Origin of the sequence: Meiothermus granaticius NBRC 107808 (assembly GCF_003574355.1) — a bacterium.
Lineage (GTDB): Bacteria > Deinococcota > Deinococci > Deinococcales > Thermaceae > Meiothermus > Meiothermus granaticius.
The window spans coordinates 1-49,417 of sequence record NZ_QWLB01000027.1 but is presented as its reverse complement, the minus strand read 5'-3'; the positions used below and the strand labels follow the sequence as shown (position 1 = coordinate 49,417).

57 protein-coding genes are annotated in these 49,417 nt (G+C 63.0%); 24 read left to right on the top strand and 33 right to left on the bottom strand.

Annotated features, from left to right (window positions below; translation table 11 throughout):
• Positions 1 to 50: 50 nt before the first annotated feature.
• A complete protein-coding gene (locus tag Mgrana_RS10600) occupies positions 51 to 821 on the bottom strand; it encodes an AfsR/SARP family transcriptional regulator (RefSeq protein WP_119357580.1) in 771 nt (256 codons plus the stop codon).
• A gap of 185 nt (positions 822 to 1,006) precedes the next feature.
• Between Mgrana_RS10600 and Mgrana_RS10595 the strand changes: the two genes are divergently transcribed.
• From Mgrana_RS10595 to Mgrana_RS10580, 5 genes are read left to right on the top strand one after another with little or no spacing between them, the layout of a single operon-like run.
• Entirely contained in the window at positions 1,007 to 1,933 is a 927-nt protein-coding gene (locus tag Mgrana_RS10595; protein WP_119357579.1) for a nitrilase-related carbon-nitrogen hydrolase, read from the top strand.
• Entirely contained in the window at positions 1,933 to 2,784 is an 852-nt protein-coding gene (nadE, locus tag Mgrana_RS10590; RefSeq protein WP_119357578.1) for an NAD(+) synthase, read from the top strand. Before Mgrana_RS10595 ends, nadE begins: the two co-directional genes overlap by 1 nt.
• A 19-nt stretch (positions 2,785 to 2,803) precedes the next feature.
• Positions 2,804 to 2,956 (top strand): hypothetical protein, encoded by a 153-nt coding sequence (locus Mgrana_RS16830; protein WP_170146449.1) that lies wholly within the window; start codon positions 2,804 to 2,806, stop codon positions 2,954 to 2,956.
• A gap of 4 nt (positions 2,957 to 2,960) precedes the next feature.
• Entirely contained in the window at positions 2,961 to 3,860 is a 900-nt protein-coding gene (locus Mgrana_RS10585; RefSeq protein ID WP_119357577.1) for a metallophosphoesterase family protein, read from the top strand.
• 34 nt (positions 3,861 to 3,894) lie between these two features.
• Positions 3,895 to 4,344 (top strand): CoA-binding protein, encoded by a 450-nt coding sequence (locus Mgrana_RS10580; RefSeq protein WP_119357585.1) that lies wholly within the window; start codon positions 3,895 to 3,897, stop codon positions 4,342 to 4,344.
• Here the strand turns inward: Mgrana_RS10580 and Mgrana_RS10575 are convergent.
• On the bottom strand, positions 4,320 to 4,904 hold the full coding sequence (locus Mgrana_RS10575; protein WP_119357584.1) for a DUF2270 domain-containing protein: 585 nt from the start codon (positions 4,902 to 4,904) through the stop codon (positions 4,320 to 4,322). The two genes, Mgrana_RS10580 and Mgrana_RS10575, sit on opposite strands and share 25 nt — an antisense overlap.
• Here Mgrana_RS10575 and Mgrana_RS10570 point away from each other — a divergent pair.
• Complete coding sequence (locus Mgrana_RS10570) at positions 4,899 to 5,861, top strand: A/G-specific adenine glycosylase (protein ID WP_240631329.1); 963 nt, start codon at positions 4,899 to 4,901, stop codon at positions 5,859 to 5,861. The two genes, Mgrana_RS10575 and Mgrana_RS10570, sit on opposite strands and share 6 nt — an antisense overlap.
• On the opposite strand, the gene Mgrana_RS10565 is transcribed toward Mgrana_RS10570, so the two are convergent.
• The 6 genes from Mgrana_RS10565 to Mgrana_RS10540 all read right to left on the bottom strand — a co-directional run bounded on the left by Mgrana_RS10565 (position 5,847) and on the right by Mgrana_RS10540 (position 12,086).
• Entirely contained in the window at positions 5,847 to 6,524 is a 678-nt protein-coding gene (locus Mgrana_RS10565) for an FAD-dependent oxidoreductase (protein WP_119357575.1), read from the bottom strand. The two genes, Mgrana_RS10570 and Mgrana_RS10565, sit on opposite strands and share 15 nt — an antisense overlap.
• Before the next feature lie 12 nt (positions 6,525 to 6,536).
• On the bottom strand, positions 6,537 to 8,426 hold the full coding sequence (speA, locus tag Mgrana_RS10560) for a biosynthetic arginine decarboxylase (RefSeq protein WP_119357574.1): 1,890 nt from the start codon (positions 8,424 to 8,426) through the stop codon (positions 6,537 to 6,539).
• A gap of 94 nt (positions 8,427 to 8,520) precedes the next feature.
• Entirely contained in the window at positions 8,521 to 10,182 is a 1,662-nt protein-coding gene (locus Mgrana_RS10555) for a helix-hairpin-helix domain-containing protein (protein ID WP_119357573.1), read from the bottom strand.
• A gap of 2 nt (positions 10,183 to 10,184) precedes the next feature.
• The gene (locus Mgrana_RS10550; protein WP_170146448.1) at positions 10,185 to 10,925 is read right to left on the bottom strand and encodes a PP2C family serine/threonine-protein phosphatase; all 741 of its coding nucleotides are present in this window, start codon (positions 10,923 to 10,925) and stop codon (positions 10,185 to 10,187) included.
• Positions 10,922 to 11,590, bottom strand: coding sequence for a vWA domain-containing protein (locus Mgrana_RS10545; RefSeq protein WP_119357571.1), 669 nt, complete (start codon positions 11,588 to 11,590; stop codon positions 10,922 to 10,924). Before Mgrana_RS10545 ends, Mgrana_RS10550 begins: the two co-directional genes overlap by 4 nt.
• 31 nt (positions 11,591 to 11,621) lie before the next feature.
• Positions 11,622 to 12,086 (bottom strand): CYTH domain-containing protein, encoded by a 465-nt coding sequence (locus Mgrana_RS10540; RefSeq protein WP_119357570.1) that lies wholly within the window; start codon positions 12,084 to 12,086, stop codon positions 11,622 to 11,624.
• 104 nt (positions 12,087 to 12,190) lie between these two features.
• Between Mgrana_RS10540 and Mgrana_RS10535 the strand changes: the two genes are divergently transcribed.
• The 3 genes from Mgrana_RS10535 to Mgrana_RS10525 all read left to right on the top strand — a co-directional run bounded on the left by Mgrana_RS10535 (position 12,191) and on the right by Mgrana_RS10525 (position 14,713).
• The gene (locus Mgrana_RS10535) at positions 12,191 to 12,877 is read left to right on the top strand and encodes an NUDIX hydrolase (protein WP_240631328.1); all 687 of its coding nucleotides are present in this window, start codon (positions 12,191 to 12,193) and stop codon (positions 12,875 to 12,877) included.
• 92 nt (positions 12,878 to 12,969) lie between these two features.
• Entirely contained in the window at positions 12,970 to 13,575 is a 606-nt protein-coding gene (locus Mgrana_RS10530) for a nicotinamide mononucleotide transporter family protein (protein WP_119357569.1), read from the top strand.
• Positions 13,565 to 14,713 (top strand): AAA family ATPase, encoded by a 1,149-nt coding sequence (locus tag Mgrana_RS10525; RefSeq protein ID WP_119357568.1) that lies wholly within the window; start codon positions 13,565 to 13,567, stop codon positions 14,711 to 14,713. The genes Mgrana_RS10530 and Mgrana_RS10525 overlap by 11 nt, the downstream gene beginning before the upstream one ends.
• Positions 14,714 to 14,728: 15 nt before the next feature.
• Here Mgrana_RS10525 and Mgrana_RS10520 read toward each other — a convergent pair whose 3' ends face one another.
• The 4 genes from Mgrana_RS10520 to Mgrana_RS10510 form a co-directional block, all read right to left on the bottom strand.
• Entirely contained in the window at positions 14,729 to 15,037 is a 309-nt protein-coding gene (locus tag Mgrana_RS10520; protein ID WP_119357567.1) for a DUF1905 domain-containing protein, read from the bottom strand.
• A 4-nt stretch (positions 15,038 to 15,041) separates the two neighbouring features.
• Positions 15,042 to 15,248, bottom strand: coding sequence for a hypothetical protein (locus Mgrana_RS17105; RefSeq protein ID WP_240631327.1), 207 nt, complete (start codon positions 15,246 to 15,248; stop codon positions 15,042 to 15,044).
• Between the two features lie 129 nt (positions 15,249 to 15,377).
• A complete protein-coding gene (locus tag Mgrana_RS17100; protein ID WP_240631326.1) occupies positions 15,378 to 15,569 on the bottom strand; it encodes a DinB family protein in 192 nt (63 codons plus the stop codon).
• A 194-nt stretch (positions 15,570 to 15,763) separates the two neighbouring features.
• Positions 15,764 to 16,909: a phosphopentomutase gene (locus tag Mgrana_RS10510; protein ID WP_119357566.1), complete on the bottom strand. Its 1,146-nt coding sequence runs from the start codon at positions 16,907 to 16,909 to the stop codon at positions 15,764 to 15,766.
• Between the two features lie 36 nt (positions 16,910 to 16,945).
• On the opposite strand from Mgrana_RS10510, the gene Mgrana_RS10505 reads away from it, so the two are divergent.
• Positions 16,946 to 17,455 (top strand): hypothetical protein, encoded by a 510-nt coding sequence (locus tag Mgrana_RS10505; protein WP_119357565.1) that lies wholly within the window; start codon positions 16,946 to 16,948, stop codon positions 17,453 to 17,455.
• A gap of 8 nt (positions 17,456 to 17,463) precedes the next feature.
• On the opposite strand, the gene Mgrana_RS10500 is transcribed toward Mgrana_RS10505, so the two are convergent.
• Entirely contained in the window at positions 17,464 to 18,966 is a 1,503-nt protein-coding gene (locus tag Mgrana_RS10500; protein WP_119357564.1) for a S1 family peptidase, read from the bottom strand.
• A gap of 131 nt (positions 18,967 to 19,097) precedes the next feature.
• Positions 19,098 to 20,075, bottom strand: coding sequence for a cell division protein ZapE (gene zapE, locus Mgrana_RS10495; RefSeq protein ID WP_371862070.1), 978 nt, complete (start codon positions 20,073 to 20,075; stop codon positions 19,098 to 19,100).
• 102 nt (positions 20,076 to 20,177) lie between these two features.
• On the opposite strand from zapE, the gene Mgrana_RS10490 reads away from it, so the two are divergent.
• Both Mgrana_RS10490 and Mgrana_RS10485 read left to right on the top strand, forming a co-directional pair.
• Positions 20,178 to 21,017 carry an isoprenyl transferase gene (locus Mgrana_RS10490; protein WP_119357582.1) on the top strand — a complete coding sequence of 280 codons (840 nt, stop codon included), beginning with the start codon at positions 20,178 to 20,180 and terminating at the stop codon, positions 21,015 to 21,017.
• 75 nt (positions 21,018 to 21,092) lie between these two features.
• Complete coding sequence (locus Mgrana_RS10485; protein ID WP_119357562.1) at positions 21,093 to 21,500, top strand: hypothetical protein; 408 nt, start codon at positions 21,093 to 21,095, stop codon at positions 21,498 to 21,500.
• 3 nt (positions 21,501 to 21,503) lie between these two features.
• On the opposite strand, the gene Mgrana_RS10480 is transcribed toward Mgrana_RS10485, so the two are convergent.
• The gene (locus tag Mgrana_RS10480; protein ID WP_119357561.1) at positions 21,504 to 21,914 is read right to left on the bottom strand and encodes a DUF3197 domain-containing protein; all 411 of its coding nucleotides are present in this window, start codon (positions 21,912 to 21,914) and stop codon (positions 21,504 to 21,506) included.
• A gap of 54 nt (positions 21,915 to 21,968) precedes the next feature.
• Positions 21,969 to 23,411: an NAD-dependent succinate-semialdehyde dehydrogenase gene (locus tag Mgrana_RS10475; protein WP_119357560.1), complete on the bottom strand. Its 1,443-nt coding sequence runs from the start codon at positions 23,409 to 23,411 to the stop codon at positions 21,969 to 21,971.
• A 112-nt stretch (positions 23,412 to 23,523) separates the two neighbouring features.
• On the opposite strand from Mgrana_RS10475, the gene Mgrana_RS10470 reads away from it, so the two are divergent.
• The 6 genes from Mgrana_RS10470 to Mgrana_RS10445 all read left to right on the top strand — a co-directional run bounded on the left by Mgrana_RS10470 (position 23,524) and on the right by Mgrana_RS10445 (position 29,453).
• A complete protein-coding gene (locus Mgrana_RS10470) occupies positions 23,524 to 24,684 on the top strand; it encodes an ABC transporter substrate-binding protein (protein ID WP_119357559.1) in 1,161 nt (386 codons plus the stop codon).
• A gap of 74 nt (positions 24,685 to 24,758) precedes the next feature.
• A complete protein-coding gene (locus Mgrana_RS10465; RefSeq protein ID WP_119357558.1) occupies positions 24,759 to 25,778 on the top strand; it encodes an ABC transporter ATP-binding protein in 1,020 nt (339 codons plus the stop codon).
• The gene (locus Mgrana_RS10460; RefSeq protein WP_119357557.1) at positions 25,775 to 26,713 is read left to right on the top strand and encodes an ABC transporter permease; all 939 of its coding nucleotides are present in this window, start codon (positions 25,775 to 25,777) and stop codon (positions 26,711 to 26,713) included. The genes Mgrana_RS10465 and Mgrana_RS10460 overlap by 4 nt, the downstream gene beginning before the upstream one ends.
• Before the next feature lie 11 nt (positions 26,714 to 26,724).
• Positions 26,725 to 27,534 carry an ABC transporter permease gene (locus tag Mgrana_RS10455; protein WP_119357556.1) on the top strand — a complete coding sequence of 270 codons (810 nt, stop codon included), beginning with the start codon at positions 26,725 to 26,727 and terminating at the stop codon, positions 27,532 to 27,534.
• 22 nt (positions 27,535 to 27,556) lie between these two features.
• Positions 27,557 to 28,999, top strand: coding sequence for a gamma-aminobutyraldehyde dehydrogenase (locus Mgrana_RS10450; RefSeq protein WP_119357555.1), 1,443 nt, complete (start codon positions 27,557 to 27,559; stop codon positions 28,997 to 28,999).
• Positions 29,000 to 29,057: 58 nt separating this feature from the next.
• The gene (locus Mgrana_RS10445) at positions 29,058 to 29,453 is read left to right on the top strand and encodes an META domain-containing protein (protein WP_119357554.1); all 396 of its coding nucleotides are present in this window, start codon (positions 29,058 to 29,060) and stop codon (positions 29,451 to 29,453) included.
• A gap of 116 nt (positions 29,454 to 29,569) precedes the next feature.
• Here Mgrana_RS10445 and Mgrana_RS10440 read toward each other — a convergent pair whose 3' ends face one another.
• From Mgrana_RS10440 to Mgrana_RS10430, 3 genes are read right to left on the bottom strand one after another with little or no spacing between them, the layout of a single operon-like run.
• Positions 29,570 to 31,135 (bottom strand): amidohydrolase, encoded by a 1,566-nt coding sequence (locus tag Mgrana_RS10440; protein ID WP_119357553.1) that lies wholly within the window; start codon positions 31,133 to 31,135, stop codon positions 29,570 to 29,572.
• Between the two features lie 35 nt (positions 31,136 to 31,170).
• Positions 31,171 to 31,587, bottom strand: a complete 417-nt coding sequence (locus Mgrana_RS10435) for an MgtC/SapB family protein (protein ID WP_119357552.1) — start codon at positions 31,585 to 31,587, stop codon at positions 31,171 to 31,173.
• 45 nt (positions 31,588 to 31,632) lie between these two features.
• Entirely contained in the window at positions 31,633 to 32,730 is a 1,098-nt protein-coding gene (locus Mgrana_RS10430; protein ID WP_119357551.1) for a C45 family autoproteolytic acyltransferase/hydrolase, read from the bottom strand.
• Between the two features lie 106 nt (positions 32,731 to 32,836).
• Between Mgrana_RS10430 and Mgrana_RS10425 the strand changes: the two genes are divergently transcribed.
• The 3 genes from Mgrana_RS10425 (at position 32,837) to Mgrana_RS10415 (ending at position 34,329) form a co-directional block, all read left to right on the top strand.
• Positions 32,837 to 33,382, top strand: a complete 546-nt coding sequence (locus Mgrana_RS10425; RefSeq protein WP_119357550.1) for a chromate transporter — start codon at positions 32,837 to 32,839, stop codon at positions 33,380 to 33,382.
• Positions 33,372 to 33,893 carry a chromate transporter gene (locus Mgrana_RS10420; RefSeq protein ID WP_119357549.1) on the top strand — a complete coding sequence of 174 codons (522 nt, stop codon included), beginning with the start codon at positions 33,372 to 33,374 and terminating at the stop codon, positions 33,891 to 33,893. Before Mgrana_RS10425 ends, Mgrana_RS10420 begins: the two co-directional genes overlap by 11 nt.
• An 88-nt stretch (positions 33,894 to 33,981) precedes the next feature.
• Positions 33,982 to 34,329 (top strand): DUF488 domain-containing protein, encoded by a 348-nt coding sequence (locus Mgrana_RS10415; protein ID WP_119357548.1) that lies wholly within the window; start codon positions 33,982 to 33,984, stop codon positions 34,327 to 34,329.
• 38 nt (positions 34,330 to 34,367) lie between these two features.
• On the opposite strand, the gene Mgrana_RS10410 is transcribed toward Mgrana_RS10415, so the two are convergent.
• Positions 34,368 to 35,333, bottom strand: a complete 966-nt coding sequence (locus Mgrana_RS10410; RefSeq protein WP_119357547.1) for a GNAT family N-acetyltransferase — start codon at positions 35,331 to 35,333, stop codon at positions 34,368 to 34,370.
• Positions 35,334 to 35,371: 38 nt separating this feature from the next.
• Here Mgrana_RS10410 and Mgrana_RS10405 point away from each other — a divergent pair, with 38 nt between their 5' ends.
• Positions 35,372 to 35,569, top strand: coding sequence for a hypothetical protein (locus Mgrana_RS10405; RefSeq protein ID WP_119357546.1), 198 nt, complete (start codon positions 35,372 to 35,374; stop codon positions 35,567 to 35,569).
• On the opposite strand, the gene Mgrana_RS10400 is transcribed toward Mgrana_RS10405, so the two are convergent.
• The 3 genes from Mgrana_RS10400 to Mgrana_RS10390 are packed head-to-tail and all read right to left on the bottom strand — an operon-like array spanning position 35,566 to position 38,002.
• Positions 35,566 to 36,579 (bottom strand): GNAT family N-acetyltransferase, encoded by a 1,014-nt coding sequence (locus tag Mgrana_RS10400; protein WP_119357545.1) that lies wholly within the window; start codon positions 36,577 to 36,579, stop codon positions 35,566 to 35,568. The two genes, Mgrana_RS10405 and Mgrana_RS10400, sit on opposite strands and share 4 nt — an antisense overlap.
• On the bottom strand, positions 36,576 to 37,073 hold the full coding sequence (locus Mgrana_RS10395; protein ID WP_170146447.1) for a GNAT family N-acetyltransferase: 498 nt from the start codon (positions 37,071 to 37,073) through the stop codon (positions 36,576 to 36,578). The genes Mgrana_RS10400 and Mgrana_RS10395 overlap by 4 nt, the downstream gene beginning before the upstream one ends.
• Positions 37,070 to 38,002, bottom strand: a complete 933-nt coding sequence (locus tag Mgrana_RS10390; RefSeq protein ID WP_119357544.1) for a GNAT family N-acetyltransferase — start codon at positions 38,000 to 38,002, stop codon at positions 37,070 to 37,072. Before Mgrana_RS10390 ends, Mgrana_RS10395 begins: the two co-directional genes overlap by 4 nt.
• A gap of 344 nt (positions 38,003 to 38,346) precedes the next feature.
• On the opposite strand from Mgrana_RS10390, the gene Mgrana_RS10385 reads away from it, so the two are divergent.
• Positions 38,347 to 39,066, top strand: coding sequence for an SDR family NAD(P)-dependent oxidoreductase (locus Mgrana_RS10385; RefSeq protein WP_119357543.1), 720 nt, complete (start codon positions 38,347 to 38,349; stop codon positions 39,064 to 39,066).
• 74 nt (positions 39,067 to 39,140) lie between these two features.
• The gene (nrdR, locus tag Mgrana_RS10380; protein ID WP_119357542.1) at positions 39,141 to 39,662 is read left to right on the top strand and encodes a transcriptional regulator NrdR; all 522 of its coding nucleotides are present in this window, start codon (positions 39,141 to 39,143) and stop codon (positions 39,660 to 39,662) included.
• Between the two features lie 9 nt (positions 39,663 to 39,671).
• On the opposite strand, the gene Mgrana_RS10375 is transcribed toward nrdR, so the two are convergent.
• From Mgrana_RS10375 to Mgrana_RS10330, 10 genes are all read right to left on the bottom strand, one after another.
• Positions 39,672 to 40,130 (bottom strand): thioesterase family protein, encoded by a 459-nt coding sequence (locus tag Mgrana_RS10375; protein ID WP_119357541.1) that lies wholly within the window; start codon positions 40,128 to 40,130, stop codon positions 39,672 to 39,674.
• 30 nt (positions 40,131 to 40,160) lie between these two features.
• A complete protein-coding gene (locus Mgrana_RS10370) occupies positions 40,161 to 41,471 on the bottom strand; it encodes a phenylacetate--CoA ligase family protein (protein WP_170146450.1) in 1,311 nt (436 codons plus the stop codon).
• A gap of 36 nt (positions 41,472 to 41,507) precedes the next feature.
• Complete coding sequence (locus Mgrana_RS10365; protein WP_119357539.1) at positions 41,508 to 42,266, bottom strand: SDR family oxidoreductase; 759 nt, start codon at positions 42,264 to 42,266, stop codon at positions 41,508 to 41,510.
• 14 nt (positions 42,267 to 42,280) lie between these two features.
• A complete protein-coding gene (locus tag Mgrana_RS10360) occupies positions 42,281 to 43,486 on the bottom strand; it encodes an acetyl-CoA C-acyltransferase (protein WP_119357538.1) in 1,206 nt (401 codons plus the stop codon).
• Positions 43,487 to 43,537: 51 nt separating this feature from the next.
• Positions 43,538 to 43,927, bottom strand: a complete 390-nt coding sequence (gene paaI / locus Mgrana_RS10355) for a hydroxyphenylacetyl-CoA thioesterase PaaI (protein WP_119357537.1) — start codon at positions 43,925 to 43,927, stop codon at positions 43,538 to 43,540.
• On the bottom strand, positions 43,924 to 44,652 hold the full coding sequence (locus tag Mgrana_RS10350) for an ABC transporter ATP-binding protein (protein WP_371862072.1): 729 nt from the start codon (positions 44,650 to 44,652) through the stop codon (positions 43,924 to 43,926). The genes paaI and Mgrana_RS10350 overlap by 4 nt, the downstream gene beginning before the upstream one ends.
• A gap of 17 nt (positions 44,653 to 44,669) precedes the next feature.
• Complete coding sequence (locus Mgrana_RS10345; RefSeq protein ID WP_119357535.1) at positions 44,670 to 46,457, bottom strand: branched-chain amino acid ABC transporter ATP-binding protein/permease; 1,788 nt, start codon at positions 46,455 to 46,457, stop codon at positions 44,670 to 44,672.
• Positions 46,454 to 47,485, bottom strand: coding sequence for a branched-chain amino acid ABC transporter permease (locus tag Mgrana_RS10340; protein WP_119357534.1), 1,032 nt, complete (start codon positions 47,483 to 47,485; stop codon positions 46,454 to 46,456). Before Mgrana_RS10340 ends, Mgrana_RS10345 begins: the two co-directional genes overlap by 4 nt.
• 37 nt (positions 47,486 to 47,522) lie before the next feature.
• The gene (locus Mgrana_RS10335) at positions 47,523 to 48,716 is read right to left on the bottom strand and encodes an ABC transporter substrate-binding protein (RefSeq protein ID WP_119357533.1); all 1,194 of its coding nucleotides are present in this window, start codon (positions 48,714 to 48,716) and stop codon (positions 47,523 to 47,525) included.
• Positions 48,717 to 48,729: 13 nt separating this feature from the next.
• Positions 48,730 to 49,417, bottom strand: a 688-nt coding sequence (locus Mgrana_RS10330; RefSeq protein WP_240631324.1) for a 3-hydroxyacyl-CoA dehydrogenase family protein, incomplete at its 5' end; no start/stop codon positions are given.

The following is a 49,417-nucleotide window of genomic DNA, read 5'->3' as shown; positions in this document are numbered from 1 at the left end:
AACCGGCTCAAAACCCATTGGTGATCCGGGCCCCCATCAAGGGGCCCGGATCACCAATGGGTTTTGAGCCGGTTAATTTGAGCCGTGGCCAGGGGGCGGCGGGGGTCGCTATGGGGGAGCAGCTCGAGCGCCCCTTCCCACAGGCTTAGGTCACTGCCCAGCCGTTCGGCCAGGCCCCAAACCAGCTCGCGTTGGCCGGAGTGGAGCACGGCTTCCCGCAGGCTTTCCTCGAGCCAGACTCGGGTCTCCACCACCTCAGGGGCCTCCGAGCGCGGCAACAGGGGGCCTTTGTACAGCTCGAGGGCTTGCGCTGGGTGGCCCTGCCGCAGCAGGTAAATCACCTCCAGGAAATCGGCAACTACCGGGGTTGCTAACCGATAGGGCCGGCTCTCGAGCGGGATCCAGCGCCGCAGCCGGTAGAGCTCGGTCTTGGCACACCCCGGATCGCCGCCTTCGCCCCACACCGCCAGGGCCAGCCCCTCACTGGTCAGCCCCTCGGGGTGCAGGGCCAGCACACACAGCAACTCCACAAAGCGCGGGCGCAGCTCGTAGGAGAGCCTGCCCCACTGGACACTCGAGCTTCCCAGCAGGCGCAGCTGGAGGAAAGGGGGCAGTTTGGGCCCGGTTTTGGTACCCCCCTTCCCCGGCTGCGATAGGTAATGCTCGAGTTCCTCGAGCTGGGAGCGCACCTGGTCGAGCAGCCGCTGGAGCGGTTCTTGCGGAGGGCTGGGCCGACCTAGCTGGCGGATTGCGGTTTGGACCCCGGCCAGGGCGGTATGGAGGATAAGGGCGGGTTGGGTCGGTTTGGGATGGGGTTCCATGGGCCTCCTAAAGGCCTTAGGGAGATGAGCGAATAGGCGCTGAAATTCATACCGGCCAATGAACCGTCCATAGTTGTACCCCCTTCACCGTTACGGTAGCGTTACCTCCTGGGCCGGCCCCCTTAATCTTTAGGGGGAACCCCGCTGCGCCAATCCAGGCTTGGAGGCGTAGACTGAAGCCTGAGATGATTCGCCACGCTGTGTTACAGCTCAAGCCGCAAAAGGGACACCTACAGGCCAACCTCGAGCACCTGGCCGCCACCCTGCGCGGGTTGCGCCAGACCGAGGGCCGCCTGCCCGAGGTGGTGGTGCTTCCCGAAGCGTTTCTCTCGGCCTATTTCCTTCAGGGAGGGGTGCGCGAGGTGGCGCTGACCCAAGCCGAGCTGGTAGAGCACACTGCCGCCCTGTTCAGCCACTTGGAGTGGCCGGGGAAGCTCGATATGGTGGTGGGGTTTTACGAGCGTGAAGGGGGAACCTACTACAATGCTGCGGCCTATCTCGAGCTGGGCGGGCGGGGCCTCCTGAACGTTCACCGCAAGGTGTTTTTGCCCACCTATGGCGTATTTGATGAAGAGCGTTATCTTTCGCGGGGCAGCCGGGTGCAGGCTTTTGATACCCGCTTTGGGCGGGTGGCCACGCTGATCTGCGAGGATTTCTGGCACAGCGCCACCGGCATGATCGCGGCCCTGGATGGGGCGGAAATTCTCTATGTGCCCTCGGCCAGTCCGGCTCGAGGCTTTGCCGGCAGCGAGCCCGCCAACGTGATTCGCTGGAAGAGCCTGGCTCAGGCCACCGCGGCGGAGCATGGGGTGTATGTGGTGCTTTCGTCGCTGGTGGGCTTGGAGGCGGGGAAGGGGCTGGCCGGGGGCAGCGTGATTGCTGGACCGGAGGGAAACCTTTTGGGGCAGGCCCCGGTGTTTGAGGAGGCGGTGCTGTTGGGGGATATTGACCTCGACCGCATTCCTCCCATCCGCTACGACAACCCGCTCCTGGCCGACCTCGAGAGCGGGCTGCCCTTGCTGTGGCCAGACCTCGAGCGGGTGCTGGAACGGGGTCAGGGTTCGCGCCCTCGGGCTGCGGGGCAACGTGTGCTGCTACGGGAGAGGGCCTGATGCGGGTGATTGAAGCGGTTCCGGGACACGAGGTGCTCGAGCTGAACTACCCGCTGGTGGCGGAGTTTTTGCAGCGCTTCCTCCGCGAGGAACTCGGCTGGCGCGGGTTCCATAAGGCCGTGGTGGCCAGCTCCGGGGGGGTGGACTCGGCGCTGACCGTGGCCTTGGCGGCGCGAGCCCTGGGGCCAGAGAACGTCTACACCATCTTCATGCCGCACGCCATCTCGAGGCCCGAGTCACGCGAGCATGCCGAGCTGGTGGCCCAGACCTTCGGGGTTCACTACGAGGTGGTGGACATCACCGCCATGGTGGAGGGATACGCTCAGCAGGTGCCGGGTTTGAGTGCGCGGCGCAAGGGCAACGTGATGGCCCGGGCCCGTACCATCGTGGGCTTTGATAAATCGGAGGAATACGGCGCCTTGCACCTGGGAACCGGCAACAAAACCGAACGGCTGTTTGGTTACTACACCTGGCATGACGTGGCCGATACCGGCCCGATCAACCCCCTGGGGGACCTCTACAAAACCCAGGTTTGGGGCTTGGCCGAGCACCTGGGGGTGCCCGAGGTGGTTCGGGGCAAACCCCCCACCGCAGACCTCGAGGTGGGCCAGACCGATGAGTCAGACTTGGGCATTGCCTATCGCCGAGCGGACGTGATCCTGGAGCATTACCTCAAGGGGTATCCCGATGCCTACATTGTGCGCATGGGGTACAGCGAGGCCGAGGTGGAACGGGTCAAGCGCCTGGTCAACCGCACCCACTGGAAGCGCCATCTGCCGGCGGTGGCGGTGGTGAGCACCACGGCGATTCATGAGTTCTACCTGCGCCCGCTGGACTTTCGATTGGGATAGACCGGGCTACAATTGCAGGGTGATCGGTCTAGGGATACTCGTGGCGATTGCCCTGTTGGGTTTCATCTTCAGCCGACCGCGCAGCCCAGCTTGGTGGCTGTTTTTGGCGGTGTTGCTGATGGGGGCGGGGTTATTCGCCTATGTGGTGATTCTGGCCATCCGCCTGGGGTAAAGCTGTGCGCATCGCCATTCTTTCCGACATCCACGCCAACCTTCCGGCTTTAGAAGCGGTCCTGAGCGATATGCGTCGGGTGGAACCGGATCTGGTGGTGTTCAACGGGGATTTTATCAATCGGGGGCCCTCCAACCGCGCGGTTCTCGAGCGGTTGTGGGGCTTTGCCGCCGAGCATGGCAAGGTTTGGTTTACCCTGGGCAACCACGACGATCTGGTGCTCAAATGGGCCCGCCACGACCCTTCGCTGTCCGAGCTGTACCAGGATCCGCTGTTTGCCCCCGCTGGCTGGGCGGCGACCCAGCTCGAGCCGGCCCATCTGGACTGGCTGGATACCCTGCCGTTCCAGGTGGCGGTGGAAGAGAGGGGAGGGGTGGTGGGCCTCGAGCGGGCCGAGGGCCTGGGCCAACCGGCCTACTTGCGCATCACCCACGGCTCACCCCGGCATTACCGTGAGGGCTACGACGATCACCAGAGCTTGGAGGTGCTGGGCGAGATCGCCCAGGACTACCCCGCGCAGGTCTTGGTAGGCTCCCACACCCACCGCCCGTTTTTGTATCCGCTCGAGGGGTCTCTGTTTCTCAACAGCGGAGCGGTGGGGGCGCCCTTCAACGGCGACACCCGGGCCCAGTACCTGGTCCTTGAAATCGCAGGGACCCAGATCCAGACCGAGTTTCGCCAGGTTCCCTACGACCTGACCTCGGCCCTGCGCCAGTTCCAGACCTCTGGACTCCTGGAGGAATGCGGTTTGGGGGCGCAGATCTTCCAGCTCGAGACCCGCCTGGCCCGCAGCCTCCTGACCCCCTTTTGGATCTGGGCCAACCGCCAGGGCCTGCCCCGCGACGAGGAGTCGTGGCGCCTGTTTCAGCAGGCTTTCCCCGAGCGATTTGTGGGGACTGGGTAGGTCGGCTGGGCGGCTTTGGGCCAGAATGGGAACCATGGAGAACTGGGAAACCTTGTTGCGAAGCGCGCATACCATTGCGGTGCTGGGGGCTAGCTCGAGGCCGGATAGGCCGGCCTTTTTCGTTCCAGACTACCTCTACCGCACGGGGTACCGGATCCTGCCGGTGAATCCAGCTCAGGTGGGGCAGAGGTTGTGGGGGGAGCCGGTGGTGGGCTCGCTCGGCGAACTCCACCAGGACATTGATGTGCTGGATGTGTTTCGTCGCAGCGAGGTGCTGTTTGAGCATCTGGACGATATTCTCCAGGCCAAGCCCAAGCTGGTTTGGTTGCAGTCGGGAATTCGCAACGATGCCTTTGCCGCCAGGCTCGAGGCAGCCGGGATCGCCGTGGTGCAGGACCGCTGCCTGATGGTGGAGCATCGCCGCAGGTTGGGTCAATCCTCGCAGGCCCGCGGGTTGGGTCAATCTTCCTCGGGGACGGAATGAAAAACCGCCAGCCCCAACAAAACTAAAAAAATCAGGGCCAGCAGGCTGAGCACCGCCCAGCCGGGCAGGACGCCGATCCTCGCCGAGTCTAGCAGGGACTTCCCCAACAGGTAATGCTTGAGCCCCCAGGTGAGATACACCATCAGCAGGATGCCCAGATAGGCGTTGCGCAACCGTACCGCCAGCGCTTGGAGCAGGCTGATGGGAAGCCGGGGATGAAGGAGGCTTTGGTGTAAGGGGGTAATCCAATCCATAGATTCTTTGCCCAACACCTCGGCATAAAAGCCCGCTTCCAGCAGCCGCACCCGCTGCCGAATCAGCTCGTAGAAGCGGTATCTTCGGGCTTCTATGACCAAGAAAAGCAGGATCAGAAACATCGCCATCAGCAACACGTAATGAGGGACGGCGGCGTTGCCTAGGCTGAAGGTGATGAGGCCCGCAGAGGTCACCACGGTCCAGTTGGTGGTGGTGTCCAGCCGGGTGCGGTAGGCCACCATCCTCGAGAGCTCACCTCGGTATAAATGGGTGAGCGCGGTTTTATCGTCGGGAGTCAATTGCATACGAGTCTTCAACAGGCCCTGCTGGGATGGTATTACCAGCATAAGCGGAATCTGCCCTGGCGAGGGGAGACCGAGGCCTACCGCATTCTGCTATCGGAGGTTTTGTTGCAGCAGACCCGGGTAGAGCAGGCCATTCCTTACTACCACCGCTTTCTTGCCGTTTTTCCCAGCCTTGCGGCCCTGGCCCAGGCCGAGCTCGAGGCGGTGCTGCGGGTTTGGCAAGGGGCGGGCTATTACGCCCGGGCCCGCCATCTGCACAGGCTGGCCCAAACGGTTTCGGAGCTGCCGTCTACCTATTCCGCGCTGCTCGAGCTGCCGGGGTTGGGCCCCTATACCGCAGCGGCGGTGGCCTCGATTGCGTTTGGCGAGCCGGTGGCCGCGGTGGATGGCAACGTGCGGCGGATGCTCTCCCGCTGGATGGCCTGGGAGGCCCCAAGCCCCAAGCAACTACAGGCCAAAGCCGATGAGCTGCTGGCTCCTGAGGCTCCTGGGGATTGGAACCAGGCCATGATGGAGCTCGGCGCGACGGTTTGTCTCCCCCAGACCCCACGCTGTGAGCGGTGTCCGGTGGCGTGGTTCTGCCGGGGCAAGGCTGAACCCGGTCGCTATCCCACCCCGAAAAAGCGGGTACAAACCCCGGTGGAAGCGGTGGCTTTGGTCTGGGTGGGGCCCGATGGGCTGTACCTGGAGCGCCGGGAAGGGCGCCTGCTGGGTGGGTTATGGGGGGTGCCGGTCGAGGAGGGTGCGGGGGCTTTGGAGCGGCTGCTGCAGCGGCTTGGCCTCGAGAGGGCCGAGCGGGTTGGGACCGTGCAACACGCCTTCACCCATCGCAAGCTGCGGGTACAGGTTTACCGGGTTCCAGGGAACGGCTTGGGGGACGCCGGGAATCGCCCCCTGTCCCGCTTGGATCGAAAGATTCTCGAGCTGGCCCAGGCGGATCTTTTACCGTGTGGCTAGGCGCATCCCTTCGCGGCTCATCTGGGCATAGGTTCCCGTACCCAAGACACACAACCCCAGCCCATACAGCCCTTCCAGCCGTCTCAGGCGGAAGGTTTGGGGTTCCCACTCCTCCGGGGCAAAGGTGCAGTAGGTGACCCGATAGCCTGGGCTGCCCCCCTGGGCGGGAACCTCGGCTTGCTGGGGCACAAAGGCAAACCCCAGCTCGAGCAGCTGCTGGTAAAGCTCCGGGTAGGCCACCTCGGAGAGCCGCCCGGCGGTCTCGGTCACGCTGCCGATGTGGAGCTGGGGGTTGAGAAAGCTGCCCAGGGCCAGCACGGTTTTGGCCGCCCGCTTGCGGGGGCCTTCCCAGGTCTCCACCCCGACCACCACAGACCCCTCGAGCAGCAGCCGAGAGGCCGAGGATTGGTAGAGATGGATGTTGGGCTGGGCCTCGAGCCGGTATTTGGCCCGGCGGTGTAGCTCCCAGCCCTTGAGCCCATCTTCCCCTACCTGCTCGAGCAGGCTGCCGGGGGGGAAGGGCCGGGCTACCGCGGTAAAGGGCAGAAACACCGTATCCAGGCTCTGGGTCATCAACCCGACCCTCACCCCTTTTTGGGCCAGGGCGTAAGCGGCTTCCGAACCGGCGAACCCTGCGCCGATGATCAGCACCTCATAGTCCACAAAAAGCCTTCTCTAGTCCTCGAGGTAGGTATATCCCACCAGCTCCCGCGCGTACTGCTCCATGAAGCTGCCCTTTTCTGCCGGGGTGAGCTTGGAGCTGCGCACCAGCTTTTCCACCGACTCGGCCAGCTCTCCCTCCTCATACCCCATTTTCTCAATCACCCGCCGGGCTTTCTCACCCATGATGAAGCGCTCGATATCGTAGCCCTCTTCATCTACGGTCACGTGGGCTTCGCCGATGCGCCCGAACAGGTTGTGGGAGTTGCCCAGCACGTCCTGGTAGGCCCCGGTGAGAAAAACCCCCAGGTAGTAGGGCTCTTTGGGGCGAATCTCGTGCACCGGTAGGGTGTTGCGCACGTCGTGCAGGTCAATAAAGCGGTCGAATTTTCCGTCGGAGTCGCAGGTGATGTCCACCAGGGTGGCCTCTCGAGTGGGCCGCTCATCGAGCCGGTTGAGTGGGACGATGGGGAACATCTGCTTGATGGCCCAGGAATCGGGCAGGCTTTGGAAGATGGAAAAGTTGCAGACCAGTTTATCGGCTAGGAGCTTTTGCAAATCCTCGAGTTCGTCCGCAGGGTAGTCCAGTTCCAGGGCCAGCTTGAGGGTTTTTCGGGCGATCTGGTAGAAGAGGCTTTCGGCGTTGGCCCGGTCGCGCAGGCTCACCAGCCCCAGGTCGTAGAGGTTTTGCAGGGTGTCTTTGTCCGAGAAGGCGTCGTGGTAGACCTCGCGGTAGTTCTTGGCCGAGATGCTTTTGGTGAGGTCGTACATGTCCTTGACGATGGGATGGGCATCCTTGGACAGCTCCACAGATTCCTCGCCGGGGGGCCGGATGGTGTCCACCACCTCGAGCACCAGCACGCTGTGATACGCCGTCACCGCTCGGCCCGACTCGGTGACCAGGTGGGGATGCGGCTCGTTGTGGGCCTCACAGACCTCTTGGGTGACATAGACCAGGTCCTCGGCATACTCGCCCAGGCTGTAGTTGCTCGAGGCGTAAAAGGCTGTTTTGGAGCCGTCGTAGTCCACCGCCAGCCCACCGCCCAGGTTGAGGTAGCGCACCGGGGCCCCCAGCTTGCGCAACTGCACATAGGTCTGGGCAATTTCCCGCACCGCCTGTTTGATCCGGCGGATATCGGTGACCTGTGAGCCAATATGGGAGTGCAGCATGGCGATGCTGCCCAGCATCCCGGCCCCCGCCAGCATCTCTACCGCCTTGATGATCTCCACGGTGGTGAAGCCAAATTTCGCGGATTCCCCTCCGGAGTCGGCCCACTGCCCCGAGCCCTTGGCTTTGAGCTTGTAGCGGATGCCGATCTGCGGCTCTACGCCAAGCTCTGCGGCCAGCCGCATCACCCGGCCCAGCTCGGCGAACTTCTCCAGGGTGATCACCACGTTCTTGCCCAGCTTCTTGCCCATCAGGGCCAGGCGGATAAAATCATCGTCCTTGAAGCCGTTGCAAGCGATGAGGGCTTCTTTGTGGGTGTCCTGGGCCAGGATCAAGGCCAGCTCGGCTTTGGAACCGGCCTCGAGGCCATGCGCGTAAGGCTTCCCGGCCTTGGCTACGGTCTCCACCACCATCCGCCGCTGGTTCACCTTCACCGGGAACAGGCCGCGGTACTCGCCCTTGTACCCATACTTACGGATGGCCTTGGCAAAGGCTTCGTTGAGCTCGACGACCCGGGCCTCGAGGATCTGCGGAAAGCGCAGCATCACCGGCAGCGGGCGGCCCTCATCGCGCAAATCCGAGACAATCTCGTATAGAGAAGCGCTGGGGCCCCCGTTTCCGTCTGGGGTCACCTCGAGCTGTCCGTCCTCACCCACACGAAAAAACCCGGCAGCCCAATGGGGTACCAGGTAGGTTTCCTCGGCATCCTTGGCGGTGTAGCGTTTGAGTTTCTCCAATTCGGTTCAGCGCTCCTATGTTGGCCTTGGCTAGACAGCTCTGCCCTGCGTCTCCAACACAGTAAAAAAGTGTAAGACCAATTGCCCTGAGATGCTATAGGGAGATCCCTGACACCGCCCAAAGTAGCCAGAGCAGGATATAGGCATAGAGCAGACCCTTGGCCAGCCGGGCTCGGTGGGCCCTCTGGAGGGGCCCGTATAGCCCCAGCAGAAAGCCAAACCCTGCCCCCCAGACCCCCCAAGCCCAGACCATGCCCCAGGGGTGTAGCGGTTTGGTGAGGGCCTCGAGCCCCACCATCAGCAGGAGGCCGGGCAGTGCGCTCAGGGCCAGGGCGGTTTCTCCTATCACCAGCGTCAGGCCGTGGAGCGCGGCCAGGACCGGTTGGAGGGGCTCGAGCTGTCCCGGCTCCATCCCGCTCAGGAGCCTGGGCAGGGCGAAGTAGGGGAGAACGATCAAGGCCGTGAGCGCCAACCATAAACGCTGCCCTCGTCTTGCCCATAGCACCCAAGCGCCCAGGGCGCATAGGGTCAGGGCGGCGGCATAAAACCCGACGAGCCCCACCTGGATGGGGACGCCCCAGCCAGTGGATAGCCTCCAGACCGCATTTTCCCCGACCAGGCGGGGGAAATTTAGGGTTCCCTCGAGCCCCGGCGTAAGCCCAACCCCCAGCCGGAACAGCCCCAGCAACAAACCTACCCACACGGCGGTGGGGAGCACCCCCAAAGAGATTCGCCTGCCCGCCTCGAGCATCCCCGGCAGCGGCGAGGGCGGTGTGAGCTTAGGCAGCGACCCCGGACTGCACCAGGGGCAGGTTTTGAGGTGGTCGCCGTACTGATGCGTGGGGAGCTTGGGGCACTGCTTCAGGGCCTTATACTCGGCCTCGAGCGCGGTTTTCCAGTCTGTGGCGCGGGGCCGCTGGCCCTTCCCAAACGCTCTTAGGAACAACCGCCGCAGGCTGGGGGAAAGAACCGCAGGATTGGGGGTGCCCACGGTGGGCTCGAGCCCGCTCAGGATGGAGCGCCCAGCCCGGATGCCCTCCTCCGGAGTCTGAACCCCGCGCCCACTGAAGGGGTGTCGGCCCTCCATCAGCAGCTGGAAAATCAGCACCGCCAAGGCGAAGGCGTCGTGCTGAGGGGTAAGGGTCAGGCTGGCATAGCTTTGGCCCTGGAGTTCGGGTGGGGTGTACTCGGGCTTTTGGACCCGGCAGTGGAAGACCCGCCTCCCGTCTCGCACCTGCAGGGAATCACAGTCTACCAGCGTGATCAGACCGTTCTTGTGGACCAGCAAATTGCTCTCGTTGAGGTCGCCCACCACGTAGCCCCAGGCGTGCAGCTCGCCTAGCACCGCGCAGAGGTTGTGGGCTACCGCCAGGCGGAAGCGCCAGCCCAGACCGCGCTTGCGGGCCTCGGTGGGGTGGTAGATCTCAAACAGCAGGGCGGTCTGGCGGGTCTCGAGGCGTGGCATCACGAAGCCGAGGAATTCCTGCTGTGCCCCATACAGAAGCTCCAAAGGCCAGGCGAAGGTCAGGTGCCCTCCGGCAAAGGGGTCTTGCGGTGGGTGGGCCTGCATGTATTGGAGCTTGGCCTTGCGCTCTGGGGTGCGGTTTTTGGGCAGGTAGATTTTGGCTGCCCAGCCTGGCTGGCCCAGTACCTCGTAGATATCCCCCTCCCCGCCGGAACCCAGTTTGGCGCTCAGGAACAGGGCTTTGCCGTTGCTGGTGTAGCAGCGCAGCCGGGCCAAAGGCGAGGAAGCCATGTTCAGTAGGGAACGGCGATCAGCAGGGTTTTGTCGTCATCGGTACGGGCCTCGATGGCTTGAGAACACAGCTCGCCGCGTAGCTGCGCTTGGAGGAGTATGGGCTCTTGGTCGCGGTGGATGAAGCGGTAAAGGGCTTCGAAAAAAGGTGGATGGGGTTGGGCCCGGCCCAGGTCAAAGGCCAGCGGCTCGAGCCCATCGGTGAGCAGAACCAAGGCCTCGAGCCCGGAGGCCGGTTCGGTGTGCAGCGAAAGGTGGCGAAGCGAATCGCAGGTGCTCAAGAATAGGGTTTCGTTGGCATGTTCGCCTTTGTGGGCCTCACCCAGGCGCCGCCAAACTCCTTCCTGTCGCGCGACGATGGCCCCATCCCCGATCTGTGCGGTGGTCAAGCCATGGGGGGTGAGTAGTGCCAGGAGCAGGGTGGTGGCGAACTCCGGCAGGGGGCATTGGTGCTCTAAGGCTTCCGCCTCGAGCCGCCGCCGGGCGGCCTCCATTGCGCCCTGCAGCAGCCCTTCCCCGTTGCCAAGGGGCTCGCTTAGGTCCTCCTCCAGCACCCCCAGAGCGGCCTGTATCGCCAAACGCGCACCCCTGGCGCCCAACTGGGCCGAGCCCGCGCCATCGGCTACCGCCAACCCCAGCCACCCCTCGGCTTGAACCCAGCCGTGGGCATCGCCGCAGCCGAGGCCGGCTGCCCGGTGGCGGCTCCCCTCCACCGAGGCCCCCACCACCCGCCAGCCCTTCAACTCTCGATAACCCCCCAGCCTTTGGGTGGCTCGAGCCGCAGTTGCTCGCCCACCCGGCTGCTGCTGACCTGTTGCAGACTGTTGGAAAGCCAGCGGAACATCTCGGCGAAGTGCTCCACGTCCTTAAGCCGCACGGGGGCATTTTTGCGGGCAACGTTGCGCAGCACGTCGAAGTTAGCCCCCTCTACCCCTACGGCAAACACCACCAGGCCCTTGCGCTCCTCCTCGGCGGCCAGCCGGTCAGCGGCCTCTTGCCAGGCGTCGTTGGGCTCCCCATCGCTAAAGACAAAAACCCAAGGGCGATAGTAACTCACCCCGGCTGCGCGGTATTCCTCCTTGCGCTGGGCCACAAGCTCGAGCGCGGTGTTCAGCGCCGCCCCCAGTGGGGTGTTCCCGCTCGCCCGCAGGCTGGGTGGGGTGAAGTGCTCCACTGTGGCGGGGGGAGACTCCACCCGCACCCCCCCACCAAAGGTGACCACCACCGGCTCGACCCGCTTAGCGGCCAGCGGGCTGCGTTCCAGGTCGCTTTTGAAGCGCTGAAGCCCTGCATTCAGCTCTGCAATGGGGGGACCGGACATCGAGCCTGAGGTATCCAACACCAATACGCATAACGCCCGAGGTTCCGGATTTTCAGCGAACTCGTTGCCCTCGAAAATGGGGTTCATAGCCAGACTCAGGGTAGCAGAACGGAACAGGCTACGGGCCCCATTCCGAATAGGGATGCTGAACCAGGCTGGCGTTGGCGTAGCGCGGGTCATCGCTGACCTCCGCTCCCACCCAGTCGGGCCAGCAGGCGGGGGTTTGCTCGCTCGGCAGCTCGAGCTCTGCTACCACCAACCCCCGGTTCTCCCCCTCGAACACGTCCACCTCCCAGATGTGCCCGCCATAGGGTACCCGGTAGCGGGTTTTCTCAATCAGCGGCTTGTGACACAGCGTTTCCAGCAGCAGAAGGGCATCCTCCAAGGGAATGGGATACTCGAATTCTGGGCGGGACATCCCCTGCGGCGGGCCTTTGATGGTCAGGTAGCCTTGGTCCCCTGCGATGCGCACCCGTACGGCGGGTTGGAAGGAAAGGTATCCCTGGCGATAGCGGGTGCCCACCGCCCCCGCCTTCCAGCCGTCGGAGACGACCAGAAACTTGCGCTCGGTCTCGGTTCCCATTGGCCTATGGTAGCAAGGGCAGATGGCCGGGCTGTAAGCCTGAACTGTGTAAGATTGACTTATCTGCTATATGCATATATGCTTGATGTAGATAAGAGGTCATTGTGAAGCCCTCGAGCCCCCGCAAAATCCCCAAAGAAGAGCGCAAATTCCTCGATACCTACGATGTTACTCAGTTCGAGCGGCCCTCGGTCACGGTGGACGTGGTGATCTTGACCTTGCGTGAGGGGCGGCTCGAGGTGCTGCTGGTCAAGCGGGCTGAATACCCTTTTAGGGGCTTCTGGAGCCTGCCGGGGGGCTTCGTAGGGATGCGGGAGTCGCTGGACGCGGCGGCGGCGCGGGTGCTCTGCGAGAAGGGCGGGCTGGAAGGAGTTTATCTCGAGCAGCTCTACACCTTCGGCGCACCGGAGCGCGACCCCCGCACCCGCGTCCTCAGCGTGGCATATTACGCGCTGGTCGAGGCGAGCAAAATCGGGAAACTGGCCCAGGACAGCGTTTTTTTCGAGGTCGGCAAAGTTCCCCAGTTGGCTTTCGACCACGCCGAGATTTTGGAGATGGCGCTCTCGAGAATCCGAGGGAAGCTCGAGTACGTCCCCATCGGTTTCGAGCTGCTGCCGGAGCGGTTCACGTTGCGCGGCTTGCAGGAGGTCCATGAGGCGATTCTGGGGCGCAGGCTCAACAAGGACTCGTTCCGCCGCAAGATGCTGGTCTCGGGAATGCTGCGCCCGACGGGGGAACTCGAGACCGGTACCGATTTCCGCCCAGCAGAACTCTACGTCTTCAAGAGGTGAACATGCCCATCTACTTTCACAGCGCCAAAGAAGAACCCTACGGCTGCTTTTCCAAAATACCTTTCCAGCAGTGCGCCCCAAGAAGGTAAGCGATGAACCTCTTCAACAACATTCCTGGATGGGTTTTCGACTGGTCGGGCTCAGCATGCCTGGTGGTCTCGCTGCTGTTTCTCTTTCGCAAGCGCCTGGCCTACTGGCACTGGTCGAACCTCTCGCTCTTGCCCTACTTTCTGCTCTTTATGGCCGGGGGCCAGTGGATGCTGGCAGGATTGCAGGTCACGTACCTGATTTTCGGGGTTCATGGGCTGTACCTGTGGTACCTGGAGCGACAGCGGGACGCGGGCCAGATCCGCTTCAACGAGCCCTTGTGGTACAGCGTGACCTGGCTGGCCTCGCTCGCCATTTCTGGCTACACCGTGGCCGTCACCGACTTCGCGCAGCGCTGGAACTGGGTGCAGTTCGTGGCGGTCTCGCTGGCGCTGGTCGCCAACTTCGCCACCACGCGTAAGTGGGTCTGGAGCTGGCCGGTGTGGATACTCGTGAACGCGGTGCAGGCGGTGTATTTCTGGCACTTGGGGCTTTACGCGCAGTTTGGGTTGCAGTTCGTATTGGCGGGGTTGAGCGTATGGGGTTGGCTCGATTGGCGCAGGCAGGAACAGAAATCCTCCGTGTTGGCGGGGGCGACTTATGGGGCCTGACCGCCGTAGAACCGGGCTCATCGTGGGGAAGTTCGCGCCGCCGCATAAGGGCCATCAGCTTTTGATCGAAACCGCGCTCGAGGACGAGAACATTGACCAGCTAATCGTCCTGGTCTACGCCAACCCCGACTTCCCCGAGATGCCCACCGAGCGCCGCGCGGCCTGGATTCGGGAACTCTATCCCAGTGCAAAAATCTACGTGCCGGAAAACCCGCCCCCGGACGCCGCAGACGACTTCACCCAGCGCGAGTTCGTGAAGGGGTGGCTCGAGCTTCACCACATCCGTGCAGACCGTGTATATTCCAGCGAAGCCTACGGCGAGGGGTTCGCCCGGCACATCGGTGCGAAGCACGTCCCTGTGGACCCCGAGCGCAAGCGGTTTCCGATTTCGGGGACTCGAGTGCGTGAACTCTTGCGTGGTTTGGCAGAGGGCGCAAAGCCCGATGTGGACGGTGGAACGTGGATGAATCCGCATCTGCTCGGGGAGCTGGAAACCCTGGTGGGCTCGAGCATCCACCGCCACTTGTTGCACCAACTCGACCCGGTGAAAAAAGTCGTCTTCCTGGGCGCGGAATCCACCGGTAAATCCACCCTGACCCAGCGGATGGCCGAAGAGTTTTCTACGGAGTTCGTTGCGGAATACGGGCGCGAGGTGTACGAGAGAAACGGTGGGGTGATGCGCCTCGAGGATTATGTCCACATCGCAAGAGAGCACCGGAGGCTCGAGGACTCTGCACGGGTCAAAGCCTGGCAGCACAAGGAGCGCGGTTCTATCGAAGGTCAGCCTTACCTTTTCGTGGACACTAACGCGATTACGACGCTATTCTTCAGCTACTACTACCATCAGACCGCAAGGGCTGAGCTGCACCAATTAGCGAACGCCTGCAAAGATCGTTACCATCATGTCTTCGTCTGCGCCGATGACATCCCGTTCGAGCAGGACGGCTGGCGGGATAATGCAGTCTGGCGCTCCCGAATGCAGGGGTTGGTGCTGCATGATCTGGACTGCCGGGGGGTCGTGTACACAGTGCTGCACGGTAACCTGGATGAGCGTGTGAGACAGGTGAAGGCGGCGCTCAAGGGCCAGAAAGCCGCCACCCTCGAGGCCGAATTGCCCCAACTCGGCCCGAAATCATGAAAGCGAGGCTCGAGCCTAATCCGCTTGGCTAGAGCGTCCAGGGCTAAGCTCGAGCCGCACCGTGACCGTATCGCCTTCGCCCAGGCCCTCGGCCTTGCGCACCCTGTCCTTGAGCGGTACGACGTAGCTGCCGTCCTTGGGCCACAGCGAGGTCTTCCACTCGGTCTTGCCGATGCGTACCTTTACTGGGATCATGCCCCAGCCATAAGTCACGAACCGCTCAGCGTTTTTGATGGCCCGGCTGTGCTCCTCGGGAACGGTGACGAAGTAGAATGGCGCAGGGCCGCGCCACTCCCAGATTTTGCCGCTGAACTCGAGGCTCATGGGCCTACCACACCTCCACGCGCCACAAGCCCCAGACCAACTTCTCCTCTTCCTCATCGCTCCACACCTGCCCAGCGGCCTTGAGCGCCAGCTTCATCTGCCCGAAGCGGTAGCCCTCGTGCCAGAGCATGTGCTGGAGGAACAAAACCGGGTGGTCGTAGCTGGCGTGCTCGCCCTTCATGGGCTGGCCCGTTTCTATGTGGTTTTTCACTGCCTCACACACCGCTTGGGCGCTTTTCTGCAGCCCGTCTTCGATACGCTGAGCGTCACGCTCGGGGGTCCAGCCATCTCCCTCTTTGCGGAAGAGTGGGGTTAGGTTTTTGCCAGCCTCGGGGGCGGTTTAGGTGAGCCAAAACAGCCGGGTCTGGTGGATATGGGAAAACATCGCCGCGACCGACGGGCTGCCCTCCATTGCCTTGGCCTCCAGGCCCCCCTCGGGCAGGGCGTGAAGCAGGTTGAGCAGGATGATGTTATTGCGGTTATAAGAGTCCAGCAGGGCCTCGATCAGGGTCTTGTTGGCTGCTTCCGCCATAAAACTCCCTTCGTTGATACAGTAATCACGAGTTTAGTTACGATATCATCATATTCACTGCGAAGTCAAACTGCGCTCTCGAGACCTGGGGCTCGCCTTCTTTCCGAGGTGAAGCTCATTGGGCAGGTGAGCAGCGGGCATAGGGAGGAGAACCCTCGCCCCTCCAACCCCTACAGACCAATGGATCCACGGGTCTAGATTGCCGTCCCCGGCCCGTCCCAGTTCAGACCGAAGCGCTGGGCCCAGGTTGCGGCCAGATCGGCGAAGGTGGCCCTCGTGCCCAAATTTCGCCCCGCCATCCCCGGCCCGACCACCAACAGCATCCCGTATTCCCGGGTGTGGTCGGTGCCGCGGTAGGTGGGGTCATTGCCATGGTCGGAGATGATGAATAGATAATCCTCAGGGCCGAGCGCGGCCAAGAGCTCGGGCAGCCTCGAGTCAAACTCCGCCAGAGCCTGGGCGTAGCCTTCGGCATTGCGGCGGTGACCATACTTGGCATCGAAATCTACCAGGTTGGTGAAGACCAGCCCACTGAAGGCTTCCCGCATCAGCTCGAGCGTCCTTTCAATCCCTTCGGGGTTGCTCCCGGATTTGACCTCGCGGGTAAAGCCGCGGTGGGCGTACACATCCGGGATTTTGCCCACCCCCACCACTTCCAACCCCCCCTCCTTAATTACGTCCAGAACATTGCGGGGGGGCTCGAGCGCGTAATCGTGGCGCAGATCCTCGCGCCGGTAGAAGCTGCCGGGCTCACCCTCGAAGGGGCGGGCAATGACCCTAGCGCAAGCTAAGGGGCCGATGAGCATCTCCCTTGCCACCTTGCACCAGTCATAGAGGGTCTCGAGCGGAACCTTTCCGGTGTGTGCAGCCACCTGGAACACCGAGTCCGCTGAGGTGTAGACGATGGGGAACCCGGTGCGCAGATGCTCCTCGCCATAGTCGCGGATGGCCTCGGTGCCGGAGTAAGGCCGGTTGAGCAGCCAGCCCCCCACCCCGATGCGCTGGACATAGGCCTCCAGGAACTCCTGAGGGTAGCCTTGCGGGAAAACCTGGAAAGCGTGATGGAGGTGAATCCCCACAAACTCCCAGTGCCCGGTAGAGGTGTCTTTACCGGGGTTGACCTCCCGCATCCGGCCAAAGGCCGCTTTGGGGTGCTCGGCCAGGGGAAGGGTGCTCACCCCAGGGACATTTCCCAAGCCCAAGGCGGATAGGTGGGGCAGCTCGAGCCCGGTCTTAAGCACGGTATGGTCCAGGGTATCGGCGCCCTCGTCGCCGAAATCCATGGCATCCGGCAAGTAGCCCAGCCCCACCGAGTCAAGCACTATACAGACGATTTTCATATGCCTCAGGATACCCTCTGCTAAACAGGTTGGGTGATGAAAAGGCTTTTGTTGGTATTCCTGGCCCTTGGCCTGAGCTCTCTGGCCCAGACCGGCCTAACCCCTGCCTACGGCGGTAGCTTCAGCCTGCAGACCAAAGGCTATGATCTCGGCAAGTTCCCCGACCGTACCCGAATTCGGATCAAAGGGCAGATCGCCAAGAACGGATCGGTCTTCGGGGTGTACATGGCCTCGAGCCCCAAGGAAGGGGTGGCCCCGAATTACAACGAGCGCTTCCTCCAGATCGAGCTGAACTCCGCCCCCAAAGCCAAGGCCACCTATGTGGTGGGCGACCCGGCCAAAAAGGGGGTGCAGGGCAGCCTGAGCCTCATTGACGACCGCAAGGGCAGCAAGAGCTGGGGAGGATTGGGCAAGGTCACGGTGGTGGCCTTGAGCCAGAACAGCATCACCCTCAAGGGCGAGAACCTCCAGATGGTCAGCAGCAAAAACGGCAAATACACCCTGAGTTTCGTGCTGAAGGTGGATAACCTGAGCCGCACCCCTTGAGGGGGGCCTCAGCGACCCAGGGTGGCTTTGCAGGTGCCGATGTCTTTCAGGTTGCTGATGTTGCCGTCTTTGTCGGTGTTGAAGAACTGGAGCTTGCCGGTCAGTGCGGTGGTCGAGGATTGTGGCTCAAACCGGCAGCGCAGCCAGGAGACCCCGCTATCGGCCCCTTCAGGCTCGGTCATGTCCAGGAGGGCATTGCCCTTGTCGCTGATGAAGAAGAAGGAGAGCAGCTTGTAGTTTTTGAAGACCAGATCCCCCTCGATGTCTCCATTGGAATCGGCCTGGAGGAGGGTTAGGGTACCGGATTCATTGAGGTTGTTGCCCTGCAGGCTAATTTGCCATTTTTGACCCACCGCCAGCTTGGGGGGCCAGGCTGCAGCGTTGGCAACCGGGGCGGTCTTGGGCGAAGCGACGCAGGTGCCGATCTCCTGGGAGTCGGAATTGGCGTCCTTGAACACGTAGAGTTTGCCCTGCATGCTTCCGGCATAGTTCTGGGGATCGAAGCGGCAACGGGCGTAGGGATACTTGTCATCCCCCAGATTGAGCCGCAGGATGTTGTCCTTTTGCCACATCAGGGCGTTGAGGGTTTTGTTGCCCGAGACCGCTGAGCCCACAGGATCGCCATCGCTGTCGCGGCTCGAGAGGGTCACGGTCCAGGTACCGCTCCATTGCCCACCTTGCACCTGCACCTGCCAGACCTGGCCCTCGCCCACTCGAGGCGGCCAGGCCGTGGGGAGGCTGGCGGTGGGGCTGGGGACGGCCTGCTGTGGGGTACCGGAGCGGACCAGGTTGGGTACGTTGGGCCCCACCAACCCCCAGGCCAAGGCCACCGGACGCATGAAGCCGGTGCGGGAGTTGTTCTGGCCGGAGACCCCCGCGCTGTGTATGCCGATCAGCTCGCCCTCCTGGTTATAGACCCCGCCGCCGGAATTGCCGGGGCCGGTCTGGGCGTCGTGCTTGATCCACTGCTTCCCGCCGGATTCCTTATCCTCACCGGTGAACCCACCCACCGCGCCCCTCGAGAAGCTTAGGGTCATCCCGCCGGTGCCCTGGAAGCCGAAGACATAGATGGGATCGCCCACCACCAGGCTGTTGGAGTCCCCGATGGGCATGGCCGGAAGGTTGAGGTTGCCCACGGGCTTGCCGTCGGCGGTGCTCACAATGCGGATCAAGGCCAGGTCTAAGTTGGGGTCAGCCGCCACCACCTTAGCCAGATACTTGATCTCGGGGGGCTGGTCTACAAAACGGATGGTGCCCACATAGATCTTGGGGGCGATGCTGCGGCTATCGGTGTCGCCGATGACGTGGTAGTTGGTCAGTATGTAGCCCGAGGGGCTGATGAGGGTCCCCGAGCCGATGCTATCGGTCTGGGCATCGATGGGGAAGGTGATCAGCACGGTTGAGGCCACAATGCGTTCGCGGACTTCTCGAGGGAGGGTCTGGGCTTGGACGCTCAGGCCCATCCACACCAATCCCAACACCCATAAATGCGCTAACCCTAGGCGTTTCATGCTCTGTGCCACGCTCCTTCGCCAGCCCTTGGCCTGGACCCAATTGGGCGGTCTTCCTCTACTTTAAGAGATAAATGAGAGCAACCCGGTGCATTTGCACCAGACCCTGTGTGTATCGCGGCTGCACGGCCTCAGGGGGCCGAGAGCAGTTCGGCCAGCCGGGAGAGGCAGCGCCCGTACTTCTTGGCGAAAGCCCCGTTGCGGTAGCTGTCCGGGAAGATTTGCTCGAGGCTCACCCCCGAGGCCCGCAGCCCCAACCCGCGGTCATAGAGTTTGTCGATGAAGTGCACAAAGCGCAGGGCATCGTTTTGATCGGGGATAGGGGCCAGGCCCTCGAGATAGACCACCGCCAAGCCCTCAAACAGAAAGCGATAGCGAATGGGGTGCAGCCCCCGCAGCAGGTAGAACAGCTCGGCAAAGTGGTCGTAGCTGGCGGGGCGGGTTTCTTCGAGGAAGCGCCGCTCGAGCTCCTCCGCGCTCATGGGCTCTGGAAGCCGCACGAAGTCGCGGCGGCGGTAGTCTGGCCCCTCGAGGGTCAGGGTTTGGAAGCGACGGGCCAGGCTTTGAATCTGAATTTGAAACTGCTCGGCGCTAAAGCGATCCTGCCCTAGCGCTCCGGGGGGGGTATTGGATGTGGTGGCTACCCGTAGGCCCTGGCCCATGGTCTGGTTGAGCAAGTTGGTAACCATCTGGGCATTGCCTGGGTCATCGAGCTCAAACTCGTCAATGAACAGGTAGGCCAGCTTGGCGAAGTGTTCAACCGCACTGGTCATCCCCATCAGCCCCACCACATAGGTCAGCTCCTCAAAGGAGAGGTAAGCCTTGGGCTCGGGGGCGTCCCAGTAGCTGGCCACCAGCAAGTGGGTCTTGCCTACACCAAACCCCCCGTCCAGGTACACCCCGCCGGGCTCGGGTAAGCGCTTATGGAACCAGCCCCGGGGTTTATCGTGTACCCAGGCCAGTAAGCGCTGGAGAACAGCGCCCTGGGAGGGGTACTGAGGGTCGGGCTGGAAGGAGGCAAAGGTGGCCGCATGGAACCGGGGCGGAGGCACAAACTGTGCCATTAACGTATCCAGATGAAGCTCGGGTTGATGATCGGCAAGATGCACAACATATCAGCGTGGGGGGTGAGGGGCTAAGAGTCAAGTCTCATGACCCGCTCCTCATCGGGCTCTGGGGAGCGCTACAATACCCCTGTTGATGAGGTTGCCATGGCAGTGAATGCGGGTTCTCCCTCCCGCCCCAGCGGGCGGTTCCAACTGGTCAAGTTGGCCCAGACGGTGCTCAAGCCGCTGTACTGGTGGTATGAGCGTCGGGTGGAGGCCGAGGTATTGCGGGGACAGGCTCCGCGCCATCTGGGGATGATTCTCGACGGCAACCGGCGCTTTGCCCGAGAGCTGGGCCTGGAGGCTCATGAAGGGCACGAGTTTGGGGTGACCAAGGCCTACGAGGTGCTCGAGTGGTGCTTGGAACTCCGCATCCCTACTGTGACCATCTGGGTGTTTTCCACCGATAACTTCAACCGGCCTGACGCTGAGGTGGAGACGCTGATGAACCTCTTCGTCAAGGAAGCCCGGCGGATGGCCAAAGACGAGCGCATCCACGCCAACGAGGTGCGGGTCAAGGTGATCGGGCGGCACGACCGCTTCCCCCCCAAGGTGCTGGAGGCCCTCGAGGAGCTCGAGCAGGCCACCGCCCACCACCAGGGGATGCTGCTCCAGATCGCCATGGGTTATGGGGGGCGGGAGGAGATCGTAGATGCGGTGAAGCTGCTCCTTCGCGAAGCCGCCGAGACCGGCAAGAGCCCCGAGGAGCTGGCCGCTGAGCTGGATATCGGGCACATCTCTGAACGGCTCTACACCGCTGGGGTTCCCGACCCTGACTTCATTATCCGCACCTCAGGAGAAGTGCGCTTGGGGGGGTTTTTGCTCTGGCAAGGGGCCTACAGCGAGTACTACTTCTTTGACGCCTTTTGGCCGGCTTTCCGCAAGGTGGATTTCCTCCGGGCCATCCGCAGCTATCAGGGGCGTGAACGGCGCTTCGGGAAATAGGGGGGTTCAGTTGGCCCTCAGCCTTGACTCAAAGCGGTCTCAACCCCCCTCCGTATTCTTGGCTGGGAGGGTCCTATGGCCAAGGTGTATGCGGTGTTCGAGGAAGATGATGCGCTTCAGCGGGCGATTGACGGCCTGGAGGACAAAGACTACGAGATCCTGGCCCCGAGGGGGGACCTAGGCCAACCCCGCGAGGATTCCCCGGATACCGACGGGGCTCCAGGAGTGCCAATGGTGATCGGGATGTCGGCTACGGGCGGCTCGAGCACGGTGGTTCCGATTGTGGTAGAGAGAGACCCCTCGGTAGGCCGCGAGGAGCCCGAGGATTACGATCGCTACCTCGAGGACCTACCGAAGGATCAGCACCGCCGCTTCATGAACGCCCTGAAGGAAGGGGCGCAGATCCTCATCCTCAAGCGCGCCGATGAGACCACCGTGCAGAGGCTCAAGGACGCGGGGGCCTCCTTGGTCTCGAGCACTTGAAGGCTACATCCGGCTGGTGTAGCCCCGCCGGATATACAGCAGGGGATCGGCGGGGTTGGCGGTGGCCACCAGGAGAGCTGTGGCCTCCGCCCCATCTAGCTCGAATAGGCCCGAGTACTCCGAGGGGGGGAATACCGATTCGTAAAAGTGGGTAACCCCTCGAGCCTGAAACCACTCCACCATTTCCCGTAAGGCGTCATCCCCTTCAGGGCCAAAGCGGGGACCAAAGGCATCCATGGTCAGAATGTGTCGAGAACCGTCCCGCACGAACACGGCGTAGCGGGCATTTTTGCGCTGATCCTGCCAGTCTGTCACCAGGGTGACCACCGCCTGATCGAAGGATAGGCCCTTGAGGGCGTCTTTGAGGTCAGCCAGGGTTTCGCGGGGTGCGCCTCGAGTTCCGACGAGTTCCATACCTGCATTCTACGGCTAAGGCCAGGGTTCTCTGTCCTGTATACCGCAGGGGGCTTAGGGCAGCAGGAAGGAGACGAACTTGGTCTCCAGGTACTCCTCCAGCCCCCAATGCCCCCCTTCGCGGCCCAGTCCAGAGCTCTTGTAGCCCCCGAAGGGCAGATTGGAGCCCATCGCGCTGGGCACCGGATCATTAACCCCGACGATGCCGTACTCGAGCCGTTCGGCCACCCGGAAAGCCCGGGAGAGGTCGCGGGTCCAGATGTAGGCCGCCAGCCCGTAGTCGGTGCCGTTGGCCCAGGCGATCACCTGCTCCTCGTCCTCGAAGGGCATCAAGGGGGCGACCGGGCCGAAGGTCTCCTCCTCGAGCACCCGCATGCCCGGCTGAATTCCGGTCAGCACGGTGGGGGCGTAGAGCAGCCCCCCCAGGGCCTTGCCTCCGGTCTTGACCTTAGCCCCTTTTGCAAGGGCGTCCTCTACGTGGGCACGCACCTTGTCCAGGCCTTGCTGCTCGACCAGGGGCCCCACGTTGGTGGTGGGGTCGAGGGGGTCGCCTACCTTGAGTCCCGCCACCGCCTCGGCCAGAGCATCTGCGTAGTCGGACTCGAGCCGCTTGTGTACGTAGATGCGGTTGGTGGTGACGCAGGTCTGTCCCGCGTTGCGGTACTTGGAGAGAAGGGTGAACTGCACCGCTTTCTCGAGGTCGGCGTCTTCGAAGAGGATAAAGGGTGCGTTGCCCCCGAGCTCGAGGCTGATGCGCTTCAGGGTATCGGCCCCCTGGCGGTAGAGAATCTTGCCCACGGCGGTGCTGCCGGTAAAGGTGATTTTGCGGATCCGTATGTCCTCCATCAGCACCTTGCTTACCGGTACCGGGTCCAGAGCCGGCAACACCTGCAGCGTTCCCGCTGGGCCTCCGGCCTCCTCCCAAAGCTTGGCCAGATACAGCGCGCACAGCGGGGTCTGCTCGGCGGGCTTGAGGATGATGGGGCAGCCCGCGGCTAGGGCCGGGGCGGCTTTGCGGGTGATCATGCTGGTGGGGAAGTTCCACGGGGTCACCGCGTACACCGGTCCTACCGGCTCATAGAGGGCCATCTGGCGCTTGTTGGGGAAGCGCGATTGCAGCACCTCTCCGTTGACCCGCAGCCCCTCCTCGGCGCTCCACTCCACAAAGCTGGCAGCATACAGCACCTCACCTTTGGCCTCGGTGATGGGCTTACCCATCTCGAGCGCGGTCAGGCGGCCTAGCTCCTCCTGATGCGAGAGCAGCAGCTCATTCCACTTGCGCAGCACCTTGGCCCGGTCAAAGGCCGTGAGGGCCCTCCAAGCCTTAAAGGCCTCTACCGCAGCCTCTACCGCGGCTTGTGCCTCAGCCACACCGCTGTCGGCCACCTCAGCCACGGTCTCACCGCTAAAGGGGCTGCGCACGGTGAAGGTCTTGGCGGTTTTGCGCCACTGGCCTGCAATGTAGGCATCCACCGGGAAATCAAAGTCTTTGACCATAAGCACTTCCTCGAGCATCTACGATAGCACTCCGGGAGGTTTTCAAATCTGTATCAGCTCCGGAGGATGCGGTAAACTCATCCCATCGGTGCTGCCGATTCCAGGAGGATGCATGAAAAGGCTATGCTGGACCTTAGCTCTGACCTTGCTTGGCTCTTTAGCCATGGCGCAGGTCCCTGCGAGCAAAGCCCTCACCGCGCTGGGTAAACCGGAGGGACAGCTCAAGATCATCGCCTGGCCGGGCTATATTGAGCGCGGCGAATCGGACAAAGCCTACGACTGGGTGACGCCCTTCGAGAAGAGCACCGGGTGCAAGGTCAGCGTTAAGACCGCGGGTTCCTCGGATGAGATGGTCTCCCTGATGAACCAAGGTGGCTACGACTTGGTCACCGCCTCAGGGGATGCCACCTTGCGCCTGATTTACGGCAACAAGGTGCAGCCGATCAACTGGAACCTGATCCCCGCAACCAAAACCCTTGACCCCCGCTTGATCAACGCCCCCTGGTACACCGTGAATGGGGTGCGGTATGGGGTTCCGTACCAGTGGGGTTTGAACGTATTGGCCTACAACACCAAGGCCTTCAAAACCCCACCGGATAGCTGGAAGGTGGTCTTTGAGGAGATGACCCTGAGCGATGGCAAATCCAATAAGGGGCACATTGAAGCCTACTACGGCCCCATCTACATTGCGGATGCCGCGCTGTATCTGATGAAGACCAAACCCGAGCTGGGCATCCAAGACCCCTACGAACTCACCGAGGCCCAGTACCAAGAGGCCCTCAAGCTCCTGCGGCAGCAGCGCCAGTTGGTTTTGCGCTACTGGAACGATGCCAATGCTCAGGTTCAGGATTTCACCAACGAGGGGGTAGTGGCCAGCACCACCTGGCCCTTCCAGGTCAACACCCTTCAGGCCAACAAACAGCCCATCAAGAGCGTGGTGCCCAAGGAAGGGGCCACCGGCTGGGCGGATACCACCATGATGCACGTGGACGCTAAGAACCCCACCTGCGCCTATAAATGGCTCGAGTGGAGCTTGAACCCCAAGGTGCAGGGCGATGTGGCGGCCTGGTTCGGCAGTAACCCAGTGGTACCCAAAGGCTGCACCGCCAGTACCTTGTTGGGCGTCGAAGGCTGCAAGGCCAACGGCTACCAGGACTTCGCCAAGGTTTACTTCTGGAAAACCCCGATCGCCAATTGCAAGGCTCCAGGCGGAAAATGTGTGCCCTACAGCCGCTGGGTGACAGATTACGTGGCCATACAAGGGGGGAGATGAGCTAAAGAAGCTCGAGGGCTCGAGGCAAAACCTCCGTGGGGCTTTGCCTGGGGTCTTCGGCTTGTGGGCATACTATGCAGACCGCAGTTCAACTCATCAACCTGACCTGCATTTTTGGCAACGTGCGGGCGGTAGACCGGGTCAACCTCGAGGTGTACTCCGGGGAGTTCTTCTCGATGCTGGGCCCTTCGGGCTCGGGGAAAACCACCTGCCTGCGGCTGATCGGGGGGTTCGAAGCCCCTTCGAGTGGACAGATCGTACTCTTCGGACAGGATGCCTCGAGGCTCCCGCCCTATGCCCGGGATGTGAACACGGTGTTTCAGGATTACGCCTTGTTCCCCCACATGAGCGTGCTGGACAATGTGGCCTATGCCCTGATGGTGCGGGGGGTGCCGCGGGCTGAGCGACACCGCAGGGCTGGGGAGATGCTCGAGCTGGTCAAGCTGAGCGGGATGGAGCACCGCCGCCCTTCTCAGCTTTCAGGGGGGCAGCGCCAGCGGGTGGCCCTGGCCCGGGCCCTCATCAATCAACCCCGGCTGTTGCTCCTGGACGAGCCGCTGGGGGCCCTGGACCTCAAGCTGCGAGAGGAGATGCAGATTGAACTCAAGGCCCTTCAGCGCAGTCTCGGTATCACCTTTATCTACGTCACCCACGACCAGGGCGAGGCCCTTTCGATGTCCGACCGGGTGGCGGTGTTCAATCACGGCCAGATCGAGCAACTCGACACCCCTAAGGGGCTCTATGAGCATCCCCAGACCGAGTTTGTGGCCCGCTTTGTGGGGAGTGCCAACATTCTCGAGGGCCGCCTGATCGGCTTGGGCGAAGGCCGCTTTGCCCTGCGCCCGGAGCGGGTGCGGCTGGTCGCCGGGAGCGAACCTGGGGCCCATCGGCTGGTAGGGCGGCTTCTGGATGTGCACTACCTGGGCTCGCAGACCCGCTACGAGGTGCAGGTAGAGGGGGGGCGGATCACCGCGCTGGCCCCTTCCCAGGAGGAGATACTGCCAGCGGGCAGCGTGGTCACGCTGTCCTGGGATGCAACCTCGCTGCGTCCGCTGGCTGATGGGATTCCGGCCAGACCGGAGGCCTCGGTATGACCCAGACCCTACGCCCGCCTCGAGGCCTCTGGCGCAGGGTTTCCGACCTGTTTTACCTGCATCCTGGCCTCCTCCTGTTCCTCTTGCTGGTGCCGCCCATGCTGTGGATGGGCATCATCTATTTGGGTTCGCTCTTCAACCTGCTCCTCTACAGTTTTTACTCGATTAACGGCTTTACCGGGCAGCTCGAGTACCGCTTTACCCTGGATACCTTCAAGACCCTCTTGACCACCCCGGCCAATACCGACATCGTGATACGCACGGTCTTGATGGCCCTGGCGGTGACGCTTGCCTGCGGCCTGATTGCCTTTCCGATCGCCTTTTATATGGCCTTCTATACCAGGGGCAACACCCGCACCCTCTGGTACATGCTGGTGCTGCTGCCGCTTTGGTCGAGCTATTTAGTACGGGTATACGCGGGTCGCTTGATCCTGGCCCAGGAGGGGGTGGTGAGCTGGTTTTTTGCCCAGTTGCACCTCTCCTGGCTGTTGGACGCGATTCTCAAGACCCCGGTGCTGGGTGGGCCCAGCCTGGCCTCATCGTATTTTGGGATGTTTGTGGTCTTCACCTATATCTGGCTGCCCTATATGATTTTGCCGCTTCTGGCCAGTCTCGAGCGGGTGCCGAAGTCCCTGATCCAGGCCTCAGCCGACCTCGGGGCCCGGCCCGGCCAGACCTTCCGTCGGGTGATCTGGCCGCTGGCGGTGCCAGGGGTGGCCGCGGGAAGTATCTTCACCTTCTCGCTCACCCTGGGGGATTACATCATCCCGCAAGTGGTGGGACAGCCGGGGTTTTTCATTGGGCAGATGGTGTACATTCAGCAGGGCACCGCGGGGAACATCCCGCTGGCTGCGGCGTTCTCGGTGGTGCCGATCGTGGTGATCACCCTTTACCTGTTGTTGGTGCGGCGGCTGGGGGCTTTTGATGCGCTCTAGGAGGAACTTTTGTGAAGGCTAAGCCCTCCCTTGCCCTGCGGATTGCGGCCATTGCGGGGATTGCTTTCCTCCACTTCCCGCTGCTCATCATCCTGCTCTACGCGTTTACCACCGAGGATCGCACCTATCAGTTTCCCCCGCCTGGGCTCACCCTGAAGTGGTTTGGGGTGGCCTTTGCCCGCCAGGATATGTGGGCCGCGCTGGGGCTTTCGCTGCGGGTGGCTTTGGTGGCTACCGCGGTGGCCTTGGTCTTGGGGACCATGGTGGCGGGGGCGATGTATCGCTTTAATTTTCTCGGCAAGGACGTGGTGACCCTTTCGCTGATCCTGCCCATCGCTTTGCCGGGGATCCTCACCGGGATTGCCCTGTTGACCACGATCAACCGCTTGGGCCTCGAGCCCTCTTTTTGGACCATCGTCATCGGACACGCCACCTTTTGCATGGTTACGGTGTACAACAACGTGGTAGCCCGGTTTCGCCGGCTGACCCCTTCCCAAATTGAAGCCTCGATGGATCTAGGCGCGGATGGGTTTCAAACCTTCCGCTATGTGATCTTGCCGGGAATCGCCACCGCGCTCCTGGCCGGGGGAATGCTGGCGTTTGCCCTGTCGTTCGACGAGGTCATTGTGACCACCTTTACTGCCGGACAGGACAAGACCCTGCCGATTTGGTTTCTGAGCGAGCTGTTCAAGCCCCGGGAACGACCCGTCACCAACGTGGTGGCCATTTTTGTCACCGCGGTGACGTTTGTTCCCATCCTATTGGCCCAGCGCCTAACCCAAAGCGGTGAAGAGTTGCACGGGGGCGGGAAAACCACCTGAAGCTCGAGACGAAAGGAGAAATATGCTCAAGGCTCCCATCCAGTCCACCCGAATGCTGATCGGCGGTGCGTTTGTGGACGGGGAAGGACAGGTTCTGGACGTCCTCAACCCGGCAACCGGCGAGGTGCTCCTGAGGCTACCTGAAGCCTCGGTAGAGCAGGTCAAGGCCGCGGTTGCTGCGGCGGAAAAGGCCTTTGAGGGCTGGTCCCAGACCACGCCCAAGGACCGCTCGATGCTGCTGCTCAAGCTGGCCGACAAGATTGACCAGCATGCCGAGGAGTTAGCCCGGCTCGAGGCGCTCAACTGCGGAAAGCCTTATCAGGCTGTACTGAACGATGAAATCCCGGCCATCTCAGACTGCTTTCGTTTCTTCGCGGGGGCTGCGCGGGCCCTGACCGGGGCGGTGGCGGGGGAGTACCTGGCCGGGCATACCAGCATGATTCGGCGGGACCCCATTGGGGTGGTGGCCTCTATCGCGCCCTGGAACTACCCGCTGATGATGGCGGCCTGGAAGCTGGCCCCGGTGCTGGCTGCGGGCAACACCGGTGTGCTCAAGCCCAGCGAGCAGACCCCCCTCACCACCCTTCGGCTGGCCGAGTTTTTGGCCGAGCTATTCCCGGCAGGGGTGGTCAACGTGGTGACCGGGGTTGGCGAGACGGTGGGCTCGAGCCTCATCCACCAGCCGGGGGTCCGGATGATCTCCTTGACCGGGGATGTGGGAACCGGCCGAAAAGTCCTGGAGGCCGCCTCAGCCAGCCTCAAGCGCACCCACCTCGAGCTCGGCGGCAAGGCCCCGGTCATCGTGATGGACGATGCCGACCTAGAGGCCGCCGTTCAGGGCATTCGGGTGTTTGGCTACTACAATGCCGGTCAGGACTGCACCGCGGCCTGCCGGGTTTATGCCGGGGCTAAAATTTACGATCGGTTCGTGGCTGAGCTGTCCGATGCGGTGAAGGGCATCAAGCTGGGCTTACAGGACGAGGCCGGGGTGGAGATGGGCCCCCTCATCACCGAGCGGCAGCGCCAGCGGGTGGCCGGATTTGTCGAGCGGGCCAAGACCCAGAAGCATCTGGAGGTCACAGCCGGGGGGCATCCGCTCGAGGGGCGGGGGTTTTTCTATGAACCCACGGTGATTGCTGGAGCCCGCCAAGACGACGAGATCGTGCGCCGGGAGGTTTTTGGGCCGGTGGTGAGCGTGACCCGCTTCTCGGACACGGAAGAGGCCATCCGGTGGGCCAACGACTCGGATTATGGCCTAGCTTCCTCGGTCTGGACCCAGGATGTGGGGAAGGCCATGCGAATTGCCAGTCGGTTGCAGTATGGCTGCACCTGGATCAATACCCACTTCATGCTGGTCAACGAGATGCCCCACGGCGGCCTAAAAGCCTCGGGCTATGGCAAGGATATGAGCCTGTATGCCCTCGAGGACTACACCGTGGTGCGCCACGTGATGGTCAAGCACTAAAGGTGAGTTTGGCCTGGAACCATAGGGCTTCTCATCCAACCGTTTATAGTGAGGGTGTATGAAAAACCTACTGGCTTTGCTGGCGATGTTGGCCCTGGGATTTGGTCTGGCACAGAACGCCCTCGAGGGCTCGGAGTGGGAGCTCGAGGCCATTGGGGGAAAAGCGGTTACCCTCGAGAAAAAACCCACCCTGGCTTTTACCGCTGATCGGGTTAACGCTTTTTACGGCTGCAATCGGGGCAGCGGGGCCTATACCCTAAAGGGAACCGCCATCAAGTTTGGCGCCCTGATGAGCACCAAAATGGCCTGTGGAGAAGCCCAGGATAGGATCGAGATGGAATTTTCGGTCGCGCTCTCCAAGGCCTTGCGCTATAGCCTGAGCGCAGATGGGATGACGCTGCGAATCCTGGGCGGTGACAAGTCGCTGACGTTCAAACGTGTGAATAACAAATAGAGGGTTCATTGCGGCGGCGATGGATGAAAGCCAGCGATTTGCCGTATCTGAGCATATCTCTAGTCAGGTGAGAGGGGGTGTTCCTGCCCCCTCTCTAGCCTCGAGTGGGTGAATCGCTAGGGCGCGGGGGTTCCTCCCACCATGGTTCGGCTCACGGAAAGGCTCTCCGGCTCATTTAGATTGCCCTCGAGCAGCACGAAATCGGTCCAGTAGCCGGTCTCCAAACGCCCTCGGTTGCCCTCATCGCCCTGGGCGATGGCCCCGCCCAGGGTGTAGGCCCACAGGGCCTGTTCCAGGCTCACCTGGTTCCCTGGGCACAGCGGCTCTTTGAGGGCGGCCCGCAGGCCGATGAGCGGGTCCACCTGCCGCACCACCGGCCCGTCCGAGGAGAATGCGACGGTCAGACCTGCGTCGAACATGGCCTTCAAGTTGAAGCAGCGGCAGAACCACTCGTCTGGCACATAGCGCTCATAGTTGACGCGCAATTCGCTCAGAAAAACCGGCTGCGGCACAGCGATGATGCCGAGCTCTCGAGCTTTGGTCAGGTGCTCTGGCCCGGCCAGCCCAAAATGCTCGATGCGGTGGCGGGGCCCCGATGAGTCGGCGTACAGCCGTTCATACACCTTCAAGACCTGATCCAAGGCCCGGTCGCCGATGGCGTGGGTACCGATGCGAAACCCCGCACGGTGGGCCTCGAGGGCTAGCTCAAACAGCTCCTCCTCCTCGAAGCGCAAGATGCCGTAGCTGGGGGGCTGCAGGGTCTTGTAGGGCTGGGAGATGGCGGCGGTCGCACCGGACAGGCCCCCGTCGGCAAAAAACTTCACCGAGGTGCAGCGCAGCCGCTCGGAGACGTACTTTTCTGGCAGGGGAAAGGTCTCGGTCCCCCCATCCGGGCGGCGGATGTAGAGCAGGTTGACCCGAATCGGCAGCTCGCCCCGGGCGTCGAGGGCCCGGTAGGCGGCGTAGAGCGGAGGGTCTACGGCGGGGTCGGTGGCGCTGGTGATGCCCAGGCTGCGCAGATACTCGAGACCGGATCTCACCCACAGCTCGTACTGGGCGGGGGTGGGTTCGCCCATGGCCCTGAACACCAGTCCGTAGGCGGTCTCGTAAAGCAGACCTTGATCGTAGTGGATCTCCCCACCAGGAACTTGGGTGTGCGGGGTGATGCCGGAGAGCTGTAGGGCCTGCGAGTTGACCGCATGGATATGGGCACAGGTCCGGGTCAGGAGAACCGGGTTGCGCGGGGCCGCGGCGTCTAAAGCGGCTTTGGAGGGGGGAGACTTCTCCTCCAGCAGAGCCTCATTCCAGCCCCGGCCCCACAGCCACTCGCCGGGCTTGAGGGTAGCCGCCCGTTCGGAGACCTGGCGGTAGATCTCCTCCAGCGACCTGACCCCCCGTAGGTCGAGCAGGGTGGTCCGCAGTTGTCCGACCTTCCAGACGTGAACGTGGGCGTCGTTGAAACCGGGGAGGAGGGTGCGGCCCTCAAGGTTCAGCCATTTGGTGCCCGGTTCGGACAGGTTTTCCACATCTTCAAGATCGCCTGCCGCCAGGATCTTACCCCTTTTGATGAGCAGGGCTTCTAAGGGCTTCAGGCCTCTGCTGGCCTCTTTGCCGCGCGGGGGAAGGGAGGTGGGCAGGGGGGTGAGGAGGGTCCCGCCGTAGAGGATGGTACTCGAGGACATAAGCGTATGGTAGTGCAACCTGAGCGGATTTGCCCTTAGGCCTTGGGGGGCTTCTCCCGCATCTCCAAGTTGCGCAAGACCAGGTTGGCGACCATGATCGCCAGGGTTCCGGGCAGGGCATACAGCACGAACCCGGCCCCGGCCAGCGAGCCTACCGCCGCTGACCCCCACAGCGTGGCCGCGGTGTTGAGCCCACGCACATTAAATCCACCCTCCCTCAGGATGACCCCTGCCCCTAAGAAGCCAACCCCCGAGACCACTTGGGCCGCAATGCGGGTGGGATCTCCCCCGGCCAGCAGTCCAGAGAGCATCACAAACTGTGCAGCGCCACAGGCCACCAGAGCGTTGGTACGAATCCCCGCCAGCCCTTGGCGGCGAGACCGTTCGTACCCAATGATGGCCCCCAGCACCAAAGCGACCCCCAGCCGCAGGCTGAATTCCAGCACACTCATCATTTTCCTCCTGATTGATTCTCCTAAACAGGGCCGTCTCTGCCCTTACAGCCTATAAGGAATGTAGGGGTTCTCGTGTGGGGGGCCATCGGAGATCCAGAGCTCCTGGGTGCCGAGGTTCATCACCACCGAGGTGATCGTGCGGTAGGGCTCGCCTAGCGCATACTCCTCCGCGCTGGCGGTGCGGCAGACCGCGTAAGGAGCCCCATCGCGGTCCTGCAGGGCCTGCTGAAACTCCTCGAGCCCAGGCTTTTCCCACTGGGCGAGGCGGGTCTCGAGCCGCTCTTGGCGGTGGTGCGAGCGGTCTAGCCACTCAATCGGCGGGACCTCGATGCCATACCCCTCAGGGTTCATGAAGTGGTTGGCGTGCACCAACCGGGGTGTGTCTTGCCAGGCCGCGACCGCATTGGGGGCCACCTCCAAATCCACGGCCTGTGCCCCTTGCCCTATGAGGAAGTTCCCCGAGGCCGTACGGGGCTCCTGGGTGATGGCCTGGATGGCCGTTCTCAGGGTGGCCGAGCGCAAAACCTCATAGGTGCGCAGGTGAAAGGGCTTACCCAGGCCGGCCCAGTTGTCCCCCACGGCGACCAGGCCGTTGATGCATAGGCCCAATCCGTGGCTGTTGAGCCCGATCTTTCCGCCGAAGATCCCGGCTTCGGTAAAGGCCAAAACCCGTGTGCCATTCGGCTCCTCGATATGCTGGAGGGCTCCTTGCACCCCTTCGAGCCAGTCCCAGTTCTGGCCCATCCACAGGTTGCCGTCGGCAGTATGGCTGGGGAGCACCGCAAAAGCCGTGCAGCCGTTGGGGGCTTCACGCGCAATGTACTGAGGGGCAGCCTCCTGCCCAAACTGGTAGTAGATGATTTCGTAGCGCACATTCAGGGTGGCCAGGTCTACCAAGGGCTGGCCTGAGCCCGCAGCCAGGCCCTCTAGGCCCTGGGCATAGGCCGGGCTTTGGGTGCGAATGGCTTCCAGATACCGCTCGCCGCGCCGCCGCGCTTCCGAGGGGGAGAGCTTGCACTCGCTCTCGAAGCGGCGGAAGTAGAGCCCGAGGTTGTGGGCAATGGCGTCTGTGAGGGCCTTGCCTTGGGATAGGCCCTGGTCGTAGGGGGAACCGGAGAGGTGCAGATACGGCAGGCTCATAGTTCCTTACAGTTGTATCATCTCGGCCCCGCATAAGGGCCAAAACGGGACATGGCCCTGAGACCCGTGCTTTATCTTTAGGCCCACCCCCCGTATCATCCAGAGTGTGAAAATACCGCTTGGTCCGCTGTTTATGGCCTTCCTCGAGGTAGGGTTTGTGGCTTTTGGGGGTGGGGGAACCGCCCAGATCTACCAGGCCATCGTGTTGCGGCGGGGCTGGATGAGCGAGAAGGAGTTCCTCGAGGCCACCGCCTTGTGCCGGGTTTTACCTGGGCCGGTTTTTGCCAATCTAGCCGCCCATATGGGTGCCCGCTTGGGGGGTGCGCTGGGGGGGCTTCTGGCCTTTTTGGGGGTGCTGCTTCCGGGGGCTAGCCTGATGCTTCTGCTGAGCCTGGCCTACTTCCGTTGGGGCCTTCTGCCGGGGGCTGCGGCCCAGGACGCACTGAGCGGGGTGGCTGCCGGTGCAGTAGGCCTGATCTTAGCTACGGCGATGCGACAGCTCCCAGCCGCCCTAGACTCGCTCAAGGCGGTAGGGTTGGCTCTTTTGGTGTTTGTGACTTATGGGTTGCTGCATTGGTCGCTGCTCTTGGTGCTCCTGTTGGCGGTGCCGCTGGGGATGGGGCTTTACTGGAGGGAAAGCCATGTCCGCTAGCTTGGCAGAGGTATTCTTGACCTTTTTGCGCTTTGGGGTGCTGAGCTTTGGGGGTGGGATGGCCAATCTACCGGAGATGGCCCGGGTGCTCCTGGCCAACGGTTGGCTTTCGCGGCGCGGGTTTGCCGACGGCTTCGCTCTGGGCCAGTTTGTGCCGGGGCCCAACATGCTGGCGGTGCTGTTTTATGGCCTGAGCGCGGCTGGGGTAGGGGGGGCCTTGGCCGCGATGTTGGGGATGTTTCTTCCGGGGACGCTCGGGGCGATAGCCCTGGTCTGGGCCTGGAGGTGGATGGGGCAGGCCCAATGGAGCCGGGCCTTAAGGCGGGCGCTGGTTCCAATCGCGATGGGGCTTTCATTCAGCGCGCTTCTGGTGCTGGCCCAGGTCTCCCTGAGCTCCCTTTGGGGGTTGGGGGGTGCGGGGCTGGCTGCGGTTTTGCTCTACCGAGGGGCAAATGTTTTGGCTGTTCTGATAGGGGCGGCCCTGCTGGGGTGGTTGATCGGGGTGCTGTAGCGCACGCGGGTGGGCCCGCAACCTCCCGGCAGGGTGTTATATTGCGGGTGCGGTATGGATACCAGTTTGGCGCCAAGGGGAGCGCACCATGAAGGTGTCCTTGAAACGAGCTTACGACCCACCCACCAAAGATGACGGCTGCAGAGTCCTCGTGGATCGCCTGTGGCCCCGGGGATTGGCCAAGGAAAAAGCCAGGCTTGATCTTTGGCTCAAGGAGGTTGCTCCCTCCACCGAGCTTCGCCAGTGGTTTGGGCACGACCCTGAGAAATGGACGGAATTCAGGCAGCGGTATCGGGCCGAACTGCGGCACAACCCAGCCTGGCTCGAGCTTCAAGCCCTGGCTCGCCAGCAGGACCTCACCCTTGTGTATGCCGCCAAGGACCCGCTGCACAATGAAGCGGTGGTGCTCCAGGAGCTCCTGGAGCACAGCACCTAACCCCTGGCGCAAGCCCACGCCGCTGCGTGCGGCTCACCTCAGGGGGTCTCGAGCCGCTTCACGAAATCAATCCAGGCGGGCTGCTTCACAAACCCCAATCGCTCGTTGATGGCCAGCATGGGGCGGTTGTTTTGCTCGTTGCCGGTGCGCAGCTCGGTGGCTCCGGCGGCCTTGGCGTACTCGATCGCCTTGAGCTTCAAGGCCAGGGCCAGACCCCGGCGGCGGTAGGCCCGGCGGGTGCCGGTAAGGCCTACCTGGAGATACTCACCGTCGGTTTTCCAGAGGTTGCTCTGGGCCACAAAAGCCCCGGTAGCCGTGTCTACGGCTACGAAATTGGCCTCGGGGAGATAGTAAGGGCTTTCCACCGTCCATCTGAGCCAGTTTTCGTAGCTCACCTCGCTCATGGGCTCTGGACGCGGTACATCGGCGCGGGTCTCGAGCCATAGGTCGTAGGCCTTGCGATAGGCCTCCTCATTTCCGCCGAGCTCCGCCAGGCTCCGCAGGGCGAATCCAGCCACCTCTACCGCCTCCATTCTTCCGGCATGAGCGGCGAGGTCAAAAGCCCTCACGTCCAGCCGCGATTCCCAGGAGCGCATTTTTTCCTCAAACCCATACTTGGCCAACAGATGCAAGGCGGGAGCTTGATCCTCGCGGGTGCTGCTCAGGATCGAGATGGGCATATGCGGTTGGAGGGCCGCCCAAACCCTCTCCCAGAGCCGTTGACCGATCCCCCCATCCCGAAACTCGGGATGCACCGAGACCCAGGCGCTGAACTTCTGCGGGTGGTACATCCCCTCGAACTGGTCGTAGAGACCATAACCGACCACGCGCCCCTCCACCTCGGCTATAAAGCGCTCGGTTTTACAGCGGAGGTCGCGGTCTCGGTCGTCCTCGCGCATGGCTGCTTCGCTGTGTACCTCATCGGGCCAGATGGCATTCAGCAGCCCAGGGACGGTTTGGTAATCGCGGTCTTCGAAGGGGCGAATGATCCAATTCAAACGCATCGCGGTTCTCCTGTGGTTGGGTTTGCTACACTCGTTGCATGGGCCCAAAGCTTCGGCAACGCCTGGCTGCGTTGGTGACGACCATCCTCTTTGCCTTAATCCTGTGGAAGGTTTTGGAGCGCACCTTTGTGATCGTCTGGGCCCAGACTCCTTGGTGGGGCCTGCTGATCCTGCTGGTGGTGCTTTATTACCTGATTAGCCTCAGCATCAACCGGCTTTTTGGCTCAGATTCCTAGGACCCCGCATACTTGGCCTCATCGAAGGGCTCGACGAGGCCGCCATCTAAGCGCTTGGCGAAGCGCAGCCGGCTGGGTTGCCGCTGGAACCCGAGCGAGAGGTTCATCTGTAGCATTGGCCAGTTGGGTGGGTCATTGAAGGTGCGAACCTCACCTTCGCCGTGGGCCTGCACGTAGCGCATTCCCCGCAACTTGAGGGCTTTGGCTAAGCCCTTGCCCCGGTACTCGCGCAGCACCCCGGTCATGCCGATGACCCAGAACCGCGCTGGGTTTCGCATCAGGCTGCTGTAGCCGACCAAGGCGCCGGTGAGCGGATCGTGGCGCTTGGGGTCGAGGGCCACGAAGCAGGCTTCGGCGACGAAGTGCGGGTCGTCGAGTTCCTCCTTCATCCACTGCTCGAAGGAGCGCTTGGTGAACTGCACCCCCATCGGTACATCCTGAAAGAGAATCCAGTCAAGTTCGTACAGCTTTCTGGCCACTTTGGCGTCGGCTTCCAATAGCTCGGCCAGGCTTTTGATCTCGAGCCCCTCCTCCTGCACCCGTTGCTCGAGGTGGGCATAAGGAGCAAACTCGAAGCCTTGGGTTCGCAAGCGCGATTCGTAGCGCCGCCACTCCTTCACAAACCCGCGCTTCTCGGCGAAGCGGCGGGACTCGGGGTGGTTCTCGGGGAAGTTCGCCACCAGCTTTTGGGGATCTTTGAGTTGTTCCAGCAGGTGCCGATACAGCGCCTTGCCGATGCCCCGGCGCTGGAAATGGGGATGCACCTCGAGGCCCAGCCAGTATTTGCCCGGTTCGTAGGCGAACGAATCCTCTCCGGCATGGGCCAGCGCCACCACGCCCGCGCCCGCATACTCGGCGACCCACTCGCTGCGGAAATACTTGGGGTCGTGAGCGCTGTCCCAATGGGCCAGCATCTCCGGGGTGACCGGCCACTCGGGGGTGATGGCGTTGAGGATCTCGGCGGCCATGGCGAAATCTTGAGGTTTATGAAAGGGTCGAATTCGGATCATGGTTGAACTCCTTGATAGGCCTGGATTATCCGCTGCCGTGCGGTCTCGTCCAGCCTCAATCGCATGTCGTAGCGGTCCAGGCCGTCCCAGTAGCCGTTCGGAGTGATGTTTTCGGTGACGAAGCCCAGCTTCTCGAAGAAGCCGAAGGTATGCTGGCTGGTGTCGAGACGGATGAAGCCGACCTCAGGCTGTCGGAGGATGCGCTCCAGCCGCTCGAGTGCCAGCCGCTTGCCCAGCCCTGTGCCGTGAAACCGCCGATGAACCAGTCCCCAGCACAATCCGGCTTCGCGGTTCTCCCGGTTGACGTAGTAGCCGCCACAGCCCACGACCTCCCCGGACTGCTCCATCACCAGATACACGCAGCTCGGCTGCTTCAGAAAGGTGGCAAAATCCTGGCGCTCCTCGATTGAAAAATACTTGGGCAGGTTGGAGTCGAAGACCTCGAGGCAGCCCTTCTGGTCGGCCTCAGTGTAGGCACGAATTATGGTGTTCACGTCTGCAATTCCTTTTTCAATACCAGCCAGGCTGGTTCCTTGGCGAAACCCATGGCCTCGTTGAGGGCCAACATAGGCCGGTTGATCGAGTGGTTGGAGGTACGAATGTAGCGATAGCCTTGAGCCTTGGCATAGCGGGCCGCGCGGAGCTTGAGAGCTCGAGCAATTCCCCGCCGACGGTAGGGGGGCTGTACTCCGGTGAGCCCGGTTTGGAGGGTTTGGGGGCGGCTCGAGCGCAGCAGTTGCGAGACCCCCACCATCTGCCCCTGATCCAGGGCCAAGAAATTGCCCTCGGGGATGAAGTTGGGGTTTTCTAGGCTGCGGCTGCGCCACAGTTCGAAGGGCCAGATCTCCAGCGGCTCGGCCCAGGGCACCTCCTGGAGCAAGGCGGTGATCAGCGTGTAAAAGCTATGCTGGACCTGCTCATCGTGCCAGTTCAGCTCGGCCAGGGCCAGGATGCGAATGGAGGGGGGCAGAGGGTGTTCCGGTGGGATGGGGTTGAAATGGGTCAGGTCCAGGGTGGAGGCCCAGGTGCGGTCATACTCGACGAACCCCTGGCCCTGGTAAGCCGCTCGTTGGGGCCAGTCCTCGCGCACCCGGACGATCAAGGCTTTAGCCCCCTGGTTCCGGGCCTGCTCCTCGAGGAAAGCCCAGAGCAGCGGAAACAGACCTTCGTAGCCCTCGAGCAAACCCAGTTCAACCTCGAGCTGCCCAGGAAGGGGGTTCATAGGGGTCTGGTAGCCGGCCCAGCCCACCGCCTGCCCGTCCTCCTCAACAAAAAACCGCACGGATAACTCCCCTGGCCCCCAGGTCGCCTCTTGATGGCGCAGTTGCACTAGGGTGCGGGGGTGCTCAGGATGCACCGCGCGGTACAGCCGCAGGTAGGTCTCGAGGTCTAGGTCGCTGGAGGTTGAGGGGCGGAGGTTCATCGGGCTCCTTTCTGAAAACCAAAACCCGGAGGCTGCTGAGTGCGCCCCCGGGAGAGTGTGCTTGGGATTTTACGATGCAAGCATAATCGCGCGGAGGCATACCGGAGGAGCGGTAGAGTGGGTAGGCAGGCAGCTTCTCATCGGTTCACCTCCTGACGTGGACAATCTTGGCCTGAGTGTAGCACAGGCCACAGGGCCTTGGCCAGCCGCATTGGCCTTTTCTCGGCAGAGAGGGCGGATTCGCCCCCACCAGGGGCAGCCGGCTCGAGCTTTTCCAAGGATAGAGGGCGGATTGAGGCACCAGCCCGCACCGCAGGTGCTTTGGTCTTAGTATAGTAGGGTAAATGGTCGAATTTTCACGAGATCTTCTGGGCCTGGATCAGCGCATCGTCATGGTGACGGGTGCGGGCCGGGGCTTTGGGCGCAGCATTGCCCGAAGCTACGCCCGGAATGGGGCCACGGTCATCACCGTAGATCCCGACGTGGAGATGGCGGCGGCGGTGGCCTCCGAGGTGGAAGCGCTGGGCTCGAGCGCCATCCCGATTCGGGGGGATATGTCGGTGGTGCTGGACGTGATGAACACCTTCGAGAAGATCGAGGAGCTGTTCGGGATGTTGGACGGCATCGTTCATGTGACCAGCGCCGAGAGCAAGACCCCTTTCGTAGAGCTGCTGGAAGGGGAATGGTACGACCTCCTCAACGCCGATGTGAAGTCGAGCCTATACGTGCTGCAGCAAGGTTTGCGCTATTTGAGTGGAGGGGGGTTTGTAACCTTGGTGCTGCCCCCGTTGCAGCGCGATCAGCCCCACGTGGCCTCGATCCGGGGAGCGGTGCTGGGTCTGATTGAAGGGGCCACTCGGATTTTCCCCACCAACGTGCGGGTCAACGGGGTGATTCCCAACCGCGACCCCGCCGGCGAGGAGCATGACCGCCCTTTGGTGCGGGCTACGGTGGCCTTGGGCTCGATGGTCTCAGAAGGGGTGCGGGGGCAGGCCCTGGAGGTGCTGCTCCCTGAGCCGCCGCAGCTTCCAGAGATCTACGACCTGCTGCGGGAGCTGCCCTGAGTTTCGGTTAGAATGGGGGGAATGTATGGCTTTTGGCCCCCCATGAGGGGCACCGCTTGGAGGTGGGCTGTGGTATGAACTGCCCCTTCTGTGGGAATCCGGACAGCCGCGTGCTGGACTCGCGCCCCTCGGATGAGGGCTCGGTGATCCGCCGCCGCCGGGAGTGCACCAACTGCAAACGCCGTTTTACCACGTATGAGCGGGCTCAGGTTGAGCCGCTGATGGTGCTCAAGCGCAGCGGGCGCAAGGAAACCTTCGACCCCAACAAGCTGCTGCGCGGCCTGACCCTGGCGGCCATGAAACGCCCCATCGCTCCGCAGGAACTGCAGGAGTTCGCCTACGGTTTCGAGGACTCGGTCAAGGAGATGGAGATCAGCTCAGAGGAGATCGGCCTGCGGGCCATGGCCTTTCTGCGTGAGCGGGATCCGGTGGCCTACATCCGCTTTGCCTCGGTGTACCGCGAGTTTGATGGTTTGGAGCGCTTCATCGAGGAGGTGCGGCGCCTTGATAAGCAGATCGTGGCCAAGGTGTTGGAGGATGAGCCCCTCGAGGATGAGCTTGACCTCGAGGACGAGGCCAAACTGGGTACGGTCTAGGCTTTGTCCCTACGCGCCCCCCGGATCTGTGTGGCTCCGCTGTTGATGTTCGGCCCAACGGGCCTCGAGCTTGCCAAACAGGGCCTCCAGCTTGCTGCGGGGCAGGATGACCTGTTCGGTCTGCCCCTCCCCGATCCGATCGCCGAGCTCGTTCCAGGCGCTCATGCGGGCGTAGATGCGGTTGCCTTCGGTATGGGTGTGCTCAGCCACAATCCGCACCCGCATCCCCGGCAGGGCCGAGGCCAGATGGTTCACGCTGACCTTGGAGCCAATCCCCTCTTCGTGGGGCTCGAGGAACTCCAGAATGATCATCCGGCCGGCCTGTTCCATGTGCTTGGCCATCCAGTAGGTCGCATAGACCGGATGGAGCTTGCCCAGGCGGGGATCGGGGTTTTCAAAATCCACCGTCATGGCGTCGGTGACGGTGATCTCGAGTGCAGCTTGGAAACCGATGGGAATGGGCTTCATATGGGCGGTGAGGTCAGAGCGGTAGAGGGCTTATGGCTTTCTTAAGTCCGCCACCCGTTTGAGCTTGCCTCCCTCGCTGCGGGGTGCGGTGCCTGGGGGAATTAGCGTGACCGCCAGGCTTACCCCCACATTCTCTTTGATCTTGTGGGCTACCCGCTGCCCTAGGTCGGAGCGCAGGGCCTCCTCTCCGTACTGCTCGTAGAAAGTCTCGGCGACCTCGAGCTTGAGCTCTACCTCGTCCAGGATCTCCGGTCGGGTGACCGTGATCTGATAATGGGGGGCCACCTCGGGAACCTCGAGCAGCACCGCCTCAATTTGGGTGGGGTAGACGTTCACCCCCCGGATGATGAGCATGTCGTCGGCCCGGCCCCGAATCTGGGCCATGCGGGCGTGGGTTCGACCCGAAGGCCCCGGTTCCCGGGTGATTGAGGTCAGGTCGCCGGTCCAGTAGCGCAGGAGGGGCAGGGCTTTTTTGGTGAGGGTGGTGAGCACCAGCACCCCCACTTCCCCATCGGGCAAGGGGTCCCCGGTCTCGGGGTCCACCACCTCGGGGTAGAAGTGATCTTCCCAGAGATAGCTCAGGCCCTCGCGCTCGGCCACGTCCTCGTTAGAGACTCCCGGCCCGATGATCTCCGAGAGGCCGTAGATGTTGGTGGCCTTTACCCCCAGCCCTTCCTCGACGCTCTTGCGGATGGCCTCGGTCCAGGGCTCAGCGCCCAGCACTGCGTACTGGAGGCTGATTTGCTCCGGGCTCACCCCGCGTTTTTTGAAGGCGTCGGCCAGGGTCTGGGCATAGGAGGGGGTACAGGCGATCATCTCGGGCTGAAGATCCTGGATCAGCGTGATCTGGCGTTCGGTCATCCCGCCGGAGACCGGAATCACCGTCATCCCCAGCCGCTCGGCCCCGCCGTGCAGCCCCAGCCCACCGGTGAAGAGGCCATAGCCATAGGCATTGTGTAGCATCATCCCCGGCTGCCCCCCGGCAGCTGCGAGTGAGCGGGCTACCACCTCAGCGAAGACCTCGAGGTCACCCCGGGTATACCCCACCACCGTGGGCTTCCCGGTGGTCCCCGAGGAGGCGTGGATGCGGGCCAGCTCCTGACGGGGTACCGCAAACAGGCCGAAGGGGTAGGTTTCGCGCAGGTCTTGCTTGCGGGTAAAGGGGAGCTTGGGTAAATCTTCCACCCTGCGGATATCGCTGGGTTTCAGACCACGTTCCTCAAAATGCCGCCGGTAAAAGGGCACGCGTTCATAGACCAGCTCCACCTGCTCGCGCAGGCGCTGGTCTTGCAGGGCTTTGAGCTGGGGACGGGGAAGGGTCTCTAGTTCAGGCTGAAACATCGGCATAGGGCACCTCTAGTGCGCGAATGGGAGGGTTCACAGGGCGCTCATCCCCCCGTCTACCGCCAAGACCTGCCCGGTCACGTAGTCCGAGGCGGGAGCACACAGATACACCGCGGCCCCGGCGAGTTCGCCGCTTTGGCCGATGCGTCCCAAGGGGGTACGCTCGATGACCCGCGGTTCTACCTGGGGCAGCAGCTTCTCGGTCATTCGGGTGGGGAAGAACCCTGGGGCCAGGGCGTTGACCCGGATCCCATAGCGTCCCCATTTCACCGCCAGGTCACGGGTCAGGGCGATGATTCCGCCCTTGGAGGCGGCATAAGCCACCGCGTCCAACACCTCGGGGGGGCTTCCCCCCAGCCCGGCCACCGAGGCCAGGTTGAGAATTTTGCCGTAGCCCCGGGTTTTCATACCCCGTGCGGCAATTCTCGAGGCCAGGAAGGTTCCGGTGATATTGACGTCCAGCACCTCGCGCACCTTGGCCACAGGGACCTCCAGAGCGTTCTGACCCCAGGTGATCCCGGCTGCATTGACCAGGATGTCAAGACCGCCCTCGGCCTCGAGCCGCCCGATCGCGGCTTCCACAGCGGCTTCGTCCTGCACGTTGCCGACGATGGGAATCGCGTCGGGAATCTGCTTGAGCGCCTCTTCAAAAAACCCCTCTCGCCGGGCCATCAGCGCCACCCGGGCCCCAGCCTGGCGCAGCCCCCAAGCGATCTCTAACCCTAGCCCGCGCGAGCCCCCGGTGATAAGGGCGATTTTTCCACTTAGATCGAACCCCTCGAGCACATGCATACCCTATTATCCGCCTATATCGCTTCGATCACCATCGCGATGCCCTGCCCAACCCCGATGCACATCGTGGCCAGGCCGAATTGCACCTGCCGCTGCCGCATCTCATGCACCAACGCGGTCAGGATCCGCGCGCCGGAGGCCCCCAGCGGATGGCCGATGGCGATGGCCCCACCGTGGGGGTTGAGCCGAGGGTCTTCGGGGTCGAGGCCCCATTCCCGCAGCACCGCCAGGCTCTGGGCGGCGAAGGCCTCGTTGAGCTCGATCAGGCCGAGATCGGCCAGCGAGAGTCCGGCCCGCTTCAAGGCTTTCTGGGTGGCCGGAACCGGGCCAATCCCCATGATGCGGGGCTCGACCCCCGCCACCGCCACGCTGCGGATCTTGGCCAGGGGGGTGAGGCCGTGGGCCTGGGCATAGGAGCTCGAGGCCAGCAATACCGCCGCCGCTCCGTCGTTGAGCCCTGAGCTGTTTCCAGCGGTCACGCTCCCCCCTGGGCGAAACACCGGTTTGAGCCGGGCCAGGGCCTCGAGGCTGGTCTCGGCTCGGGGGCCCTCATCGCGCCCGATGCGCTCGAGGTTGCCCTTGCGATCGCGGACCTCCACGGGGACCATCTGGCGGTCGTAGCTCCCTTGCTGCTGGGCCTGGAGGGCCTTTTGGTGCGAGCGCAGGGCGAAGCGGTCTTGCTCCTCCCGGGGGATGCGGTACTGCTCGGCCAGGTTCTCGGCGGTCTCGCCCATGGCCTCGGTGCCGTACAGCTCTTTCATCTTGGGGTTGACGAAGCGCCATCCCAGGGTGCTGTCGTAGAGGGTTAGGTTGCCGGTAGGGAAGGGCCGCTCGGCCTTGGGCAGCACCCAGGGGGCCCGGCTCATGCTCTCCACCCCGCCCCCGATATACACCTGGCCCTCGCCGGCCAGAAGGGCCCGGGCCGCGCTGGCGACCGCTTCCAGGCCGCTGCCGCAAAGGCGATTGACGGTAGCCCCCCCCACCGTGAGCGGGATTCCGGCCAAGAGCAGGGACATCCGGGCCACGTTGCGGTTGTCCTCCCCAGCCTGATTGGCGCAGCCCATGTAGACATCCTCGAGGTCCTCCCCAGGCACCCCGGTGCGCTCCAAGAGGGCCCTGAGGGGGATCGCGCCCAGGTCATCGGGGCGTACGCTCGAGAGAACCCCGCCGTGCTTGCCTACCGGGGTGCGCACCGCATCGAGAATCAGGGCCTCAGACATAAGCCTCCAGTTTGCTGATGGATGGATAGGCGGGACACGGGGTTACTCTGCTCATGAGGTTTCCTTGCTCATGCGAAACACCGTACCGGTGAACAGGGCCACCAGGTCGGTGTTCCGGCGAATCTCAATGCGGTAGGTGGCGGTGCGGCGGCCCAGGTTTTCCTCGCGGGCATGGGCCTCGAGCACATCCCCTTCCCGCACCGCCTTGAAGTGCTCGAGGTGGGTGGCCAGCGCGACGGCCGGGACGCCGTGCGAGTTTGAGGCCAAGGCAAAGGCCGCATCGGCCAGGCTGTAGATGAACCCGCCGTGACCGTAGCCGTGGATGTTGAGGTGCTGGGCCTGGACACAGCCCGCAAGCACCGCCTGACCCGGCCCCAGATGGCGTACCTCCAGGCCCAGCAGGCGCATATAGGGATCAGAAGGGGGGTTCAGGGTGCTCATCGCATCTCCTCTCGAGCCCGGATGCCCAGATAGCTCTCGATCACCCTGGGGTCATGCAGCAGCTCTGAGGCCTGGCCCTGCATCACCAGCTCCCCGGCCTCGAGCACATAGCCCCGATCGGCCAGCCGCAGGGCCATTCGGGCGTTTTGTTCAACCACCAGGATGGTTACCCCCTGCGACTTCAACCCCCCCAGGATGCGGAAGATCTCGGCCACAATCAGCGGGGCCAGCCCCAGGCTGGGCTCATCCAGCAGCAGGAGCTTGGGCTTGGCCATCAAGGCCCGCCCAATGGCCAGCATCTGCTGTTCCCCCCCGCTCATGGTGCCCGCGAGCTGCCGACGCCGCTCGCGCAGCCGGGGAAACAGGGTGTAGACGCGCTCGAGGTCCTCCTTAAGCCCCTTTTCCCCACGGCGAAACCGGGTAAAGGCCCCCAACAGGAGGTTATCCTCAACCTCCATCGAGCTGAAGAGCTCCCGTTTTTCCGGGACCAGCACCAACCCCAGCTCAGCCAGGGCTTCAGGGGTACGCTTCTTCAGCTCCTGGCCCCGGTACCTCACCACCCCCTTAGAGCGTTCCAGCCCCAGGATGCCCTTGAGGGTGCTGCTTTTCCCCGCTCCGTTGGGCCCGATCAGGGTGATGGCTTCGCCCTCGGCCACCTCGAGCGAAAGGCCCCGCACGGCCTCAACCGCCCCGTAGCGCACGCTGAAGTCGGTAAGCTCTAACATCAGCATCCCAGTCCCCCTCATGCCACCGACTCCCCCAGGTAGGCCTCGATCACCTTGGGATTGCGCTGCACCTCGGCAGGGGTGCCCTCGGCCAGCTTTTCGCCGTAGTGCATCACCACCACCCGGTCCACCAACCCCATCACCAAATCCATGTCGTGATCTACCAGCAGCACCGTTACCCCCTCGGCCACCAGCTTGCGGATCAGGGCGGCGAACTGGCGCTTCTCCCCGGCCCGCAAACCGGCTGCGGGTTCGTCCAGCAGGAGAACTTCCGGCCCCGAAGCCAAGGCGCGGGCAATCTCCAATAGCCGGAGCTGACCGATGGCCAGGCCGTCGGCTTTGTGGTGGGCAATCTGGGCCAGCCCAACCCGCTCCAGAGCCCGGTAAGCCTCCATCAGTGCAGCGTTTTCTTCGCCTCGAGACAGGCTGAGCAGCGAGGCCAAGACCCCTGCCCGGGTGCGGGCATACGTGCCCAAGGCGGCGTTCTCGAGCACGGTCATCTCAGGGAAGAGATGGGGGTGCTGGAAGGTACGAGCCAGGCCCAACCGGTGTACGGCGTAGGGCGGCCGACCGGTGATGACCTGCCCTTTGAATCGGACGCTGCCCTCGCTGGGCTCGAGCACCGCGGTGATGAGGTTGAAGAGGGTGGACTTGCCCGCTCCGTTGGGGCCGATCAACCCCAACACCTCTCCCCGGTGCAGCTCAAAGCTGACCCGATTGACGGCCAACAGACCGCCAAAGCGCTTGCTGAGATTCACGACCTCGAGGACGGTCTCACCCGGTGCCCCGGCGCTGGGCCGGGCGGGAAGACCGCTGCCCTGGGGGGGTTGAGGGATGCCCTTGGGCAGATAGCGCTCCACAAAAGGCCACAACCCTTTGGGGGCCAGGATCAAAATCAAGACCAGGATCAGCCCATAGGCGATGACCTCGTAGTTGCCGCTGCGGCCAAACAGGACGGGGAGCAGATCCTTGAGCCACTCCTCGAGGCTCACCACCAGCCCCGAGCCCAGGATCACCCCTGGGATGCTGCCCACCCCACCGGCCACCGCCGCGATCAAGTACTTGATGGAGGCCTCGAGGCCAAAGGGCGAGGGGTTGACGAAGCGCAAAAAGTGCGCGTAAAGCCATCCGGCCACCCCGGCGTAAACCGCCGAGAGAACGAACACCTGCAGCCTGAGCCAGGCTGGGTTCACCCCGAAGCTGGCCGCAGCCACCGCATCGCCCCGACTGGCCCGTAACGCCCGACCGATACGGCTGCGGGTCAGGTTGAGCGCGGCCCAGGCCCCCAACAACACAAAGCCTGCCGAGAGGTAGAAGTAGGCCTTGGGATCGGTAAGCCTGAACCCCAGCAGTGAAACCGCCGGAAGATCGGTGAGCCCGGTAAATCCGCCGGTCACGGTGGTCCAGCTTCCCATCACGATGTAGAGGGCCATGCCCCAGGCAATGGTTGAGAGCGGCAGGTAATGCCCCTTGAGCCGCACGGTAATCCCGCCCAGCACTACCGCACCCAAGGCAGCAACCGCTACCCCAGCGGGTAGGGTTAGCCAGGGACTCCATCCGGCTTTGGTGCTCAGCAGCGCGGTGGTATAGGCGGCCAGTCCCATGAAGGTGGCTTGGCCAAAGCTGGTCATCCCGGCGAGACCGGTCAGCAGGTACAACCCCAGCGCTACCAAGGCCCCAAAAGCGATGAAGTTGGCTAAGGTCAGGTAGAAGGGAAAAGGGGAGAGCAGCAAGGGGGTCAGCAGCACCAGCCCCACCACGACCAGGGGGGTCCAGGAGGCCCGGCCTTCCTTGCGGCGGGTCATTCTTCCTCCCCGATCTCGTGGCTGCGCAGGCTGCGCCACAGGAGCACCGGTAGCAGCAGGGCGAAGACCAAGGCGTCTTTGAAGGGGCTCGAGACATACCCTGCCCACTGCTCAAAACCGCCTACGGCCAGCGCTCCCAGCACCGCCAGAGGGTAGCTCACCAGCCCACCCAGAATACCGGCCACAAAGCCCTTGAGCCCGAACAGAAACCCCTGGAAGTAGGCCGGGCTGATCAGGGGGGCCAAGAGCATTCCACTCACCGTGACGATCAGGGTGGCGATCCCAAAGGCCACATACCCGGCCTGGGCCGGTGAGATGCCCAACAGCCGGGCGCCGTAGCGGTTCACCGCGCAGGCCCGCAGGGCTTTGCCGTAAAGGCTGCGGGTAAAGAACAGGTAGAGCCCCAGCATGGTCAGCAGGGCAAAACCATAGACCAAGAAGGCCTGATTGTTGATGGGAACCATGCCCAGGTTGGTCTGGCCGCTCAGGATGGGGGGCAGGCGGTACTGTTCAGGGCCGAAAAACACCAGCCCCAGGCCCTGATAGGCAAAGTGCAGGCCTACGGCGATGATCAGATAGGTCAGCACGCTGGCATTCTGGGCCGGTTGGAAAAAGAGCCGGTAGCTGGCTGGGCCAATCGGCAGCACCACCAGCACCGCCAGAATCCAGCCCAGCCAGGGCGCGACCCCTCGAGCCCCCACCCAGGCCAGCCCCAGCACCAGCAAAGCCAGGACGACCAGACGGGCTACCCGCGATGGGTTGGCTCGGTCCAGCACGGCCCAGACCAAGAGCAGAAAGCTCGAGAGCCAGGCCGTGCCGGGGATTTGCCCGTGCAGCTCGAGCCCGCTCACCCCGCTGGGCAGAAAGAACACATAGGTCAGCGGGGCGAAGACCAGCAACTCCCCCAGCGGCACCAAGATCACCCGGGTCACCGCAAAGACCAGCACCAGAGAAAGGGCCAGCAGGGCATAGATGGTGCCGCTTTGCACCGCGTCGGCAGCCAGGAAGGAGACAATGGTCCAGTCCATACAAACGCACTAGGGCCTCGAGCAGGCTTGAGGGGCTTTACTGGAAGGTCCGTATCAGCTTCCAACCGAGCTTACCGCTGGGGGTTTTTACCACCTCGACCATCACCGCGGCCTCGTTGAACTTGAGCCCCAGGTGGTCTTGGGGGCTCATGTTGAAGATGCCGTGGGTCCCCACCACACCCTTGGTGGCTTCGATCTCGTCGCGCAGGGTGCTGCGGAAGGCTTGCAGGTTGGTGGGCTGTTCTTTTTTGAGGGTGCGCTCCAGGGCGGCGCTCAGGATCGCCCAGGCATCGTAGGCGTGGCCCCCGAAGGTAGAGTAGCTACCGATGCCGTACTTGGCTTCGTACTGCTGTACATAGCTCTGATCCACGCGCTTGGTGGGGAAGCCTGAGGGGAGCTGATCGAAAACCAGAATCGGCCCTGCTGGGAGCCGGGTTCCGATCACCGCATCGCCCCCGACTCGCAGGAAATCAGGGTTGGCCACCCCGTGGGTCTGATAGATGAGCCCTTTGTAACCCCGCTCCTTAAGGGTGCGCTGGGGAAGCACCGGGGCCGTGCCTGAGCCGCCGATTAACACCGCATCGGGGTTTTTGGAGAGGATTCGCAGGATCTGCCCGGTTACCGAGGTGTCGGTACGGGAGAAGCGTTCCGAGGCCACCACGTTCAACCCTGCCTCTTTAGCGGCAGCCTCGAAGGCCTTGGCCCAGCCCTCGCCGTAAGCATCGTTGAAGCCGATGTAGGCCACGTTTTTAACATTGTTGGCCTTCATGTCCTGCACGATGGGCTGGCTCATCTGCTCCTCGGTCTGGGGGGTTTTGAAGATCCATTTGCGCTTATCGTCCATCGGGGCCACAATCTCACGGTTGGCGGCCAGCGAGATGTTGGGCACCCCGGCCTCAGCGATGGGATCAATCATGGCCAGGGTGGCCGGGGTGGTGGTGGTCCCGATGATGGCCAATACCTGGTCTTCCTGAATCAACTTCCGTGCCGCCCGCACCGCCTGGGTGGTGTCCGAAGCATCGTCCATGATGATGAACTGCACCGGGCGCCCGGCCAGCCCACCCCGCTTGTTGACCTGGTCCTCCAGCAGCAACAGGGTGTTGCGCTCTGGAATCCCCAAGCTTGCACCGGGGCCGGTGGCCGAGACCACCACGCCGATCTTGAGGGGGGCCTGCTGGGCCAGCCCCAGCCCTAAACCAAGTGCCAAAATTCCGACTGCGATCCCTTTCATAGGTACTCCTCCGCTATGGTTGTGCCCCCTGAGGGGAAACACGCTGAAAGTCAAAGCGCTCGAGCCCAGCCGCAACCACCCGTTGCAGCAGCGGGTGGGGACGGCAACGCTCACCGAGCTCCTCGGACAACCCTTCCAAGGCCCGCAGCAACGGCTTGAGCCAGATCAGCTCGGCCCACTCGAGCGGCCCACGGGGATATCCGGTTCCCAGCCGCATGGCCCGGTCTAAATCGGCGGGTGGGGCCACCCCCTCCGCGAGGGCAGAGACCGCCTCGTTGATCAGGAGGGCCAGGATGCGAAACCCCACCCCGCCGGGCTGGTCGGGCAGGCGGAGGGTACGCAGACCATGGGCCTGGAAGTAGGTTTGGGCCAGTTCCAGGGCCCGGTTTGGCCCGGAGAGCGGGGCATACAGCTCAACGATGGAGGTATCGCCAAGCGGGGGAACCAGACTAAACCCCGCCAGGGCTCGAGCCGGGAACTCGGCCTGGGCGCGGCTGGCGGAGTGGCCCCAGACCAGCGAGACCACCGGCAGATGCTGGGGGAGATCCTGCTTGCGCTCGAGCTTCACCCGGCAGTCCAAAACAAAGGCGGCTTCCTCGAGGTTTTCGCTGTGGCGAAGCCTGTCCCGCAGCGCTTGGGCGATCGCATTGGGCCCCAGGATGAAGGGCAGAGGCGCGGTATCTGATGGGGAGGGGGAGGGG

Bases quoted from the DNA above. Each gene is read 5' to 3' on its own strand.
- Mgrana_RS10360 (WP_119357538.1), bottom strand. From the start codon at position 43,486: ATGTCTGAGGCCCTGATTCTCGATGCGGTGCGCACCCCGGTAGGCAAG.
- Mgrana_RS10595 (WP_119357579.1), top strand. From the start codon at position 1,007: ATGATTCGCCACGCTGTGTTACAGCTCAAGCCGCAAAAGGGACACCTA.
- Mgrana_RS10480 (WP_119357561.1), bottom strand. From the start codon at position 21,914: ATGGAACTCGTCGGAACTCGAGGCGCACCCCGCGAAACCCTGGCTGAC.
- Mgrana_RS10400 (WP_119357545.1), bottom strand. From the start codon at position 36,579: ATGATCCGAATTCGACCCTTTCATAAACCTCAAGATTTCGCCATGGCC.
- Mgrana_RS10385 (WP_119357543.1), top strand. From the start codon at position 38,347: ATGGTCGAATTTTCACGAGATCTTCTGGGCCTGGATCAGCGCATCGTC.
- Mgrana_RS10575 (WP_119357584.1), bottom strand. From the start codon at position 4,904: ATGCAATTGACTCCCGACGATAAAACCGCGCTCACCCATTTATACCGA.
- Mgrana_RS10545 (WP_119357571.1), bottom strand. From the start codon at position 11,590: ATGAACCCCATTTTCGAGGGCAACGAGTTCGCTGAAAATCCGGAACCT.
- Mgrana_RS10345 (WP_119357535.1), bottom strand. From the start codon at position 46,457: ATGACCCGCCGCAAGGAAGGCCGGGCCTCCTGGACCCCCCTGGTCGTG.
- Mgrana_RS10520 (WP_119357567.1), bottom strand. From the start codon at position 15,037: ATGAGCCTCGAGTTCAGCGGCAAAATCTGGGAGTGGCGCGGCCCTGCG.
- Mgrana_RS10365 (WP_119357539.1), bottom strand. From the start codon at position 42,266: ATGCATGTGCTCGAGGGGTTCGATCTAAGTGGAAAAATCGCCCTTATC.
- Mgrana_RS10375 (WP_119357541.1), bottom strand. From the start codon at position 40,130: ATGAAGCCCATTCCCATCGGTTTCCAAGCTGCACTCGAGATCACCGTC.
- Mgrana_RS10510 (WP_119357566.1), bottom strand. From the start codon at position 16,909: ATGAAAATCGTCTGTATAGTGCTTGACTCGGTGGGGCTGGGCTACTTG.
- Mgrana_RS10530 (WP_119357569.1), top strand. From the start codon at position 12,970: ATGAACCTCTTCAACAACATTCCTGGATGGGTTTTCGACTGGTCGGGC.
- Mgrana_RS10450 (WP_119357555.1), top strand. From the start codon at position 27,557: ATGCTCAAGGCTCCCATCCAGTCCACCCGAATGCTGATCGGCGGTGCG.
- Mgrana_RS10430 (WP_119357551.1), bottom strand. From the start codon at position 32,730: ATGAGCCTGCCGTATCTGCACCTCTCCGGTTCCCCCTACGACCAGGGC.
- Mgrana_RS10435 (WP_119357552.1), bottom strand. From the start codon at position 31,587: ATGAGTGTGCTGGAATTCAGCCTGCGGCTGGGGGTCGCTTTGGTGCTG.
- Mgrana_RS10340 (WP_119357534.1), bottom strand. From the start codon at position 47,485: ATGGACTGGACCATTGTCTCCTTCCTGGCTGCCGACGCGGTGCAAAGC.
- Mgrana_RS10485 (WP_119357562.1), top strand. From the start codon at position 21,093: ATGGCCAAGGTGTATGCGGTGTTCGAGGAAGATGATGCGCTTCAGCGG.
- Mgrana_RS10500 (WP_119357564.1), bottom strand. From the start codon at position 18,966: ATGAAACGCCTAGGGTTAGCGCATTTATGGGTGTTGGGATTGGTGTGG.
- Mgrana_RS10440 (WP_119357553.1), bottom strand. From the start codon at position 31,135: ATGTCCTCGAGTACCATCCTCTACGGCGGGACCCTCCTCACCCCCCTG.
- Mgrana_RS10505 (WP_119357565.1), top strand. From the start codon at position 16,946: ATGAAAAGGCTTTTGTTGGTATTCCTGGCCCTTGGCCTGAGCTCTCTG.
- Mgrana_RS10415 (WP_119357548.1), top strand. From the start codon at position 33,982: ATGAAGGTGTCCTTGAAACGAGCTTACGACCCACCCACCAAAGATGAC.
- paaI (WP_119357537.1), bottom strand. From the start codon at position 43,927: ATGAGCACCCTGAACCCCCCTTCTGATCCCTATATGCGCCTGCTGGGC.
- Mgrana_RS10490 (WP_119357582.1), top strand. From the start codon at position 20,178: ATGGCAGTGAATGCGGGTTCTCCCTCCCGCCCCAGCGGGCGGTTCCAA.
- Mgrana_RS10410 (WP_119357547.1), bottom strand. From the start codon at position 35,333: ATGCGTTTGAATTGGATCATTCGCCCCTTCGAAGACCGCGATTACCAA.
- Mgrana_RS10465 (WP_119357558.1), top strand. From the start codon at position 24,759: ATGCAGACCGCAGTTCAACTCATCAACCTGACCTGCATTTTTGGCAAC.
- Mgrana_RS10525 (WP_119357568.1), top strand. From the start codon at position 13,565: ATGGGGCCTGACCGCCGTAGAACCGGGCTCATCGTGGGGAAGTTCGCG.
- Mgrana_RS10470 (WP_119357559.1), top strand. From the start codon at position 23,524: ATGAAAAGGCTATGCTGGACCTTAGCTCTGACCTTGCTTGGCTCTTTA.
- Mgrana_RS10580 (WP_119357585.1), top strand. From the start codon at position 3,895: ATGGAGAACTGGGAAACCTTGTTGCGAAGCGCGCATACCATTGCGGTG.
- Mgrana_RS10460 (WP_119357557.1), top strand. From the start codon at position 25,775: ATGACCCAGACCCTACGCCCGCCTCGAGGCCTCTGGCGCAGGGTTTCC.
- Mgrana_RS10405 (WP_119357546.1), top strand. From the start codon at position 35,372: ATGGGCCCAAAGCTTCGGCAACGCCTGGCTGCGTTGGTGACGACCATC.
- Mgrana_RS17100 (WP_240631326.1), bottom strand. From the start codon at position 15,569: ATGGCGGAAGCAGCCAACAAGACCCTGATCGAGGCCCTGCTGGACTCT.
- Mgrana_RS10540 (WP_119357570.1), bottom strand. From the start codon at position 12,086: ATGGGAACCGAGACCGAGCGCAAGTTTCTGGTCGTCTCCGACGGCTGG.
- nrdR (WP_119357542.1), top strand. From the start codon at position 39,141: ATGAACTGCCCCTTCTGTGGGAATCCGGACAGCCGCGTGCTGGACTCG.
- Mgrana_RS10420 (WP_119357549.1), top strand. From the start codon at position 33,372: ATGTCCGCTAGCTTGGCAGAGGTATTCTTGACCTTTTTGCGCTTTGGG.
- nadE (WP_119357578.1), top strand. From the start codon at position 1,933: ATGCGGGTGATTGAAGCGGTTCCGGGACACGAGGTGCTCGAGCTGAAC.
- Mgrana_RS10335 (WP_119357533.1), bottom strand. From the start codon at position 48,716: ATGAAAGGGATCGCAGTCGGAATTTTGGCACTTGGTTTAGGGCTGGGG.
- Mgrana_RS10555 (WP_119357573.1), bottom strand. From the start codon at position 10,182: ATGGCTTCCTCGCCTTTGGCCCGGCTGCGCTGCTACACCAGCAACGGC.
- Mgrana_RS10600 (WP_119357580.1), bottom strand. From the start codon at position 821: ATGGAACCCCATCCCAAACCGACCCAACCCGCCCTTATCCTCCATACC.
- Mgrana_RS10350 (WP_371862072.1), bottom strand. From the start codon at position 44,652: ATGTTAGAGCTTACCGACTTCAGCGTGCGCTACGGGGCGGTTGAGGCC.
- Mgrana_RS10475 (WP_119357560.1), bottom strand. From the start codon at position 23,411: ATGGTCAAAGACTTTGATTTCCCGGTGGATGCCTACATTGCAGGCCAG.
- Mgrana_RS10370 (WP_170146450.1), bottom strand. From the start codon at position 41,471: ATGTTTCAGCCTGAACTAGAGACCCTTCCCCGTCCCCAGCTCAAAGCC.
- Mgrana_RS10445 (WP_119357554.1), top strand. From the start codon at position 29,058: ATGAAAAACCTACTGGCTTTGCTGGCGATGTTGGCCCTGGGATTTGGT.
- Mgrana_RS10390 (WP_119357544.1), bottom strand. From the start codon at position 38,002: ATGAACCTCCGCCCCTCAACCTCCAGCGACCTAGACCTCGAGACCTAC.